Genomic DNA, 57,671 nt, shown 5'->3' with positions numbered 1-57,671 from the left:
ATTATTGAGCTGGAGGAAGAGGAAATTGAGGAGCAGGGCACATGGATGACCGTGCCACTGTCCGATCAGATCGATATTTATCCTTATGAGGATTTCTTTGTGATCATCACCTTCCCGACCACCATTGCTTTTCCGCAGTTTACCACCGCAACACATGCGGTAAACCCTATGCGCTTTTATTATGGAACGATGGGAGCACGATGGTACGAGTTTGTGTACGAGGTAGGCTTCTGGTATGAAGCGTGGCAGATGATCGCCGCTTCCGAGGAGGAATCCATGGCCTCCTGGCTGCATTTTGACGGGGAGAATAACGAGGGGGAAATTCCCGCTTACACCAAAGATGGGCAGATTAATTTCACCATTGATGGCTCCAAACTTGAAGATGACTTTGCTTTTGCTGAGCTGACTTTCCGTACCAATGACCCGAAACTGCCAAGGCCCTATTATACCGACCTGCAAATTACGGTGGAAAATCCCACCAATACTGACGATGAGCTGAATGGGGTCGAGCTATTCCCTGTGCCGACGCAGGAGGTGCTGAATGTACATTTTCAGGCTCCGGCATCAGGAACGGTAACGGTTGATTTCGTCAATGTGATCGGCCAGAAGGTGCACGCCTTCACCGAGCATGTTTTTGAAGGTCCGGCGGCCCTGACTGTTCCCGTGGCACAGCTGGCAACCGGTGTTTACTTCGTGAAAGTTTCCATTGATGGGGAACTGATGAAAAGTCAGCGCATTATTAAGGAATAGATTTTCAAGAGGCAGGCGGCGAGCGATTCCTCCCGCCTGCTTTCCAAAAAATATTATGATGAGAAAATTATTATCAATAGCCCTGGCCCTGTTGCTCCCGCTGCAACTGTTGGCTCAGGCGCAAATATCCGGAACGGTAACCGATGCCGAAACCGGGGAAGAAGTCATTGGCGCCAATGTGGTGATCAAGGGTACTTCCACAGGAACCATCACCGACCTGATGGGGGATTTCAGCCTGCAGGCCAGTACGACCGATGTGTTGGTGATTTCCTATATTGGCTATGCCCCGCAGGAAGTTTTGGTGGGCGGCCAGGTGAAAATCGATATCCGCCTGGGGGCAGATGCCAAGGAGTTGGAGGAAGTCATGGTGGTGGCTTATGGAGAGCAGAAGAAATCCTCCTTCACCGGTTCGGCCGCTACGGTCAAGAAAGATCATATTGAAAAACTACAGGTTTCCAACGTGCAGAATGCCCTCGAAGGGGCCGTGCCAGGCGTGCAGGTGTCCGGAACTTCAGGGCAGCCGGGCTCAGGGTCCACCATACGGATTCGGGGTATTGGCTCGGTGAATGCTTCTTCGGCGCCGCTGTATGTGGTGGATGGGGTGCCGTTTACCGGCGACCTGAACAATCTGAACCCTGATGATATTGCCAGCATGACCGTCCTGAAAGATGCTTCGGCCACCGCGCTTTACGGTTCCCGTGCAGCCAACGGCGTAGTGATGGTTACCACCCAAAAGGGTAAAAGTGGCGAAGGGCAGATTCACCTGAAAGCACGTGTTGGCGTTGCGCAGCGGGCGATGAGCGACTATGACCGTGTAGGTGCTGCGGAATATATGGAGATGCAGTGGACAGGCTACCGGAATAATCTATACCATAACAGCGATGAATTTACGATGGAAGATGCCGGACTGATCGCCTCAGGTCAGCACCCGATTTACTCCCGTCCGGGTTATATCCATGGTATCCCCAATGTGGTGGATATGCAGGGCGGCTACAATGCTTTTAATGTCAGTGCAAGGAACCTGATCGATCCGGCAAGTGGAAAAATCAATCCCGAGGCATCGATGGTTTATCAGCCCGACTGGGAGGACGCGCTGTATCAGGCCGCCTTGCGGCAGGAATATTCCGTTTCGATGTCGGGTGCCGGAGACCAAAGCGATTATTTCCTTTCTATGGGTTACCTGAATGAAGACGGTGTGGTGCGAAATACAGGTTTTGAGCGTTTTACCGCCCGCCTGAATACCAACGCAGACATTAAACCGTGGCTGAAGGCCGGACTGAATATGTCTTTTGTGCATACCGAAACCACCAATACCATGGAGGGAGGCACTTACACCTCAAATCCTTTCTTCTTTTCGCAGACAATCGCCCCAATTTACCCGATTTATCAGTGGGATTTTGATCAGGGAAGCTATGTTACCAACGATGCCGGGCAGCGGATTTATGATTACGGCGACCAGCGTCCACACCTCACCCTCGGGAATGCCCTCGGCACGCTGAACCTGGACCCGAGTGGCTATAAACACAATGCCGTTTCTGCCAGAACGTATCTCGATGCCACCATTTCCGATCATTGGTCGTTCCGGATGAACACCACCATGGATTATTATAACCGCGTGACACTGAATCACCAGAACCGTAATTACGGGGACGCTGCCAATGTTGGCGGACGCACTTCGCGCGCCACACAGGAAAATGTGAACATGACCGCCAACCAGTTGTTTTCTTACCGGAATCAGTTCGGAAAGCACAGCGTAAACGCCCTGTTTGGACATGAAAGTTATTTCTCGATCACCAACGGAATTTCGGCAACGGTAACGGGATTTGCCTGGGACGGTATGCCGGAAATGGGCTCGGGGGCCAACGCCACTGCGGCAAGTTCCTACATCGATCGCCACGCCATTGAGTCTTTTCTTTCCCGCTTTGAATACAATTACGATGAACGATTTTTTGGTTCGGTCTCTTACCGCGTGGACGGTTCTTCCCGCTTTCACCCCGACAACCGATGGGGACACTTCTGGTCTGTTGGTGGGAGCTGGTCGATAGATAAAGAATCCTTCATTCAGGATCAGCAATGGATTTCGAGCCTGAAATTGCGGGCTTCCTTCGGAGAGCAAGGCAATGAGAATATCGGTAATTATTACGCCTACCGCTCCTTGTATTCGCTGAATTACCCCAACAACTCGATGATGGGTGCCCTAAAAAACTATTTGGAGAATCCGCACCTTAAATGGGAAAAACGGCAGGCCCTGAATGTGGGCCTTGACTTCGGGCTGTTCAATAACAAACTGACCGGTAGCGTGGAATATTTCAATAATGCCTCCCGAGATCTGCTCTTTGATCTGCCATTGCCACCATCAACAGGTTGGGGTGGCCGGATGGATAATGTCGGGGCGATGAAAAACTATGGCGTGGAACTGAACCTGACCGCCAACCTAATCAATCGTACAGATTTTACCTGGGCGGTGGACTTCTCGGCCACGCATATGAAAAATAAAATGACCTCCCTGCCACAGGAATTTGTCGGTACAGGCTCAAAGCGCCTGGAAGTTGGGCGTTCCTATTATGATTTTTATCTGTTCGATTTTGCCGGCGTGGACCCTGCCACTGGCGATGCCCTGTATTATTTTGAGATGGGCGAAGACATGGGGCGTGGCGTTACCAATGACCTGAGTAATGCCGACCGTTACCATGTAGGATCGGCACTGGCGAGCGTAACGGGTTTTGTGAATCAGCGCTTTACCTATAAAAGTTTTGATTTCGGTTTTATGCTGAATTATCAAATCGGTGGTCAGGTGTACAATTCCAATTATGCTGCCCTGATGAATCCCAAATATGGTCATGCCATGCACGTCGATCAGCGACAGGCGTGGACTCAGCCGGGAGACATCACCGATGTTCCCCGAATAGAAACGCTTAATCAGAATTTGTATGCCGGTTCAAGCCGCTGGCTGCAGGATGCCTCCTTTTTATCTGTCCGGAATATCACCTTTGGCTATAACCTGCCAAAAACCTGGGCTCAGCGTATGAAAATGCAGAACGTCCGTTTGAGTGCCGCGGTGGATAACCTTTACACCTTCAGCGGTATGCAGGGATATTTTCCGGGTACGGCATCTTCAGACGGCTATATGAACAATTCCTACCAACCTATTCGGACGATGTCCTTAGGTGTTGATGTTAAATTTTAAGCAATCATGAAAAAGCATTTAATATATTTCTTTGGCATCTTGTGGATGTTTTCCACGGCTGCCTGTACGGGTGATTTTTTGGATCAGGGGCCTTCCAATTCCGTGGATGAAGAGGAACTGCTGGGCTCGGTGGAGGGCTGTGATTTGGCACTGAATGGCGTTTACCGATATATGTACCTTTCTGGTTCGCATGAAACTTTCGGAGAAATGGCCATAAACCTTGCGCTGGATTTGCGTGGTGAAGACATTGTGATGCATGCTTATGGCAATGGCTGGTTTACCCGCGATTACGGTATTCAGTTCAGTCGCAGGGAGATTGATGCCCGTCCGAATGACATCTGGGGCTTTTATTATCATCTGATTTTTCAGGTGAATCAGGTATTGAAATACATTGATACCGCCATTGGCGATGAAGAACTTCGCCGGGAGGTGAAGGGGCAGGCCCTCGCGATCCGTGCTTATAGCCACCACCGACTGGTGCAGGTTTTTCAGCATACCTATGTGGGGAATGAAAACGCTGCGGGGATTCCGATTCGCACCAGCCCGACCTTTGAAAGCCTGGGCCGTTCGACGGTGGCCGAGGTTTACGAACAGATAGAACAGGACTATGCAGAGGCCATTGAATATTTGCAGGAAATTAACCGCTATCACCCTTCTCACCTGTCGCTGGCCTCAGTAATGGGGCTGAAGGCACGTGTTCATCTGGTGAAAAACGAATGGAAAGAGGCTGCAGACCTCGCAAGGGAGGCGATACAGGTAGCGGAGCAGTTTGGCTTTCGGCTGATGCAGGGCGTGGAACTGCATGCGGGTTTTAGTAATGCCAATCATCCGGAGGCCCTTTGGGCACTGGCGATCAATGGGCAACAAACCACTTTCTATGCTTCTTTTTTCTCCCATATGGATCCTTTTGCCGGAGGCTATGCTACCATTGGCAGCTTTAAAAAAGCAACGGCAGATTTCCTCAATTTAATCGGCAACAATGATTATCGAAAGGGGGTATTCTTCTCGGAAAATACCGCATGGGGAAACATGACTATTCCCAAATTTTCATCGCAGAAGTTCAGACTCCCGACTTATGACGGCAGCTGGGAGGGGGATTACCTCCTGATGCGGATGGCAGAACTTTATTTGATTCAGGCCGAAGGATTTGCACATGCCGGCGACCATGCAAGATCATTGTCAGCCCTGAATGCTTTATTAAGAACCCGTATTCAGGATCACCGCGATATTCACCTGACGGGTCAGGAGCTGGTGGACGAAATTTTGAAGCAACGCCGGGTGGAATTCTGGGGAGAAGGCCACCGTTATTTCGACATGATGCGAAATAAAGAAGACCTGAAGCGGAGCAATGCGCATGATCCGGGTTTGGCACAAATCACCACCATGGAAGCCGGAGCCAATGGCTGGCTCATGCAGATTCCTCAGTCCGAACTGGATGCCAATACGCTGATCAACGCTTCGGATCAAAACCCACTTTAATTTTTTTTGATTAGTCGATCATCTGCCCCGCACTCTTTGTAGTCGGGGCATTTTTTTTAATCGTCGGTTTCCAATTTTGGCTGATCAAAATTGTGGGCAATAATGGACTTGTTCAGCCCGAAAATTTTATCAAGATAAATCGCACAATCGGGAAACAAGTTTTCCATTTGATTGATGGTCAGAAGTTTGATTTCGTTGACAATAGCTTCCGCAGAGGCCCTGCTTTTGGCTTTTCTGATATGACCGAGGTTGAAGTTCTCCGTCATTTTTATCTGCAACTCTTTGGGTAAATACTGAAAGAGTGGGAATACAAAATGTGGCTCGATAGGAAACCAGTAGTTGGGGGTTTGGATGAAATAATACTGCCCGACACGCTGGATTTCACTGGCCATTTTACACTGATTTTCCCAGCTGAAAAGGTGCTCAATAACGGAGTTGGAAAAGACAATATCAAAATGATTATCACCGAAGCTCGACAAATCCACGGCATTACCCTTCAGGGAGAAAAACTGACGGGAACTCACGGGCTGATGGCGTAAATTCAGCAAATAAATTTCCGATCCTTCGGTCAGGTCAAAACCCATCGCTTCCCAAAAATGCTGCGTTCCGCCCACATCAAGAATTTTTACGGGTCGGCCCAGAGCCTTTACCTTCTGCTTAAAAAATTCTATGCGTTTGGCGCGTGATTTTGCCGCCAGGGAATTCGGGTTGGTGTTATCTGCTATTAGTGAAAACATGTGCTGTAAGTTTTTAAAACGTACCATTTTAACCCATCATCGAGTAAAAATGATCGAATTGGTACATTCAATTTACACTAATGCAGAAATATTTCGATCAACGTTGAATGTGGAGGCTCAATGAATGCAAACAAAAGACTTGAACAACGATCTCGGGCAGGAATTTTCGGCGAACACCATGCTAATCAAATTCAAATTTGAACGGTCAGCGTGGTGATTAAAGCGAAAAGGGTGGTGATCAGTACTGTGGCTGACTGATCACCAAATAATTTATTGATAGAGAGAAGCGGAGGAAATGGCTTCGAAATCAGCTTTCGGTGCGCCACAAAGTCCGCAGGCGTAGCTTTCCGGTAATTCGCTGAAAGGCAATCCTGGCGCCACAGGTGGCTGACTGATGATGTCGCCATAAGTGGGGTCGTAAACGGAAAAACAGCTGCTGCACTGGTGGATGGTCTTCCCCATCGGGCTGTTTTCCTTCACTTTAGGCTGATCCGTTGCCGGTGCTTCCCATTGGTCGAAATATTGCTTGCTGAGCCTGAACAGGATTTCCGGCAAATCTTCCTTCAGTACTGATGCCTCATGCAAATGGTAGGAGAGGTTGGCTGGGTCAAAACCCTTGGTGATGTAAACATGATAGGTTGGCGGCGTGGTGATCTGCTCATTTTTCTCAGGATTTTGCTGAATCCAGATACTGGTGAAAGGATCTACGGGAACGGTGGCAATGGTAAAAGTCAGTCCATTGATATTGATATCGTTCTGGTCAAAGACTTTCACTAAATAACGCTTCAGGTCTTGTGCCCGCTGGTCAAGCACAGGAACGTGCCAGTTCAGCTCCAGAGAGGAGTGGGTAGGGTTAATCCCGAATTTCCCGAGCAGTCGGAACCATGCGGTATAGTGTTTCTCAGGAATTCCCTGTACAATAAAGGATTTGAAAGGGGTGATCCCAATTTTCCCCACGCCCGTATTGGCGCAAAGTTCACAAAGGGCCTCCATGAAATCCAGCGTGTAGGCATTGTTTCGCCAGTACAGTCCGAGCCAGTATTTCCCGTCGCCCATGCGCTGAAAGCCCTCATACTGTGGAATAGGTCCTTTTTCTTTTTTATTCTTGAAGTTGGAAGGCCGGTCGGTGAAGAGTTTATGCGATTTGATCAGCTCGAGGAGCGGGTCGGTATCGGTCCATTGCTGGCGTTGAAGAAAATCCTGATCAAGAATTTCCACCACCTCAGCAATAGCGAACCCATCAATAAGGTAAGGGAACTCAATGAGTCGATCATCCTGCGGGTTGCGCAAAAACAGGTGCCAGTCGTTTTCACTTTCCGCAGCGAGGAAGTTCAGGTTACCCGAAAACCAGGGCACGAGTTGTTGTTTGGGATCTACGAGGTTGACTTTCAGGTGCGGCGAGGAGGTGATGTCGTCGAAGATAAACTGATAGGTATCTGCATGCACCCAGGGCGTACTGCTGAGGTAGCCTTCGGTAACAAATGTACTGACCACATTATGCTTTTTATGGGTGTCGATTTCAAAAGGCAGGTGTAAATCCTGTAGTTCCTCTTCAATTTCCGTCAGGCTGAATTCCTCAGGCATGGGGAAAAGGATATCCTGCCGCGAGCCAAAGTGGAAGTAAGAGAGTCCGAAATATTTGAGCTTCTGAATCAGGCGGTGCAGTGCCGAAGGGGCGAGCATCCCACCGGTGGTGAAGATGCGTACAAGGCCTTGTTTTTTTGCTTTATAATTGTCCATGGAGGTAATGTTTTGGTAAAGGGAATCGGTCGGTTAATCGTTGAGTACAGGCGAGGCGAGGTTCTCGAGCTCACGGTTGAGGATTTGCTGCACCTCCGGCTTACAGGAACCACAGCCCAAGCCTGCTCCTGTGCTTTTGCAAAGGGTATTGAACTCCTGGCAGCCTCCAGCAATGGCCTGCTCAATATTGCCATCCCCAACATTATTGCAGGAACAGACGAGCTTCCCGAGCATGGGCACTTTTTCGCTGTTGCCCCGCAGGAGTTGCTCGCGTTCTTCGCCAAGTTCGGTGCCTTCAGAGATCAGTGTTTTGAAATGTGCAAACTCACTTTTGTCGCCCAGCAAAATGGTGCCGACCAATCGGTCGTTATGAACAATGCATTTTTTGTAATAATACTTCGAGGGGTCAGAATTAATGATCACTTCATATTTTGACTGATCCTCTTTGGCCACAAACGGCATCCCTACCGAACAAAGGTCGAGGTTGGGGATCTTCAGGATGTTCATTAAAGTGGAGCCCTGATATGCTGTGGAGGAGTCGCCGCAAAGCACCCTCGCACAGATGTCGGCCTGCTCTTCTGCCGCGGCAGTAATCCCGAACAGCTGGTGCTGGAATTCTGCAATTTCCCCCATGGCATAAATGTGCGGATCGCTTGTTTTCAGGTGCCCATCGACTTTCACGCCACGCCCGCAAGACAAACCTGCTGCTTCAGCAAGCTCGATATTTGGGCGGGTTCCAATGGCATATACAATGTAATCGGCCTGTAGTTGTGTCCCTGATTTCAGTCCTACTTTCAGTCCGCCATTGCGGTGCGGAAATACCGTCTGTACCAGGTTGTTGAAGTAAATTTTCACCCCAAGGTTTCTCATATGCTGCTGCAAAAGATCTGCCGCCAGGTAGTCGAGCTGTCTTTCCATCAGTCGGTCACTGAGCTGTACCATCGAGATTTTCACATCCACTTCCACAAGGGCGGCGGCAAGTTCGAGCCCGAGCAAACCACCCCCAACAATCAGGACTTTCGAGCCGGCTTTCAGATTTTTCTTCAGTCGGTCGGCATCTGCGCGTGTACGCATGCTCAGGACTTCCGGCAACTGCATAGGAACACCCCGCGGGATAAATGCACGGCTGCCTGTACAAAGCACGAGGTCATCATAGGCATACACATTGCCCTGCTGATCGAAGACCTGTTTTCCTTCTCGATCGATGCTGGTGGCTTCGGCATTGAGCACCACATTGATGTTCAGCTGATCCCATTCCTGTTTTTGCATTTTCAGCAATTCTTCCCACGGTTTTTCACCATTGATATATTCTGGCAGCAGTACTCGATTATAGAAAGGTGTTTCTTCTTTGCTGAGCACGGTAATATCATCCTGCTTATTCCAGTGGCGGTAAGATTGAATAAATCGGTAAGCGGCAGCACCGGCACCGATAATGACGATGTGCTTTTTGGGCCACTCAATTTTTTCTACCTGAACATGCGAATACTTGAAATCCGGCTCTTTGGAAACAGGATCGACACGGTTGGCCGTCAGGTTGTTGGCGCGGGACTTCCGGTGACTGATCCGCTTTCCCCAGTGCATAGGCAAAAAGACCACCCCCGGACGGATGTCCTCTGTTATTTTTGCACAAACTTCCACCGTCCCCCGTTCATTGGAAACGCGTACAGGCATGCCTTCTTTTATGCCTTTCATGTTGGCGTCCAGTGGGTGAATCTCCAGGAAGGGCTGCGGAATATGCTGCTGGAGTTTATTGACTTTTCCCGTTCGGGTCATGGTATGCCACTGATCTCGAATACGGCCTGTGGTCAGGATTAAAGGATATTCTTCCGTAGGCAATTCCGCCACATATTGGTCTTCAGTGATGGCAAAAAGCTGTGCTTTGGTGCTTGGGGTATAGAATTTTTGATCTTCAAACAAACGGGGCGTTCCTGGGTGGGTCGGGTGAGGTACCGGCCACTGGAAAGAGCCTTCGGTCTTCAGTCGTTGATGAGAAAGGCCACTGATATCAATATTGGTGCCTTTGGTCAGAGCGCAGTGCTCATCGTAAATGTCTGCTACGGTTTCGAAATCAAAGCCGTGGAAGCCCATTTTTTTGGCAAATCGCATGAGGATTTCGGTGTCGGGCAAAGCTTCGCCCGGGGCATCGACCACCTTGGGGATATAGCTGATCCGTCGTTCGGAATTGGTCATGGTGCCTTCTTTTTCGAGCCATCCGGCAGCAGGCAATACAACATCTGCCCAGTCGATGGTGTCGGCTCGGTTGGAGATGTCCTGAACAATGACAAACGTACCCTTTTGCATGGCCAGGTCGGCCTGAATGGCATCTGGCAAGCTTACAGAGGGGTTGGTACAGATAATCCAAAGGACTTTCAAGTCGCCACTTTGAAGGGCGTCGATAATCTCTGTAGCGGTAAATCCTGGCTTGGCGGCTACTTCTTCCACACCCCAAAAATCCGCCACTTCCTGTCGGTGGGCGGGGTTGTTCAGGTCGCGGTGCGCAGAAAGCAGGTTGGCCATACCACCGACTTCCCGTCCGCCCATGGCATTGGGCTGACCGGTAAGGGAGAATGGGCCGGCACCCGCGCGGCCTATCTGGCCGGTAATCAAATGAATGTTCAGCAGGCTGAGGTTTTTATCGACCCCAATAGAACTTTGGTTGAGTCCCATGGTCCACATGGAAATCAGGTTTTTGGCCTGCCCGATGTAGCGGATGGCCAGGGTGAGGTCTTGCATGGAGATGCCACACATTTGGGCGGCTTCCCGCAGGCTTCTTTTAAATGCGGCGCCTTTGGCTTCCGCAAATCCTTCGGTTTTGTTCTGCACAAAATCATAATCCACCCAGCCCTGTTCAATCAGGCCTCGGGCAATGGCATGGTGCAAAATAATATCGGTACCCGGGATAATCTGCAGGTGCAAATCGGCCTGTGCGGCAGTTTGAGTTCTGCGCGGATCGACACAAATCACTTTCACTTCTGGCTGTGCTGCTTTGTGCTGTTCGAGTCTTCTGAAAAGAATCGGATGGCACCAGGCAGGGTTCGCCCCCGTGATCAGGAAGGTGTCGGCAAGCTCGATATCCGCATAGGCAATAGGAACGGCATCCTCTCCAAGTGCTTTTTTGTAACCGACTACCGCCGATGACATGCACAGGCGGCTGTTGGTGTCGAGGTTATTGGTTTTCAGGAAACCCTTGGCCAGTTTGTTGGCCAGGTAATACTCTTCAGTGGTACATTGTCCGCTAACATAAAAGCCGACACTGTCAGGGCCATGTTTGGCGATGGTGCTTTTGAATACAGCAGCCATCCGGTCAATGGCCTGATCCCAGCGGACCCGTTGCCGTGGCATCGCTTTGTGCCAGCGCATCATGGGGTGAAGAAGGCGGTCGGTTTGGTCAGCCACCACATGGTGGAGGTTCATGCCTTTTGAACAGAGCATTCCGCGGTTCACAGGGTAATCCTCGTTCCCTTCCACGGACAGGCGGCCCTGATGATCTTTGTTGACTACAATGCCGCAACCTACCCCACAATAAGAACAGGTTGATTTAAATTGATGAGGTGTACTTGGAGTCATAATAGTAGCGTTTTGAGGTGGAGCCTGTGGCTTCATGTTTGGTAATCCTGAATTTTACACCGCCAGCCAATAGGCCATGAGGTGTGTTTGCACTGCCGTTAAATTAAAAAGAATAGCAGATCACAGGAAGCCTCTTTCTGAAGTGAGCCTCATGGGCAAGGCTTCAATATCGAAAAAGGAAACTTGTGATCTACTGTTGATCTGGCAATTACTGCCTGTTTTTTTTGATAAAGTTCAGACCACTATTTTCTTGATTTTACAGGGCTTGGCTGTTGGTTTAATCAACAAGTCATGGTCACCCTCCGAATCTTGATAAAAAGTAGTCTGTGGAAATCTTCGTAATCTGTGGGCTATAATTGCAGCCATTGTTCTCTCGACAGATCACTACTCAATATACAGAAAAGACTCAGCACCAACCTACTTGTGTGGTACTGAGTTCCGGAATTTTTAGCTTTTATATTTTATGCCGGGCTAAGCACCGCTTCTTCAGAAGCAGACAACTCTTCGGCCATTTCCGTAGCGGCAGTTTTTTCTTCTACAGCTGAGAATCTTACTACAAACGACAGGAAGGATACCAGGGTAACGCAACCACCGATGATCAATAAAGCCTCTGGGTAAGAGATGTTTTCTGATTTCATCAGGAAGCCGGCCATTACCGCACCTGCATTACCACCTGCTCCAACAATACCGGATACAGAACCAATCGCCTTTTTGTTGATGAATGGTACCACAGAATAGGTTGCACCTTCAGACATTTGAACGAATAGCGAGAAGACAATCATGGTGGCAATTGCTACCGGAAGGATGGTCATCTGTGAGAACAACATCAAGGCAAGCCCTTCAACGAACAACACCGCGAAAAGGAACATCACACGGCCTTTCAGCCCATACTTGATACCGAATTTATCGCCGAAGAATCCACCAAGGCTACGTGCAAACAAGTTCATCAGTCCGAAAAGACCAGCAATCAGACCAGCAGTTTTAAGGTCAAGAGAGAAGAAATCTTTATAATAAATAGCTGCAATGTTGTTGATCGTCAATTCCACACCGAAACATGCTGCATAGATGAAGAATAAAGCCCACACACGACGATCCTTCAAAGCATCCATGAAAGCACCTTCTTTTTCTTTGGCTTTCATCGCATAGTTAGGATCTTTCTTTTTAAGGTCTGCAATATTACCCTCTGGGGTATCCGTAGTTACATAATAATAAGCGATACCGAGGATGACCAATACAATACCTGGAACAACCATGGCATATCTCCATGAGATGGTTTCAGTATAACCCAAAGCAACAAATCCACCGAAAATCAAAGGCATAACCATCTGCGTTACACCACCACCAAGGTTACCCCAGCCAGCAGTTGTTGCATTGGCAGTTCCCACTACATTAGGCGCAAACATTACCGACGTATGGTACTGGGTGATCACAAATGAAGCACCGATAACCCCAATCGCCAGACGGAAAAGCATGAACGACTCATAACTGTCGGCAAGGCCGATGAAAATCACTGGAATGGCACCGACAATCAGCAGCACAGAATAGGTGATCCGTGGACCGATCTTGTCACAAAGCCAGCCGATACCCAGGCGGGCAAATACCGTGATAGCCACAGAGGAGATAATGATGTTACCGATCTGTGCCTTGGAGAGCATGAGTTCTTCGCGAACGATGGCCATTAAAGGGGCGATACCGAACCAGCCGAAGAAACAGAAGAAGAATGCCAGCCAGGTCAGGTGGAAAGTCTTCATGTGAATGGTCTTCAGACTGAAGAGGTTGATTTTGGTTGCTTTACCAACTTTAGGAGTTTCCATAGTCGTAAGTTTTAAGGTTAGAAGGTATTGTTGGTTGTTGGGAAATTCAGGTTAAAGAAGCTTTTACAGCTTGGTCAATTTTGGTTTGAAGGTCAGCATCATCCACGCCCAGTTGTTGGTCGAGGAAGCGTCGCCTTTTTTCAGGTATTCCATGCTTTCAGTAGCGAAAAGCTGCGAATAGCCCGCTTTAATGTTGAATGCTTTATTGAAGGCATAAACGAGCACAAGGTCAAATTCTGTTCCCAGCGAGCTGGAAGCGGTTACTGAACCTTCACCGGTGTAAATCGGTGCTGCAGCATTGAAAAAGTGCACATGTGCAAGGGTTGTAATTTTCTTCGCCGGCTTGTAGGTTCCTTTAATATAGTAGTCCTTCAGGCCAACGTTGCCATGCGGGTTACCGACATAGAAGTAATCCATGAAGCCATAAAACTTGTGGTTGGTACCGTAGTCTGGCGAGAAAGCTTGAACCGTTTTGCCGCCGGCCTGGGAGTCCGTTCCCGAAAGGTAATCGATCCCCACATCGACCTTCAGTCCGCTACTAACTTTGTAGCCGATGGAACCGGCGAGCATATAGGCATTAATATATTGTTCTTCACTCAATGAACCCGACTGATAGTAGCCCTCAGCGGTTAATTTCAATGATTTGCTGATTTTGTAGTTCAGAATACCACCACTGGTTTGCTTGAAGCTTACCGAAGCCGCAGAGTCTGGGCCGTTTTGTACACCCGCATTGATCAACAGTAAAGAGGCACTCAATTTGCTGAAATCCTTATGCAACCAGGCATATTGCATGGTCTTGTAGTTGTTGCCATTGTAGTAGGTTCCATTAACCTTTTTGAATTCCGGCGTGTCGGCAGACTGGTTGAAGGCGGCACCGACATGTACCTGGAATGTTGAATCGCTGAAGGTTAACTGTGCAAGATCATGACTGCGGGACTGCTGTGCCCAGGCCAGGTTTCCAAAGATTCTGGCATTGTCATAATTCAGTTCCATACGTCCGGCAGCAATGGCCCATTTCGGACTCATGTGATAACGGGCATAAGCCATGTGAATGTTGGTCAGTGATGGGTCCGATTTGTAAATCTGATCCGTGGCACCCCAAATCCGAACATCCTGAAGCGAAACCACGATGTCGATATCGTCTCCGCTATAACCTGCATAAATGCGGGTACGCTGCTCGGTGAAAAAGGCTGCTGATCGCTGTTCGGCGTTCAGGGTCTTGAAACCATTACGGTATTCGCTTCGTGGGCGAACTTCCAGGCCAAGCTTGAACTGGGCAAGGACCGGAGAGCTAAGTAATAGTAATCCAAGACTGAATAGTAGTGTTAAAGACTTTATCATAAGTGGTTACGTATAAGGTTATATGTAAATCTACGTACTAATACTTATTTAATCAAGTCCTTATCTTAAATTTATGTAAATTTTTTAATTTTAATACAATATCATTGATATTTTCAAAATTGAAGTGGCTTTGTGTTGGTGATTTCAAAATTAGGTAATACGTTTGATCTATGGGAAATCATCAACCAGCCTCCGACAGGCGCAATACTTCAGGCGTAGTAAGCATGTCCTGTAATGCCACCACTTCCCCAATGACAATCAATGCGGGGTTCTGAATATTTTCTTTTGTTGCCTGTTCAACAATGGTGCTCAGTTGTCCGCGCAGGATTCGCTGGTTGGGCAGGCTGCCATTTTCGATGATGGCGATCGGGCAATCCTCACGGGCGGCTTTGAATATTGCAATGATCTCGGCAAGCTTTTTGATCCCCATCAGTACGGCAACAGTACCCGAGCCTTTGGCGGCATGGTTAAGGTCTTCACTGATCAGCCCTTTGCAGGTGGTGCCCGTCACAACGGTGAAGCTGCGGACAAGGCCTCTGTGGGTTAGGGGGATGATATTGCTGCCGGTTACGCCATTAATACAACTGACACCCGGAATGACCTCAAAAGTGATCTGGGCTTGCTGGGCAACGATGAGTTCTTCGAATCCGCGTCCAAACACCAAAGGGTCGCCACCTTTCAACCTTACAATATGCTGGTGGCTTTTGCTGAGCTTCAGGATAAGGGCGTTGATCGCCTGCTGGTCCAGTGAATGGTGACCTGCTCGTTTTCCAACAAATATTTTTGGGCAATCCGCAGGTGCGTAATTGAGCAGGGCAGTATTGCATAGGGCGTCATATAATACTACATCCGCCGATTCCAGGGCTTTCATGCCTTTGATCGTCAGTAAATCGGGGTCGCCAGGGCCGGCACCTATAAGTGTTAGTTTTGGAGCAGTCATATGGTTTTAATGTTTGGTTGCGTTATTTTTAACAATTAACCAATATTATTATATTGATTGCGATAAAATAAGGCATAAATTAAAAAATAAACAAAGAAAATTTTCAGAATTACGTAAAATCACGTAATATTGAGTATTGATAAAAAACCAAGCTTATGAAAAACCTCATCATCATTGGAAATGGGATGGTCAGTTACAAATTCTGTGAACAACTGGCCGACGCAGGAGGGTTGTCTGAATTTGCAGTCACCATCTTTGGAGAAGAGCCGCGCGCCGCTTACGATCGGGTGCACCTTAGTGAATATTTCAGTCACTATGATGCTTCCAAACTGGCCATGGCGCCAGATAGTTTCTATGCCGATCATGGTATTAATCTGAAACTGGGCACAATGGTTACCAAGGTAGATCCTGAAACAAAAACAGTCACCACCTCAGCGAATGAGCAATACACCTATGATGAACTGGTGTTTGCAACAGGTTCGTCCGCTTTCGTGCCACCAATTCCAGGTACAGAGGCAAAAGGTGTTTTTGTGTACCGTACCATTGAAGATCTTGAGCAAATTACCACCTATGCAAAAACTTGCAAGTCAGGGGCGGTAATTGGTGGAGGTTTACTTGGCCTTGAGGCAGCAAAAGCAGTTCGCGACCTGGGTTTATCGGCTCAGGTGGTAGAATTTGCACCTCGCCTGATGCCAAGACAGCTTGATCAGGGCGCTTCAGATATTCTGCAGACGCAGATTGAACAGCTTGGGGTGGAAGTTTTGCTGAGCAAGGCAACCAAGCAGATTGTTGCTGAAGGCGATAAAGTAGTACGTATGGATTTCGCCGATGAAACAAGCCTGCAAACGGACATGGTGGTGATTTCTGCGGGTATCCGTCCTCGTGATGAGCTGGCAAAAGCGGCAGGGATTACCGTGCATCAGCGTGGTGGTATTGTGGTTAACGATCAGATGGAAACGTCACTGAGCGGGGTGTACGCCATAGGGGAGTGTGCCAATTATGCGGAATGTGTTTTCGGCCTGGTAGCACCGGGTTACGATATGGCCAAGGTGCTGGTAGAAAAACTGATGGGACGGAAGAAAGATTTCACCTTCCCGGATATGTCCACAAAACTGAAATTGATAGGTGTGGGTGTGGCCAGCTTTGGCGATGCACTGCTCGAAGCGCCAGAGGCACAGGTGATGGTGTATTCTGATGCCCGTCAGGGCTTGTATCAGCGACTGAACATTTCTGCTGACGGTAAGAAATTGCTCGGCGGGATTTTGGTCGGCGATACCGAAGCTTATGGCATGTTACTGCAAACCACCCAACTCGGACTGAAATTGCCAGAGGATCCAAGGTCATTGCTTTGGGCGGGTAGTTCAGAAGGCGGCAATTCAGGAATGTCGCTGATGGATCTGCCAGATGAAGCGGTGATTTGTTCTTGCGAGGCCGTGACCAAAGGGCAGCTTGTAACAGCGGTGAAAGAAGGTACGGAAGACCTTGCGAGCCTTAAAACCTGTACCAAAGGAGGTACGGGCTGTGGAGGTTGTGTGCCGCAAATCAAAGAAATTCTTGATGGTACTTTGGCCAGTATGGGTAAGGAAGTCAAGCAGGTGATTTGTGAGCATTTCGATTACTCCCGTCAGGAAATCCTTGACCTGATCAAAGTGAAAAAAATCAAGTCTTTCGATGAACTGATTACGGCTCACGGTACTGGAACTGGCTGTGAGATTTGTAAGCCATTGGTGGCGAGTGTGCTGGCAAGTACATGGAATGACATGATTCTAAAGAATAATGCTTCTTTGCAGGATACCAACGACCGCTTTTTGGCCAACATCCAAAAAGGTGGAACTTATTCGGTTGTGCCAAGAATCCCTGCAGGGGAAATTACGCCCGAGAAACTGATTGTTATTGGAGAGGTAGCGAAAAAATACAGCCTGTACACCAAAATTACTGGTGGGCAGCGTATTGACCTTTTCGGCGCACGCATGGAGGATCTTCCTTCGATTTGGAGTGAGCTGATTGATGCCGGTTTTGAAAGTGGGCACGCTTATGCGAAGTCACTGAGAACCGTGAAAAGTTGTGTGGGGAAAGCTTGGTGTCGCTATGGTGTTCAGGATTCTGTAGCGATGGCCATCCGTTTGGAAGAGCGTTACAAAGGGTTGCGTTCGCCACACAAACTTAAATCGGGGGTGTCGGCCTGTATTCGTGAATGTGCCGAGGCAAGAGGGAAAGATTTTGGACTGATTGCGACAGAAAAAGGCTGGAACCTTTACATCTGTGGTAATGGCGGAATTACCCCGAAACATGCCTGGTTGCTGGCTTCGGATCTTGATGATGATACGGCGATAAAATACATCGACCGATTCCTGATGTTTTACATCCGTACCGCAGAACCACTGACCCGTACGTCGAAATGGTTTACCGATCTTGAAGGCGGTGAGGCTTATGTAAAAGATGTGGTGATCAATGATTCTCTCGGGATTTGTGCCGAGCTCGAAGCGGAAATGCAATCGGTAGTGGATTCCTTCCAGTGCGAATGGAAATCTGTGGTGGAGGATGAAAATATGCGCAAGCAATTTGCTCCTTTCGTTAATACGGACGCTTCCGACGATACCGTAGAATTTGTAGATGTGCGCGGACAGAAAGCGCCAAAACCTTGGTAAACCTCAAATAATACAACAATGAACAAATGGGTAAATGTCGGCACTGCCGAAGACTTTATTAGTGGATTGGGACGCGCTGTATTAATCGACGGTCGTCAAATCGCAGTTTTCTATTGTGGCACAACCAAGCGTTTTTATGCTTCGGACAATATGTGCCCGCATAAACAACAAATGATTTTAGCGAGAGGAATTATTGGTGACAAAAAAGGGGAACCGATGGTTGCCTGTCCTTTCCATAAAAAGGCGTTCTCGCTGGAGGATGGCCGAAATTTACAAGGCGAAGCACTTCATATTTCGATCTATGAGATCAAGGAAGAAGATGCTAAAGTCTGGGTGAGTGTTCCTGTTGATCAGGAAGTCGCTGTTTAGATTGATTATTCCCTATCAGAGATAATTGATCAATTCCTTTTAAAAAAGGAGTCATGTTTGGTTTTTTTAGAGCAGCTCATTTCGGTGGGCTGCTTTTGTTTTTTGTCCTTTACCCGATTGTAACAGTGGCCAAGGGTTAATTTTGCCCAAATTCCGAAAATTGAAACGGTTTTATGGCCTGAGTTCAGTCTTAATCTTTTATTTTAAAGCAACGATCTGTCATCAACCACCTACCGATTTATTTTTATGCCTCCCTTTACAGAATCAGACAACCCTCAACAGTATCCTTTCAGGAAATATGCCCACATGTATATCCTGGCGATTCTCGGAATCACCTGGACGATCATCTTCAGGGATGTGTATTTACAACAATACCTGAAGGACAAAATGTACATCTCCAGAACGGTTAACCTCGGGGGGCGGCAACGGATGCTGTCGCAGAAGCTTACCAAAAATGCCGTCTTGCTTCGGCAGGTGGACGCCCATGAGTTCGAGGAGCGTAAACGGATTGTTCAGGAGGATTTTGAGGACTGGTCGCAGGTGCATTATGACCTTCAGCATGGAAACAAACGACTCAATATCCCTTCCCAAAACTCTGCGGAAATTCGGGCGAAATTCAATGAACTCAATCCCTACTTCAATGGGATGTCGGCAGTGATTCTTGATATTCTGCAAATTCCCTATGGCGACCCTTCACTTGATGCGGCCGTGAATAAATTACTGAAAGTCGAGCGGGATTATTTGGACTCGATGGATAAAGTGGTGTTTCAGTATGACCACGAGGCGGTGCAGAAAATGAAGAAGCTCAACCATCTGCAATGGGTGATGCTCATTGTAGCCCTGGCGATTCTCGCGCTGGAGGTGGTGTTCATTTTTTGGCCTACCACTGCCCATATCAGGAAGATTACAGACAAACTTGGGGAGTCGGAGCAGCAGGCCAAGCGGATGTACCATGAGTTGCAGGGGCTCTATGGCAAGCTTGAGAAGGCTTACAAAAATGAGCAGGCGATCAATAGTGCAATCGGTAAGGAGCATATTCTTGGGCGGATGAATCCGCAGGGAAAATTGATTTACGCCAGCAAAAAACTCGCCGACTGGATGGGGCATGAGCGCAATGCTTTGCTGATTCATTTTGAAGATGTGTTTGTGACCAATAACCATGAGCCTGGGGTACTTTCGGCCGCCCTTTCCGAAGCGCAGTCGGGAGAATTATGGCACGATCAGTTGTTGCTCCATGATGCAGACGGCAACGATCTTTGGCTGGATGTGAGCCTGGTGCCCGTATCCGGCAATGGCAAAAGGGTGGAGAAAATTCTTATTCTTGGCGCAAATATCACGACCGTAAAATTGCTCGCCGCCGAACGGGCTACCCTCGAGCTCGATGAGGTGCAATCGGCCTTCAAGACCCATAAAGAACGGGCTTCTTTTATTCTTTTTGCCCAGGAAGAGGAGCGCAAGCGCATTGCCCGTGACCTGCACGATGGCATAGGGCAGATGCTCACCGCCCTGAAATTTGAACTCGAAGCCATTGACCCTTATAATGGGAAAAGGACGGAAATCAAGCTTGCGGAACTTCGGCAGCCCCTCCGTGATTTGATCATCGAAGTACGTAGAATTTCGCATAACCTAAATCCTAATGTATTGACAGACTATGGGTTAATTCCTGCACTACGTAATTTCGCTAAGGAAATGACGCAATACTCCGGGAAAAGCATTATCTTTGAAAATCAGTCGGGTTTTAACCAGCGACTGAGCCAAATCACCGAAACAAACCTGTACAGAATTGTGCAGGAGGCGGTGAATAATGCCTTGAAATACAGTGAAGGTGAATGCATTGAAATTGTGGTTGCCCATAACCGTACCGACCTGACCATAGTTATAAAGGATAATGGGGAAGGATTCGACCTGTCGTCGGTAAAAGAAGGCAACGGCCTGGGGAATATCCGTGAGCGTACCAGCTATGCCAACGGGCAATGTGAAATCATTACCTCACCAACAAATGGAACCCAAATAACTGTTAAAGTACCTATTTAATATGATGAAAAAAATACGTATTCTATTGGTCGATGACCACACTTTAGTACGTAATGGAATCAAGGCGCTATTGAGCGACGATGATCGGTTTGAAGTGGTAGGAGAGGCTGGTGACGGGCAGGAAGCACTGAAAAATGCGGACTTGTTACAGCCTGATATCGTGTTGATGGACATACGTATGCCTGTGATGAATGGACTTGAGGCGGCAAAGCTGATGAAGAATTATGCTGCTCAGGCGAAAGTAGTAATGCTTTCGATGCATCATGATGAAGACTATGTGTTGCAGGCGGTTCAGGTGGGCGCTTTTGGCTACCTGCTCAAAGATATTGTCAAGGCCGATTTTATCAATGCATTGCTACAGGTCTCTGAAGGGCATAAATATTTTGCCCCAGCGGTTTCCGAAGTGTTGGTGAATTCCATGCAACGCAAGGGGAACAGTATCAGCAATACTACAGGAAGCAAGCCCACACCATTAGGGAAAAAAGATTTCGGGCTCACCAAAAGAGAGCTGCAAGTTTTAAGTGCACTTTCAGAGGGGAAGTCCAACAGCGAAATGGCCGAAGTATTCAACCTCAGCCAGCGAACAGTTGAAACCCACCGATTCAATATCATGAAAAAGGTAGGGGTGAAGAATGTCCTCGAATTGTTGAATGTCGCAAGAAAAGAAGGCATCCTTGACTATTAATATTGCAACAACCATACACAACACATATTATGAAGTCCTTGCCTTTTGGCAGGGATTTTTTTTGTCCGCAGGTTTTTAAAGATGATGCTTTTCCCCTGACCTCGCTTTATGTGGTGAATTTCCAACTTGGAAAGGTGGCTGTCGGTGCCTTGTCAATCATCTTTCACCCCTGATTAAGGTGGTCGAAGAACTACTCCTGCAACCCACAAATAACGCGCAGGTTCCTTCCTTTGGGCGCAAGGCTTTGAACACGTTCTTAAAGATTGACGATATAATCCTTCAGGCTTTGCCCCTTTTCCAAGGACAATTTTTTCCGCAGACGGTAGCGCTTCAGCTCAACACTTTTGGGCGTGATATTGAAAATTGGCGCCAGTTCTTTGGTGGTCAGATTAACCTTCAGGTAGGCGCAAAGCTTCAGGTCTTCGGTGGTCAGGTTCGGGTGCTTTGCCTGCAACCGCTTGAAAAAATGTTCATGGGTTTCCGAGAAGGCCGATTCAAAGACCAGCCAGTCCTTTTTTTCATCGAAGGATTCGTGAATGATATTGTCCAGTTTCTCGATATCCCGAATTTTCAGCGGCTTTTTATTGTCCCGTAGTTCCGTGAGCTGATGTTGCAGGTTGGCAATGATCTCTTTCTTCTTACTGTCCTGAATGAGCAGCTTGGAGAGCTCATTGTTTTTGGCCTTTATTTCCTCCTGAAGCTGTCGCTCTTTAAGGGCTTTAAGCTTTTCCTGATGTGCCGTTCTTGTTTTATTAATCATCCTTCGCTCGGCAATCAGCATATTTTTTCGCTGCACCAGCAGTCTGCCTTTATGGTATTTGTAACCGATAAGGAACAGGCCAATCAACAACGCAATATACAAAAGGTACGCCACGGGGCGCAGGTACCAGGGCGCATGAATAGTGAAATCGTAGGCCGTGGCGGTATCGGCATTTTTCTCCTTCACCAAAAAGGTATAACTGCCATAGGGAAGGTTCTGAAATTCGCAGTCATTTTTAAGCCCATTATCCTGCCATGATTTATTGAACCCCTTCAGCTGGTACATATAATGGGTCTGTTCCCCATACTCAAAAGCGGTAAAGGTGAACCGAATGGTGTTGTATTTGTCGGGCAGTGCGGTGCCTGAGGTCGCAATGATTTTTTGCGCACCATTGCGTTTATTTTCCGCCACCACCTTCGTGAAGCTTACATTTTTCGGCTGGTGGTAGTGGTCTTTCATTTTCATATTCCAGAAGGCGACGCCACTGCTCATGGCTACTGCAAATACAGAATCGGAGAGGGTATTGATGTGTTCATATTTATAGATCAGATGATTTGCCAGTTCACTGAAATTGTTGGACAGCGGTAATTCTTCCTGCTGTTTGAGATCGTAAAGGTGCAATTGATTATTCCTGCTGATCATCATTTTGCCCTTAATGGGTTTGGAAATATAATGCGCATCCGCCAGTGGGGCATCCAAAGGCTCGATGCCATCCTGCTGAATGGAAAAAGCCTTGTGCTTGCCTGTAACCACCGTTTCCTGACCGACTTTAAACACTCTGATGTTTGATAAATTCGGTAAATCAAATTGTTGTTTTAGACTGACTACCCGTTCGGCGGATTTATAATCTGCCGCAGGAAAGACCTGCAGCAGGTGGTCGTTGAAGGTCGAAACAATCAAACTGCCATCGGGCTGCTCTACAATATTTCGGGTGCGCTCTTTCAGTTGCTGATCAATGGTTGTCCAGTATTTCCATTTGCCCGCCTGCTTTTTATAAACCGCAATGCCGTAGTAGGCACTCTGATAAATGATGTTGGGCTGATTTTTACTGCGGACGAAATCAAAGCCACCAGGCACATCAGAAATTTGCTCAAATTTCCCATCGGAAATCAGGAAGGTACCCTCATTGTGGCCGCACCAAATCTGGCCGTCCAGTTCGGTAAGCTTCCACGCCTGCCCATCAGCCTTGGGCATCAGTTCAAAAACAGGCACACCGCTTTTGAAAATATCCCGACCGTGATATACGCCCTGGTTGGTGGCAATATAATAGTCATCACCTTGCTGACAGATGTCATAAACGGCACCGAGTTGTTCAAGAAAATCATTGATATAAGTTGCTGGCGAGTCCAGGTTAATCACCGAGATCCCATCATCGAGGCCGAGCCACAGGTGTCCATCCCTGAATTCGATACTGTGAATGCGGTTATTGGGCAACCCGTTGGTACTGTTGAGGTGGTATTTTATTTGTCCGTCGAGGGTTGCAATAATCAGGCCTGCTTTCATGGTGCCAAAGGCAAACAGCCCATTGGGCAAGGCGGCAATTTTATTGATTTTCCCCGCTTTCAGGGCATCGTTCAGCGAATTATTAATGGGGTTCAATTGCCCATTTTTCCATTCATATAAACCATTGCGCAGCGTTCCGAGCAACAGGCCACCATCCTGAAGTTTGAGGATGGATTTCACCTGAAACTGATGCAGCGCAGGAATCTCCACTTTTTGCTTCAGCCCGTCGGCATCCATTGAATACAGGTCTCCATAAACAAGCTGATAATAGATTTTCCCATCGATCGGGTAGGAGAAGGTGATGTTTCCCGGCAGCCGTTCATAGCCCAGCATTCCGTTGGGGCTCGCCAGGTAAAATCTGCTGAAAGCCTGAAAGACCATCTGCCTGCCAATGGGGAAAATCTTCCAGATGCTTTCCTCAATATTATGAATCAGGTGGAAGCCACTTTTTAGGTTATGGGTCAGGAAGTAGCCCATAAATTGGTTGCCTCCTGCATAGATGGTGTCGTTGCGATAGTAGATTGTATGCAGAATATCTGGCGTGCTGAATAAATTCCAGTCCTCGCCATCGTAGGTCAGCAGCCCGAGGGTGTTGGCGAAAAAAACCTTGCCATCATTGCCCACCGTAATGTCCCAGTTTTGATTTTCTCCTTTATAGTCACGTTTATCAAAATTTGTAATTCTCGGGGTTATGGGAATAGAGAATTTTGTAGAGGAGGTCATTTTTTCCTGCGCATAGGCACTGCTGAAAAGTGCAAAATAGAGCAAGAGGTATGTTAAGAATCTGGGCATATATTGGAGGAGTCAACCTTTGGTCAGTCGCTGTTAGTCGTCAAACATTTTCTTAAATAGGTCGGCTTTGAGTAGAATATCCACAAATAAAGCGGTTTTGTAATTCAAAAAAAAGCCATTGAATAATATTTAATAATTGAAAATGTACGGGGATTCCGTGGGGTAAAATGAAGGATTGATAATGTGTAATGACGGAAAATGGAGGCTTTATGATGGGTTATCACCCCATCATTTACTTTTTTTGATTGATGTGTTGCGGTAAAATCAGCCTTTATTTGCTTGATAGTGAGCTTCTACGGGGCTTTTTATGGTGTGGAGTGTTTTTGATGGGTAGCGTTTTTCTTGTTTAGAATCCTGGACACTGATATTTGTATTGTCGGAAAGGGATGGTCTCTCCTTCGGGCAATATTCTGGTGGCGCCGAATTTGGGAGGGCGAAAAGCTGCTGATTTAAATTCATACAAAGTGCCTATTGGCACTCGTTTTGATCTTAAATACATGGCGGCTTGCAGAGATTAAAATTGGATAATTTTAATTTAATCGAAATCTCATCTACAAGTCACTGACAAAACTTAACCGTAAACTCACGCTTTTGATATAGGCATATATCCTAAGCACTGAATTTACACCAAAATAAACTTTTGTTTTTTAAAGTGTAGTTTTATGCGTAAACATCTATTATTAATTATGTTCATCATGATGGGCAACCTTGCGGCATTTGCGCAAGACCTGTCAATCTCGGGGATTGTCCGAGATACTGATGGAAGCGGCTTGCCAGGTGCAAGTGTGTTGGTGAAAGGAACCACTCACGGGGTTTCTACTGATATGGATGGTAAATTCACCTTAGACGGCTTGTCGAAAGACAACACGATCGTCTTTTCATTCATTGGAATGGAATCTCAGGAAGCCGTTGTAGGTAACCGTTCAAATTTCGACATTCAGTTGAAAGCTCAAGTGAACAACCTTCAGGAGGTTGTTGTAGTAGGTTATGGTCAGGCAAAATCGAAAGATTTGACTTCTCCAATTGCTACGATTAAATCTGACGAATTAACGAAAGTACACTCTACATCCCCTATGGGAAGTATTCAGGGTAAAGTTCCTGGTGTAACTGTTGTTAACTCTGGTGCTCCAGGTGCGGGCGCTTCAGTTCACATTCGTGGTGTAGGTTCTATCGGGAACTCTTCTCCATTATATGTAGTGGATGGAATGTTCTACGATGATATTAACTTCTTGAACCCTAACGATATCGAGTCGATGTCGATTTTGAAAGATGCTTCAGCAGCAGCGATCTACGGGGTAAAAGCAGCGAATGGTGTTGTTTTGATCACTACCAAAGGCGGTGTGAAAAATACAAAAATGAAAGTCGTTTATGACGGCTACTATGGTGTCCAAACCGTTACGCAAAGATTGAAAATGGCCAATACGGCACAGTATTCTTCGATCATGCGTGCATCAGGAAATGCAGACCTTGCAGGTTTGGTAGACAAATCAATGGCTTATTATGGTGCCAATGGCAACCTTCCTTCAGTGGACACTGACTGGTACGGAGAATTGCTAAAAGATTCAGCGCCTATTCAGAGCCATAACCTGACCCTTTCAGGTGGTACTGAAAAATCTACTTACTCTTTCGGTGTAAGTTATTTTGATCAGGATGGTATCATGAATGCAACGGGTAACTACAACCGTTTGTCGTTCCGTACCAAAATGGATTACCAATTGACGAAAGCGTTGAAAGTGGGAACAAACTTCATGTTCACTGATGAAAACTCACAACATGATAACGACGGTGCTTGGTTCCAGGCATTTATCAATGCGCCAATTTACCCTGTAATGGATGGTAAATTGACTGATGCAGAATCTTTCCCATTGAAATTCGCGACGCCTCACTTCTTCGGAAAAGATGCTAACGGCCAGCCTATCGACGGTTACGATACTTATTATACTAACCCAATGTTGATGGCCGCTTACACAGGAGATAACAAGAATGAAGCTTACCGTTTCATGCCTTCGTTCTTTGCTGAATTGAAGCCTTTCCAGAGCAAGGATATCACTTTCCGTTCTGCTATCAACATGGATTATCGCTACGGACGTGGCCGTACTTATACGCCAAGTTATGTGAATGGTAAATCTATTCAAGAGAAAAACCACTTGACAAAATACGATCAGTGGAATGCCAACTATGTATGGGATAACACCGCTACATGGGGATTGAACTTCGGAGATAACGACTTGACTGTAATGGCTGGTTTCTCTGTTCGTCAGAACAACTACCGCCGTGCATGGGCTAATGTTGATGATGTGAAAAACCCTGATTATATCAATTCTGGTGACAAAACATCTTCTACAGCTGATGATGCTGGATCTCGTTTCCGTGGTGTTTCTGCCTTCTCTCGTATCTCTTATGCTTTGAAAGACCGTTATTTGGTATCTGCAACAATGCGTGCCGATGGTTCTTCTAAATACCAACAAACTTGGGGTTATTTCCCATCTATCGGTTTGGGTTGGGTAATGTCTGACGAGAACTTCATGGCTGGTTTGAAAAACCATGGTGTTGATTTCTTGAAGTTGCGTGCTTCATGGGGTCAGTTGGGTAACGATAACGTTGCTGCTAACGATGGTTTTGCAAAAGTTTCTCACGGTGGATTGGGTGACTCTGGGGTGTTCGGTGGTACGAACATGATTCCTGGTATGGTTAACCAAACCAACTACACTGATTTGAACTGGGAAAAAGTAGAAGAGACCAACGTTGGTATCGACTCTAAATTCTTGGACTACCGTCTGAACATCGAAGCGGATTACTTCCGTCGTGATACTAAAGACTTGGCATTCTCAAACACTTTGCCTAACGGTAAAGGATCTTTGCTTCGTAACTCTGGTACTGTTCGTAACTCAGGTATTGAGTTGAACGTGAACTGGAACGATAAAATCGGCGATGATTTCAGCTACTCTATCGGTGGTAACTTGTCGAAATTACACAACGAAGTGATCTCTTTGGGAGATCAGCCAAACTACTATACAGGTTCTCCTGAATTCCCTCAATTGACAGAGGTAGGTACACCATTGTTCTCGTTCTACGGATACAAAAAATTGGGTGTTTACCAAAATCAAGCGGAAATCGACGGTGACCCAATCGCTAAAGCGAATGGCTTGCAACCTGGTGATTTCAAATATGAGGATAAAGATGGTGATGGCCAGTTAACTCCTGATGACCGTCAGTTGATTGGTAACTACCAACCAGATTACACTTATGGTATCAACTTGAGCATGACTTACAAATCATGGACTTTAGGCGCTACTTTCCAAGGTGTTCAGGGCGTAGATTTGTTCAACCGTCGTCGTGCGGATATCAACAAACACCCTCGTAACAACATGGATGCCGCAGTGGCGAATGGTCTTTGGACTGGCGAAGGAAGCACTAACGCTTACCCATCTGCAGCAGGTTTGTTCAAGCCTTGGAACACACAGAAATTCTCTACTTTCTTCATCGAAGACGGTTCATATTTCCGAGTTCAGAACATCCGTTTGGCTTACAACTTGCCAAAAAGCTTGTTGAGCAAATTACAGATTTCTTCAGCACAGCTTTACTTGAATGCTGACCGTCCATTTACTTCTTTCAAATCTAATGGCTTTACGCCAGAGGTTCCAGGTGGTATTGACAGCGGTGTTTACCCAGTATCTTCAGTATTCTCTTTGGGTGCTAACGTAACATTCTAAGGCTTTTAAATTCGAACAAGATGAAACTTAAATATTTAGTTGCAGCAGCAATGATGGGAGTAGTTACACTTCCATCTTGTAACAACTTCTTGGACATCACGCAGGAGAATACAAATCCTACGGAAACCATCAATTACAGCGATCTTTCGCAAATGTATGCACCAGTTTCTGGTACTTATGCGATTGCCCGTTCCAAAATGACCCAATGGGAAGTTTGGCCATTGTTGAACGTTCGTGGTGATGAAGTAACCAAAGGTGGTGGCTCTGAGGCCGATCAGCACGATTACCTTGAAGTAGAAAATTATAACTACGATGCAATACAGAACTTCTGGGCGTTGAACAACGCCTGGATGGCCTACTATGGTATCATTTATAACACCTTCGACAACCAAAAATTGTTGGACAACTTCAAGCCGTACTTGAATACGGACAAGGATAAAGATATGTATGCACAATACACTGCGGAGATCACTTTCCACAGAGCACTGGCTTACTACTTTATCTCAAACCTTTGGGGAGATGCACCGATTATTCCTGCAGACAACCAAATGGCCGTAGTGATTCCTAAGTCTTCGCAGCAGCAGATCCGTCAGCATGTGATTGATATGTTGAAAGACATTCTTCCTGCTTTGCCTGCACAGCGTCCTGACCAGAATTCACATCCTGGAGCGGTAACAAAATATACTGCCGAAACATTGATCGCCAAAACGGCGCTTCAAATGGGCGATATGCAGACCGTAAAAGAAATGACCGATGACATCATCAACAATGGTGGATTCTCACTTCAAACGGGCGCAAACTACAGAACATTGTTCCAGATTCCTGGCAAGTTGTGTGCGGAGTCTATCTATGAATTCCAATTCACTGATTTCGGCAACCCTACAGGTGATAATATCTATGGTGGCGCTTGGTTCCAACACCAGGGTCCACGTGGTGCATCAGGTAACTTGAGTGGCTGGGGATTCGGTACTATCGAGCCTGGCTTCATCAAATTCATGAAAGACCGTAAGGAAACAACTCGTTACGATATCGATGTACTTGAGTCTGGGAAAACAACTCCTGAAGGAGATGCAATTCCTGAATTCAAGCCTTCATATGCGCCTTACAACGGTACTGACGCCAACTACAATGCGAAAGCTTACACGCCATCAAGCCAGATTACTGCTGGTCGTAACGATTACGGTGTAGGTAACAACATTCGCTTGTTCCGTTATGCAGATGTATTGTTGATGAATGCTGAAGCCAAATTGGCTGTTGGTGGCGATGCTGCGACACCATTCAACTTGGTACGTCAGCGTGCAAGCATGCCAGCGATTGCTGCACCAACAAAAGCGGACATCCTGAACGAGCGTCGTGCAGAAATGGCCAATGAGTGGGGTGATCGTTTTAACGATTTGGTTCGTACCAATGATCCTTCAGTAAAAGGACATGAGTTCTTGCCTTATCCTACAGCTCAGGTGGATTTGAACCCTGATCTTGCGAATTAATTTTTAGCATTGAAGGAAAGGTAATTTACCTTTCCTTCTTTTCCATTACATAGATTTCTTAACCGACTTCAAATGAAAATTCAACAACTACTCAAGAATATGGCGATGCCCATCATTGCACCTGCAATGTTGATCATGGCAGCTTCTTGTAGCCACGAACCAAGTGCTACACAGAAGTACGACTGGCAGTCCTATTCCAAAGATCCCGTGATTGAGCACAAAGTAGATTCTTTGCTTTCTATCATGTCACTGGATGAAAAAATCGGTCAGATGTCGCAGTTCGCTGGTCAAGGCGCTGTTACAGGACCAAAAATCGACGACCACTTTAAAGGCTATTTGAAAAAGGGTGAAGTAGGCTCTATGTTCAACGTTTTTGGTGCCAAGGGTCTTCGTAAAATTCAGGAGGAAGCGATCAAAAACTCTCCTCATCATATTCCGATTCTTTTTGCTGCCGATGTGATCCACGGTTACAAAACCATCTTCCCAATGCCATTGGGCGAGGCGGCTTCCTGGGATTTGGGCATGATGTACAAGACGGCGCGTATTGCGGCGGAAGAAGCATCATCGACAGGGATCAGCTGGACATTCGCTCCTATGGTGGATATCGGGCGCGATGCACGCTGGGGACGTAACATGGAAGGTGCAGGAGAAGATGCTTATTTGGGCTCTTTGATTGCCGAAGCACGTGTTAAAGGTTTCCAGGGAATCACAACATACAAAGATTTTACTAAACCAAATACGATTTTGGCTTGTACCAAGCACTTCGCTGCTTATGGTGCTACAGAATCTGGTCGTGAGTATAACACTGTAGATATCTCTGACCGTACTTTGCGTGAGACTTACTTCCCAACTTACCATGCAACGGTAAAAGCGGGCGTAGCGACTTTCATGACTTCGTTCAACGAAATCGCTGGTGTACCTTCTACAGGTAGCAAGTATTTGTATACTGACGTTTTGCGTAAGGAATGGGGATTCACCGGTATGGTGGTAACAGATTACACTGCAATCAACGAATTGGTAGCGCATGGTTTTGCGGCTGATTTGAAAGAAGCAGGAATGAAATCTGCCAATGCAGGAATCGACATGGACATGAATGGCGAGGTATTCGTTAAAAACCTTCACGCTTTGGTGAAAGAAGGTAAAGTGTCTGAAAAAACCATCAACCGTGCAGCAGCGCGTATTTTGGAATTGAAATTCATGCTGGGCTTGTTCCAGGATCCTTTCCGTTATATGGATGAGGCTCGTGAGAAAGCAACCGTAGGTAAGCCTGAATTCAGAAAAGTAGCCCGTAAGGCTGCAGCGGCATCAATGGTATTGTTGAAAAACAAAAACAACGTTTTGCCTCTTCAGAAAAATGTCGCTAAACGTGTTGCCTTGATCGGTCCGATGATCAAAGAGCGTCGCAGCTTGAACGGTGAGTGGGCAATCCGCGGAGACCGCAAAGAGTCTGTTACTTTGTATGAAGGTTTAACGGCCAAATACAAAGGCACAAAAGTGAAATTCACTTACGCTAAAGGATGTGACCTTTTGAACAAAGAAGGACACAAAGGTTTTGCTGCTGCTTTGCGTGCGGCGCGTAATGCTGATGTGATCTTGTTCGCTGGTGGTGAAGATTTCAACTGGTCTGGTGAAGCGGCTTGCCGTACCAACATTCAGTTGCCTGCTCCACAAGTTGACTTGTTGAAAGCACTGAAAAAATTGCATAAGCCAATCGTGATGGTAACGTTGAACGGTCGTCCTTTGGATCTTTCTTGGGAAGATGCCAACCTTGACGGTATCGTTGAAGCGTGGTACCCAGGTACTGAAGCAGGTAATGCAGTGGCAGATATCATCTCTGGAGATGTAAACCCTGCAGCGAAAATCACCATGACATTCCCACGTAATGTTGGTCAGGTGCCAATCTACTACAACCGCAAGAACACGGGTCGTCCATTGGATGAAAAGCACTGGGCAGATTACAAATCATCTTACATTGATTCACCAAACTCTCCATTGTACCCATTCGGTTACGGTTTGAGTTATACTTCTTTCCAATACAGCAATTTGAAACTTGACCAAAAATCTTTCACTAAAGATGGTCAGATTAAAGTTTCTGTAGACGTGAAAAACACAGGTAAATATGACGGTCAGGAGATTGTGCAGATGTACATCCGCGACATCGCCGCTTCGGTTACCCGTCCTGTGAAAGAATTGAAAGGATTCCACAAAATCGCATTGAAAAAAGGAGAAACAAAAACGGTTCACTTTACCATCAACAAGAAAACCATCGAGTTCCTTGGATTGGATGCGAAAACTTTGGTAGCTGAACCAGGCAAATTCGACCTTTGGGTAGCGAAAAGCGCTGGCGACAACTCATTACATACACAGTTCTCTTACCAATAAGACGAGCTGATTTTCAAAGCCCCTGTTTTTTGAACGGGGGCTTTATTTCTATTGTAATCTTTCTTCCCCTATTATATGAAAAAGGCTTTACTTATATTATTTACCTTCATTTTTTCACAGGCATTCGCCCAGGATGCTTACTTTTTCAGGAACAGTAAGAACGCTGAATATTACGATACTGGCTTGGCTTTTCCTACTGCACCAAGCCTTTTAAAGCAAGTGAATGGCGATAAATTGCCTGTAACTTCGGCTGTTGCCGTCGAAGGAAACGCCCTTGAGCTTAGCTATACCTCCATGCCTAACGGGCAATGGAAAGCAGTAATTATAACACCAGGATGGGGTTTTCAGGATCTGAGTGTGAAGAAGGAAATCACGTTCATGCTTCGCTCCGAAGTGGCTTTAGCAGCCAACGATCTTCCTGATTTTAGCCTCGAAGCCCAAACAGGTGCCAATGTTACCGCCAAGCAACCGCTTGCTAACTATATCAAAGATTTACCTGCTCAGCAATGGGTAAAAGTAACAATCCCTTTGGAGGCCCTGAGAAAGGATGCCGCCAATGCAAATATTGACTTTCAAAAAATTAAAGGCTTTAATTTCGAGCAAGGTGGCACCGATGGAAAACCCCATACCCTGTATGTGGACAACATCACGGCGACCGGGGCGCAAGGGGTAGACCCTAACCAGCCTTTGCCGGAATTGAACAACCTAAAAATCAAAGGCTATGACAGCCATATAGAAATTACCTTCGATGCCCCTTCAGCAACTGGCTATCAGGCGGCACTTTATCATATCAATCGCCAAAAAGACACCGTTGAGGTGGCGACCACCAACTTGAATCACTTTATGGATTTTGTTGGGCAGGATACCACCGTACAATATGCGGTGCGCTGGTTGCAAAATGGCAGAAAATCCCCTTATCAGTTGCTAAAAGCAAGCACAAAAACCATGACTGACCAACAGCTTGTGGAAATGGTGCAGGAGCATACCTTCCGTTTTTTCTGGGACGGTGCCTTTGCCACAGGCGTAACCGCAGAGCGTAGAACCGTAGGGCAAGACCCTGGAAATATCGTGGCCACAGGTGGTTCTGGCTGGGGCTTTATGGCTGTTCCTGTTGGGGTAAAACACCAATGGATCAGCAGGGCAGAAGGCGCACAACGCGTATTGAACATGCTGAACTTCTTCCGTGGTGCCGAACGCTTCCATGGAGCTTGGGCACACTGGATTGATATTAATACGGGAAAAGCCATTCCATTTTCAGAAAAAGACAACGGTGCCGACATCGTCGAAACGGCTTTGCTGGCACAGGGAATGATCGCTACTTCTTCCTATTTCGACGGCTCCAATGCAACGGAAACAATGATCCGCAGCCGCGTAAAAGAATTATTGAATACCATTGAATGGAAATGGTTCCTGAACAAGGGAAATAGCATTTTCTGGCACTGGTCTCCTGATTATGGATTTGCCATGAACCATACGGTGCATGGTTTCAATGAAGCCATGATCGTTTATGTACTTGCCGCAGCAGGTGAGCATGGCGTAGGCAAAGTGCCTTACGATAAAGGCTGGGCTATGGATGGCAAAATGCGTAATGGGCAGACCTTCTATAATTTTAAGTTGCCTTTGGGCTACGATATGGGTGGTTCATTATTCCTGAGCCAGTATTCTTTCATGGTCGTGGATCCGAACGGATTGAGTGACCAGTATGCCAAATACGACGAGCAGGTGATCAATCAGACAAAAATCAACCATGCCTACTGTGTGGCCAATACTTCCAAAGGATATTCAAACTTGATTTGGGGACTGACCGCCTCCGATATTCCTGGCGGTTATTTTGCCAGCGAACCAAGTTCAAGTGGTGCCAACGATGACGGTACCATTGCACCAACAGCGGCTTTGGGAGCGATGGCCTATACCCCTGAACTTTCCCTGCCAACATTGAAGAAATTCTATCGTGAACTCGGGCCAAAAATCTTCAAGTGGTATGGCTTCCGCGATGCTTTCAATACCCATAAAGACTGGGTAGCAGCAGGCTATTTGGCCATTGATGAAGGACCAATTTTGGTGATGCTGGAAAACTACAGCAGTGGTTTACTCTGGAAACTCGGCATGACCTCTCCTTACATTCAGTCGGGTTTGAAACGCCTGAATATTGCCTGGAACAAGGAAAAATACGATGTCATTACAGCGGCTACAAAACCTGTGGAACGCATGACCGACGCCCGTGTTTTTGTAAACCAAAATCAGCAGTTGTTGCGCATTTTCACCAAAGAGCCGATTAAGCGGGCTTCGGTACGCGCCATTTCGATGCTTGGGCAGTCGTATGCACTGGCTAACCTTCAGCAGTACAATACCTACAGCACGGTGCGCCTCGGTCACCTTGCGGCAGGTATCTACTTCTTGCAATTCGAAACGCAAGATGGCAAGCATGCCAATGTGAAATTTATGCTGAAATAAAAAATACCACCTGTACGGATGTTGCATGCAATGTCCGTACAGGTTTAAAATAGCGCAGGGTTTTACCTGCATATACCAACACCAGCTTTGAGTATGTTTTTTTGACGATCTCCTGATGGCTTATTGGGAGACAAAACTTTCCCTATTATGAAAAAAAAGATAACGTCTGTATTTTTAACGTTGCTGCTAATGTTACCCATTGCGGGGGCATGGGCAAAAACGGACCACCTTAAACTCAAGGCCGAAGGCTATGACAGCCACGTGGATTTACAATGGCAAGCCGTAAAGGGCGCAACTGCCTATCAGATTTTTGCGAGAGAAGAGGGGCAAAAGGAATTTACCCTTCGTGCAAAGACAGCGGACCTTCATTATCTTGATTTTGTGACGGATCTCGGACGGAATATCGCCCTGGATTATAAAGTTACTCCTGTAGTGAATGGCCACGCTTTGGCATCTTCGGCAGTGGCACATGCGGCCATTCATGATTTCTCTGACGATCAGCTGGTGAATATGGTGCAGCAATACACCTTTCGGTACTTTTGGGATTATGCCGATGCTAAAACAGGCTTGGCCTGGGAGCGTAATTCAGACCCAAAAGATGCCGCGATCGCCATTGGCGGCAGTGGTTTCGGTGTCATGACGATCGTTGTGGCGGCAGAACATGGCTGGATCACCCGTGAGCAGGCGGTGGCTCGCCTGACAAAAATTACGCACTTTTTGAAAAATGCAGAGCGTTATCATGGCATGTGGTCGCATTGGTATTATGCTTCCAATGGAAAAACCAAAGCCTTTTCAAAATACGATGATGGTGGCGATTTAGTAGAGTCTGCTTTTATGGCGGAAGGATTGCTGACCGTCCGTCAGTACTTCAATAAAAACAACAAATCTGAAACTGCATTGCGCAATACCATTACCGACCTTTGGGAAGGCATGGACTGGCAATGGTATACCAACGGACAAAAAGGATTGACCTGGCACTGGTCCAAGAAATACGGCTTCAAAATGAACTTCGTCATTCATGGTTACAATGAATGCCTGATTGCCTACATTCTTGCGGAATCGTCGCCAACACACCCCATCACCAAGGCGGGTTACAACACCGTTTGGGCGGGCAGAAATAGCGTTACCCACCGCAATGGCAATATTTATTATGGCATGAGTTTGCCTTTGGGTAATAAGGAACACATGGGTGGCCCATTATTCTTTGCCCATTATTCTTATCAGGGGCTTGATCCTCGTGGCTTGCGTGATCAGTATGCTAATTACTGGGAGCAAAACCGTCGTCATACGTTAATCAACCGCGCTTATTGTATCGATAACCCAAGAGGCTATGCCGGTTATGGTGAAAACCTTTGGGGACTCACCGCCAGTGATCTGGTACCGAATGGCTATGGCGCAAGTGCACCCAACCGTGATTATGGCGTGATTGCCCCAACAGCGGCACTTTCTTCAATGCCTTACGCTCCAGCGGAATCCATGAAGGTGCTTAAAAACCTTTACAGAAACTTCGGAAAAGATACCTTCGGGAAATACGGTTTTTATGATGCCGTGAAGCCTGCCTTGCGCGGTACTTCAACCCCTTGGGTGCGTAAAAACTACCTGGCGATTGATCAGGGACCGATTGTAAACATGATGGAAAATTATCGCTCGGGCTTGCTGTGGAATAATTTTATGAAGAATAAAGAAATCCTGAAAGGACTTCAGAAGCTTGGGTTTACACGTCATGGAAAAACCATCGCAGTACAATAATGGGGATCGGAATAATCAAAAAAATAGCTTTAATGGTACTGGCGATGGTCAGTACCCTAAGCTTGGCACAAGCACAGGAAGGGCACTTTGAGGCGCGGCAGTTTACTTCAGGAAATCAGGTATTAAATTACCGTATGCTGAAGCCTGCACATTTTGAGCAAGGGAAGCAATACCCCTTGGTGGTTTTTTTGCACGGCTCAGGCGAGCGAGGCAACGACAATAAAATTCAGCTGGTGCATGGCGCTTCGGTATTCACCAATGCTGAAAATATGGCCAAGCACCCTGCCATAGTCATTTTTCCACAGTGCCCAAAAGATCAAAGCTGGGTGAAGATGTCGCGCACGCATAAAAAAGGGGAGGATGCTACCTTCCTTTTTCCCAAAACCAAAAAACCACAGCCTGCCATGGCTTTGGTGAATGAATTGGTGGACAGCCTGCGGGCAAGTGGACAGGTCAATAAAAAGCAAGTATATGTGATGGGGCTTTCGCTCGGCGGTTTCGGTACGCTGGATTGTTTGCAGCGGTGGCCTCATAAATATGCGGCGGCGGTTGTGATTTGCGGCGGGAACAATCCCGAGCTGGCGCATCGGTACCGCCGTAAGCCAATTTGGTTCTTCCATGGCTCCAAGGATGATATCGTTCCCAACCACTATTCAAGAGCGATTTACAATAAAATCAAAAAGTATAATTCAGGCACCAAATACACCTTGGTGGAAGGGGCCAACCACAACAGCTGGGACAGTGCATTTGCTACTCCTGAACTGCTCGACTGGTTGTTTCAGTGGAAAAAATAATCCCTCGATTCCCCGCCTCAGCCTGATGTTTTACGCCTAATTTTGAAAGGATATCATGAACAAAATCAATTGCTTTATTCAATTCGTAGCCGTCTGTTTGATGGGGGCCATCGTGATGGGGTGTTCCCGTCAGCAATCGGACCCATTTTTAAAAACAAGCGTGCTCAATAAGGCAGATTTTGATTTCAATAACCATGATGAGGTATCGGTGGATTTGCGTGGGGAGTCGGTGTCGGGGCTGAAGGCCATCAAGATTTTAGAAGGGAAGAAAGTGTTGGGGCAAAGGCGCCATTTTATGAATCCGCATATTGCGGAATTCACTTTCGATATCGGTAAGCTGCCTGCGGGGGAGCACCACCTATTGGGCCTTACTGAAAATATCCATGGACAGGTGGATTCCCTTTCTTTCGATTTGCCCGTGTGCGAATATAAAAAGCCCAAGCTGGTATTTCATGTAGATTTTGATCACCATCAGGTGAACGACATCAAAGGGTTTTTAAAGGCTAAAATTAAGGGCCGTCCACAATTTACCCGTGGGGTGAAGGGCCTGCACTCTTCGGCCTATCGGGGAAATATCCGCAGTTACCTGACCTATGATATTTCGTCGGTGAACTGGAAGGGCAGCCGCCTGTCGATTTCCTTTTGGTATAAATGCGCCGCTAAAGCGACCAATCGGGAGGCGATACTCAGTATGTGGGCATCAAAAGGATTGCAGGGCATCACGTTAATGCGTCGGGAAAATGGCTATACGGCCAATATTGGTACTGTGGCAGGCGATACCTGGTGTGGTGCTTCTGCACAAACGCCTTCGGGGGGTTCCGAAATTATCCATGATATGCCTTTCAGTAAAAATGGCTGGGATCATGTGGTGCTGACGGTCAGTCCCAAAATGCTGAAATTATATGTCAATGGGGTTTTGGCAGTACAGAATGACCTTCATCATAAAATTGATTGGCGCAATGTGAATACCTTGTCCATAGGATCGGGATTGCCTAATTATAAACGATTTAACTATCAGACCGCCACAGGAAGCATTGATCATGTAAAGATTTTCAATTCAACGCTTTCGGCAGAAGATGTAAGGAATATTACAAAAATCTAAACGACTAAACACAATAAATGCTATGAAATATCTTAGCGGAATCGTATTGCTGATCATCGCCTTGGCGAGCTGCAGCCCTAAACCTGAGCAAAAAAAAGAAAGCTCGATTGTTGAGGCAAAAACTTCCTACCTGCCATATCAGCAGGAAGTGAAAAAACCTCTGGACAATTACCTGCACAAGGTTTACATCAATAAGGATGGTATTATGCAATACCGTGTGTTGTATCCTGAAAATTTTGATCCGCACAAAAAATACCCAATGATCTTGATGATCCACGGAATGGGAGAGTGCGGCAGCAATAACGCCAGCCAATTGAACAATGGCGGTAAATTCTTTTTGAATGAAGACTTCCGCAAAAATCACCCTGCGATCGTCGTGTTCCCACAATGTCCACGTGGCTACCGTTGGGATTCCAAAGTGATGCCCGGATCAGGCAAGGAACATTATACCACCAAGAAAAAAGACTGGTACTGGACTTATGACAAGGCACCGAACCATCAGTTGGCCATGTTGATGGACTTCACCAAAGACTTCATTAACAACAGTGGTATTGTGGACAAAAGCAGATGTTATGTTGGTGGAATTTCAATGGGTTGTATGACTGCCTATGAAATTTCTTACCGCATGCCAAATACTTTTGCTGCCGGTTACTACATGTCTGGTGGGGGAAATCCTAAAGATATTGTTGCCAAATGTTCACACATGGCCTTCCGCATCATGCATGGCGATGCCGACAACGTAGTAGATCCTGCCTATGCCGACCGCATGGAAGCAGCATTGAAAGCAGCCAATATCGAAGTGGTACGCAACACTTACCACGGTATCGGTCACGGCCCATGGAACGATCCAATGTTCAAAGAGCCAGGCCTAATGGATTGGTTGTTCTCGCACCATCTGTAAGCCAACCGTTATTTTTATCAGCCTGAAATAATAACCGATTTTTACCTTCTACTGAAAGGAAGAGGGACTATAAGTCAGTAAAAATACTAGCCAGCATCCGCCTGTTTTTTTCTTTTTAATAACACACTTATGACTAAAGTAAAACTATTGGGTAGCGTTTTTACCACAACATCATTGATCGCAATGATGTGTGCGTGTTCTACCAGCGATGATCCGACTCCGATACAAAAGGAGACAGGCATTGTAAAAACCACACTATTGAATCAGGATCAGCTCAATGTTACTGATCACGATAAATTGATTCTTGAGCTTCGTGGGCAAGCAAGTTTAGGGCTGAAAGATATTCGTGTAATTGACGGCGATAAGGTGCAGGAGCGCAACAAGTTCCTCAATAGTGAAATCGCAGAATTCAGCTTCGACCTTGGGGTGCAGTCTGCTGGAGACCATACTTTTTTGGCTATTGTTGAGGGCAAAGATGGGCAGTTGGATACTTTGGAGATTCCTGTGACGGTCAGTAAGTACAAAAAGCCAGGGTTGGTGTTTGAGACTGATTTTGAGGGCAAGAAGGCCGATGATCTTAACGGTGGGCTGAAGGCCACAGCGGTTGGGCCAATCACTTTTGCTCAGGGACATTCGCCAGCGAGCCAGGCATATCAGGGAGCAGAAAACAGCTACCTGACCTATGATGTGAGCGGTGCGAAATGGATGGCCGATAAAGATCAGGCCATGACGATTTCTTTATGGTACAAAAACGATCCTGCGCAAAAAGGTCGTGCGGCTTTAGTAACCCTTTGGGGCGACGATGCCCAGGCATTTAACGGTGTAGCGGTACTGAAACGCGATAAGGGATACAGTGCCAATATTGGTATGGTGAATGGCGATACCTGGTGTGGCTCTTCCGCAAAAAGTGCTTCGGGTGGTTCTACCATCGTTCACAGCCATCCTTTCTCACTCAATAGCTGGGATCATATTGTTTTGACGATCGGTAAAGGGCAATTGAAAATGTATGTGAACGGGGAGTTGTCGGTAACCAACAAAATGTCTTCGGAGATCAACTGGAAATCGGTGACCAAATTGACGATCGGCTCGGGCTTACCGAATTACAACCGTTACAAATATGGCACTGCAACAGGGCAGATCGACAATGTGAAGATCTATAACGCCACCCTTTCTGCAGACGACGTTTCTCAACTGTTCAACAATAAATAATCGCAATACTGTTATGAAAAAATTATTAGCTTTGGCCATGATGGTGTGCGCTTTTATGAGTTGTACATCTAAAGAGGACAGCCCAATTCAGGAGGTGGTAAAGCCGCTTTCTAATCCTGTTACTTCTTATCTGCCTTACGACAGAATCCTTAAAACACCTATGGATCAGTATTATGACAAGGTTTTTGAAGGGACTGAAGGCAGCCTGAATTACCGTATGCTGTTTCCGAAAAACTACGACCCTGCAAAGCAATACCCATTGATTGTGGTACTGCATGGTTTGGGGGAACGCGGCAACGACAATCAACGCCAGCTGAGTAACGGAGGGGCTTTCTTTTTGGAAGATGGTTTCCGCAATCAGCACCAGGCAATTGTCGTATTTCCACAATGCCCTACAAGCACTCGTTGGGACAGCAAAGTTGCGGGCAAAGACAAATTGAAATGGTTCTGGAAGTATAAAGAGGAGCCAACACCGTATTTATCATTAGTAATGAAATTGGTGAATGACCTTCAGGCAAAAAAGGTTGTCGATACGAAGCAAATGTATGCCATGGGAATCTCTTCAGGCGCCATGGGTACGTATGAATTATGCTACCGTATGCCGAAAACTTTTGCGGCGGCGGTTGTGATGTCTGGTGGTGGAAATCCTCAGGATATTGTTGATCATTGTTCAAAAATGGCTTTCCGTATTATGCACGGCGATGCCGACGGAGTAGTGGACATTAGCTATGCTAACCACATGGTTCAAGCCATGAAGGATGCCAAGATGGAAGTGAAACAGGACGTATTCCCTGGTATCGGTCACGGCCCATGGAACGATCCAATGTTTACTACCCCAGGCTTGATGGATTGGTTGTTCTCGCACCATAAATAAAATTTTCATGCCTATGCAGGGATAAAATTATATGATTTGTTGGGGGCTGTCGCGCAACTACGTTTGCAATTTATCAAACCAAATAAAATTTGCTCACGCTCATTTACCCATGGAATGAATTCCATGTCTGTTGCGAAAAGTCCTTTCAGGACTGCTGTGCCGAAGGTATATTTTGTAATCGCTTCGGGTTTTAAGTCGAAGCAGATAAGTGGCCGCATAAAATTTGGATATTGTTCTTTCAAGGACAGTTGTGCAACAGCCGCTAAACAAACAGCCCTGCCACCAACGAGTTAATTTAAAATAGAAAAGAATAGAAAAATACTTACTAAACGACTGAAAATGAAAGCAATCAAAAAGTTGTTGATGTCCGTTGCTGCCGCTGCCTTGTTTGGTGGAAGTGCGATGGCACAGACGCAATTGCCACAGACCTACTGTAACCCGCTGAATGTGGATTACACGTACATGATTTATAATTCCCAAAAAGATATTTCCTATCGTTCAGGGGCTGACCCTTCAGCGGTAGAGTTTCGTGGGGAGTACTATATGTTCGTAACCCGATCAATGGGTTACTGGCATTCAACAGATTTGGTGAACTGGGATTTCATCACGCCTAAAAACTGGTACTTTCAGGGCTCCAATGCACCGACGGCCTTCAACTATAAAGATTCGGTACTCTATGTAGCGGGAAACCCTTCTGGTTCAATGTCGATTTTGCATACCGACAATCCAAAGGCTGGAGAATGGACTCCTTCGCGGTCGATCATCCATAATTTGCAGGATCCTGAGTTGTTCATCGACGACGACGGACAGGCTTATATGTATTGGGGTTCTTCCAATAAATTACCGATCCGCGCACGAAAAATGAACCGCACCAAGCGTTTCACTTATCAGAACAAGGTGTATGAAATGATCAACCTTGATGAGTCTTTGCATGGCTGGGAACGTTTCGGTGAAAACAACTACCATCCAACCCTGAAAGAAGGTTATATTGAGGGGGCATCGATGACGAAACACAACGGTAAATACTACTTGCAATATGGCGCACCAGGCACAGAATTTAATGTGTATGCGGATGGCGTTTATATTGGCGACACCCCACTTGGCCCTTGGAAGTACATGAAGTCGAACCCAATGTGTTTGAAACCAGGTGGTTTCATTAACGGTTCAGGTCACGGTTCTACCATGAAGGATGTTCACGGCCAGTATTGGCATTTTGCATCGATGGCACTGGCGTCGAACTCGCACTGGGAGCGCCGTTTGTGTATGTTCCCAACTTACTTTGACAAAGAGGGCTTGATGCATGCAGATACGCAGTTTGGCGATTACCCTCGCTTTGGTTCCAATCACCCGACCAAACCAGGGCAGTTTGCAGGCTGGATGTTGCTTTCTTATAACAAGCCTGCCAAGGTGGCCTCTTCTTGGATGGAAGTGAACAAAAGCACTGCTGCTGATGGCGAATACCTTGTCGATACACTGAAAGTAACCAAAAACGCCAAAGGTGAATTGCTGGCGCCAGTACTGACGGATGAGAACTCTAAATCTTACTGGGTAGCAAAAGCCAATGACGACCAGCAATTTGTTGAAATTGACCTTCAGAAGCCAGGGAAAATCTATGCGCTACAAATCAATTTCCATGATCATGAGTCTGGTTTGTATGGCCGATACAAAGACATGCGCCACCAATATGTTGTGGAGGCATCGATGGATGGCAAAACCTGGAAAACGATTGTTGACAAGCGCAACAATTATAAGGACGTTCCAAACGACTATGTTCAGTTGCCTGCACCTGTACGTGCGCGCTTTGTGCGTTACAAAAACATCCATGTGCCAACGCCGAATTTAGCCATGTCGGAATTCCGAATTTTTGGTAAAGGTGAAGGGGCGAAACCAGCAAGTGTAAAACACTTTAAAGTGGAGCGCCAAAAAGACCGTCGTGATGCGATGCTGACTTGGGCAAAAGTTAAAGGCGCACAGGGCTACAACATTCGTTGGGGTATTGCTCCAGATAAGTTGTATGAATCGTGGTTGGTGTACGATAAAACATCACTGAAATTGCCTTCATTGGATCGCGATACCAAATATTATGTTGCGATAGAATCTTTCAATGAAAACGGCATTTCTAAATTGTCAAAACCTGTAATGGTGAAATAAAGGTTGCACTGCATTTCTACCAGAATCCCTTTCCAATGCTTTTTGGGGAGGGATTTTTTTTGCGCTAAAACACAAAAAAGGGTTGTGGCCGTGCTCCTCTGATGATGGACTGAACAAAATTGATTTTGTGCTCCATCACCTGATTTACAGTCAGCGACAACCCTTGCTTTTTTGTTCGCCAAACCGGCGACTAAGGAAAAATAGCTTGTGGGCATGGCGGGTGTTTTTCTTTCAACCCCGCGCTACCCACAAGTTAAATGCAATATTTATCGGATATAAAGCTTGAACACTTTATGGTCGATTTTTACGATGTACAGTCCTGAAGACAATGTAGAGATGTCGATGCGTTGCGTTGCCAGACTCAAAGATTGGGTCATCATGGCCTTTCCATCAGGGGTAAAGAATACCACCTGACTTCCTGCACCACCTTCAATGAAAATATGGTCAGCTGCAGGGTTCGGGAAGATTTTCACATTTTGCTGCGCAACGGAAGTATTGAGTACTTTTTGGAATTTGGCATATAAATCCAAATGACCAGAAGTTTCAGAAATCTCCACCACGGCATCGCCCGTCAGGTCGGCATTTAAATACCATCCTTCGAAAGTGTAATCGTCCTTTTGTGCATCAGCCAGCGTGATGGTCTCCTTAACAGTATAAGCCTCAGGATTTTCCCCATCGTTCACGCCACCATCCAAATGATACGTGATCGTATAAACGGTAGCTTCAAATTTCGCATGGAACGTCAGCGCACCGCTTGTACCTGCCGTAACCTCCGTGATTGCCTCTCCTGTAAATTCCGCATTATCAAACCAGCCCATAAAGTCATAAGCGGTTTTTTCGGCATCCGCTAAGGTAAATGCATCGGCGAGGGTATATTCAGCAGGGTTTTCAGCAGCATTAACACCACCATTCAATTCATAATTGATGGCATAGCTGATCGTCGAGAAGCCAGCGGTCAAAGTGATATCACCCATTGATCCCGCAGTAATTTCAGTAACCATTTGGTCGTTTTCATCATACCATCCGTCGAAGTTGTAACCATCTTTGGTGGCAGGCAACAAAGCGAAAGTTGCTGATTCGATGTTGTAGTTAGCAGGATTTCCGCTATCGTTCATACCACCATTCAGTTCATAATTGATGGTGTAACTGATCGTTGAGAAGCCAGCGGTCAAAGTGATGTCACCCATTGACCCCGCGGTAATTTCAGTAACCATTTGGTCGTTTTCATCATACCATCCGTCGAAGTTGTAACCATCTTTTGTGGCAGGCAACAAAGCAAAGGTTGCTGATTCGATGTTGTAGTTAGCAGGGTTTCCGCCATCGTTCAGACCACCATTCAATTCATAATTGATGGTGTAACTGATCGTCGAGAAGCCAGCGGTTAAAGTGATGTCACCCATCGATCCCGCGGTAATTTCAGTAACCATTTGGTTGTTTTCATCATACCATCCGTCGAAGTTGTAACCGTCTTTCGTGGCAGGCAACAAAGTGAAAGTTGCTGATTCGATGTTGTAATGAACAATGTTGTTATCATCGTTCATGCCGCCATTCAGTTCATAATTAATGGTGTAACTGATCGTCGAGAAGCCAGCGGTCAAAGTGATGTCACCCATTGATCCCGCGGTAATTTCAGTAACCATTTGGTTGTTTTGATCATACCATCCGTCGAAGTTGTAACCATCTTTCGTGGCAGGCAACAAAGCGAAAGTTGCTGATTCGATGTTGTAATGAACAATGTTGTTATCATCGTTCATACCGCCATTGAGTTCATAATTGATAGTGTAACTGATCGTCGAGAAGCCAGCGGTCAGTGTGATGTCACCCATCGATCCCGCGGTAATTTCAGTGATCATTTGGTCGTTTTGATCATACCATCCGTCGAAGTTGTAACCGTCTTTCGTGGCAGGCAACAAAGAGAAAGTTGCTGATTCGATGTTGTAGTTAGCAGGGTTTCCGCTATCATTCGCACCGCCATTCAGTTGATAATTGATGGCATAGCTGATCGTCGAGAAGCCAGCGGTCAAAGTGATGTCACCCAATGATCCCGCGGTAATTTCAGTAACCATTTGGTTGTTTTGATCATACCATCCGTCGAAGTTGTATCCGTCTTTTGTGGCAGGCAACAAAGCGAAAGTAGCTGATTCGATGTTGTAGTTAGCAGGGTTTCCACTATCGTTCATACCGCCATTCAATTCATAATTGATGGTGTAACTGATCGTCGAGAAGCCAGCGGTCAAAGTGATATCACCCATCGATCCCGCGGTAATTTCAGTAACCATTTGGTTGTTTTGATCATACCATCCGTCGAAGTTGTAACCATCTTTTGTAGCAGGCAACAAAGTGAAAGTTGCTGATTCAATGTTGTAGTTAGCAGGGTTTCCGCTATCGTTCATACCGCCATTGAGTTCATAATTGATAGTTTAACTGATCGTCGAGAAGCCAGCGGTCAGTGTGATGTCACCCATCGATCCCGCGGTAATTTCAGTAACCATTTGGTCGTTTTGATCATACCATCCGTCGAAGTTGTAACCATCTTTCGTGGCAGGCAACAAAGCGAAAGTTGCTGATTCGATGTTGTAGTTAGCAGGGTTTCCGCTATCGTTCATACCGCCATTCAGTTGATAATTGATGGTGTAACTGATCGTCGAGAAGCCAGCGGTCAGTGTGATGTCACCCATCGATCCCGCGGTAATTTCAGTAACCATTTGGTTGTTTTGATCATACCACCCGTCGAAGTTGTAACCGTCTTTTGTGGCAGGCAACAAAGTGAAAGTAGCTGATTCGATGTTGTAATGAACAATGTTGTTATCATCGTTCATACCGCCATTCAATACATAATTGATGGTATAGTTGATCGTCGAGAAGCCAGCGGTCAAAGTGATGTCACCCATTGACCCCGCGGTAATTTCAGTAACCATTTGGTCGTTTTGATCATACCACCCGTCGAAGGTGTAACCGTCTTTGGTGGCAGGCAACAAAGCGAAAGTTGCTGACTCGATGTTGTAGTTAGCAGGGTTTCCGCTATCATTCGCACCGCCATTCAGTTGATAATTGATGGTGTAACTGATCGTCGAGAAGCCAGCGGTTAAAGTGATGTCCCCCATCGATCCCGCGGTAATTTCAGTGATCATTTGGTCGTTTTGATCATACCATCCGTCGAAGTTGTAACCATCTTTCGTGGCAGGCAACAAAGCGAAAGTTGCTGACTCGATGTTGTAATGAACAATGTTGTTATCATCGTTCATGCCGCCATTCAATACATAGCTGATGGCATAATTGATGGGTGTGAACTGTGCATTAAGGCTGATGTCACCTGTTGAACCTTTTGCGATTTCTTCAATTTTATTGTCGTCGTTGTCGAACCAACCATTGAAGTTGTATCCATCTTTTGTGGCAGGCAACAAAGTGAAGGTTTCTGTTTCCGTAGTGTACGTATTCGGATTGTCCTGATGATTTACTCCACCGTTGAGGTTGTAATTGATGGTGTATGCTCCAGCGGTGAATTTTGCATAGAGGTCAATTTCTCCCATCGATCCTTTGCTGATGGTGGTTATTGGCGCTCCTGTAAAAGTTTCATTGTCGAACCATCCGTCGAATCCGAATCCGATTTTCGTGGCAGGCAATAAGTTGAAAGTCTCGGTCTCAATATTGTATTCTACAGGGTTGTTATCGTCGTTCATGCCACCATTCAAAACATAGCTGATGGCATAATTGATAGGTGCGAACTGTGCATTAAGGCTGATGTCACCTGTTGAACCTTTTGCGATTTCTTCAATTTTATTGTCGTTGTTGTCGAACCAACCATTGAAGTTGTATCCATCTTTTGTGGCGGGCAACAAAGTGAAGGTTTCTGTTTCCGTAGTGTACGTATTCGGATTGTCCTGATGATTTACTCCACCGTTGAGGTTGTAATTGATGGTGTATGCTCCAGCAGTGAATTTTGCATAGAGGTCAATTTCCCCCATCGATCCTTTGCTGATGGTGGTTATTGGCGTTCCTGTAAAAGTTTCATTGTCGAACCATCCGTCGAATCCGAATCCGATTTTCGTGGCAGGCAACAAGTTGAAAGTCTCGGTTTCAATATTGTATTCTACCGGGTTGTTGTCATCGTTCATCCCGCCATTCAATACATAGCTGATGGCATAATTGATGGGTGCGAACTGTGCATTAAGGCTGATATCACCTGTTGAACCTTTTGCGATTTCTTCAATTTTATTGTCGTCGTTGTCGAACCAACCATTGAAGTTGTAACCATCTTTTGTGGCGGGCAATAAAGTGAAGGTTTCCGATTCGATATTGTAATCAGCAGGGTTATTATCATCGTTCACCCCGCCATTGAGTTCATAGCTGATTGTATAGTCGATGATAGTGAACTGTGCATTAAGGCTGATATCACCTGTTGAACCTTTTGCGATTTCTTCAATTTTATTGTCGTCGTTGTCGAACCAACCATTGAAGTTGTATCCGTCTTTAGTGGCAGGCAATAAGGTGAAGGTTTCCGATTCGATATTGTAATCAGTAGGGTTGTTATCGTCGTTCATCCCGCCATTGAGTTCATAGCTGATTGTATAGTCGATGATAGTGAACTGTGCATTAAGGCTGATATCACCTGTTGAACCTTTTGCGATTTCTTCAATTTTATTGTCGTCGTTATCGAACCAACCATTGAAGTTGTATCCATCTTTTGTGGCAGGCAACAAAGTGAAGGTTTCCGATTCGATATTGTAATCAGCAGGGTTATTATCATCGTTCACCCCGCCATTGAGTTCATAGCTGACTGTATAGTCGATGATGGTGAATTTGGCATATAGAATGATGTCGCCACTAAGCTCGGCACCAGAAATTTGTTCCACCTGATCTCCGCTGAAATCCTCCGTAGCATACCATCCTACAAACGTATGGCCTGATTTTGTGGCAGGCTGTAAGCTGAAATCTGAATCCGCATTATATATTGCAGGATTGTCGGCATGGTTTTCTCCGCCGTTGAGCACGTAAGAAATCCCATAATCATCGGAGGTGAATTTCGCATACAGGCTTAAAGGCTTTCTCCATGCACCGCGAATTTCAGTCCTTCTTGCAGAAAAATTTTCATTTTCGAACCAGCCCTCGAAAGTGGCATTTTCACGGGTCGGATCCGCCAGCGGAATGGCACCAGACTCCGTATTATAGGTCGCAGGGTTGTCGTCATGATTTTCCCCTCCAAACAGATGGTAGGTAATCGGGTAATCAATAATGGTCAGTTTAGCCCAAAATTTAAGATTGCCCGTTGTGCCAGCAGCAATTGTGGTGATGGGCTCCCCAGTGTATTGATCATTGTCATACCACCCGTCGAAACTATATCCATCCTTCTGAGCAGGGGAGAGCGTGATGGCATCATTTACGGTATATGTTTCGGGGTTGTCATGGTTGGAAGAGCCATTAAAGGTGAGGGTGTACGTTGTGATGTCCCATTTGGCATATGCAGTTTTTCCTTGCAGGTTGGCAAGGTCAAAAGCAGGAATTGGTGAACTATGGCCAGCGTCAGAAAACCACGTAGGGGTATAGCCAGGTTTGCCGTCATCTAAATCGGCCAATACATTGGCGTGTACCTCGTTGAGGTTTGAAGGAAAGGCAACAGATTCAATGGGGTTGTTGGCAACGAATTTCTGCCCTATTTTAAGCTCAACGGTACCTTCAGGAATCGTCAATTGTTGTAAATTGTTCCCCGCAAAAGCAAGCTGATCAATCAGTGCCAAAGGGCTGTTGGCAGGAATTGTAACGCTGGTGAGCAGGTTGTTTTGAAAGGCACGCTGTCCGATTTTGGTAATCGCATTACCAGTAAAGGTTAAGGTGGTGATTTTGTTGTTTTCGAAAGTCCCGTTTTGAATGGTCGTATAAGCCTCGGGGATATTCAAGGATTCAATCAGGTTATTACTGAAACCATCTGTACCAATGGTTCGGATAGTGGGCGGCAATGTTAGCACCTTGATTTTATTGTTTTGGAAGGCACGTTGTCCAATTTGTTTAAAGCCTTCCGCCAGGTGAAGGGCGTGAATATTCTTACCACTGAAAACATCATTGCTCACGTGGGTAATGGCTTGCTCCGAACCGTCGGGTAAGGTAACCTTCTCGGGGATGGTCAGGTTGGTGCCCGATGGGTTGGCCTCAAAGTTATAGGAGCAGGCGATAATGTGGCTTTTGGTGTTTCCCTCTCCGAGTGTAATGTCGTCGAAGGTCAGGGTGTGGTCAGTTTGTGCCCAGGCGCCTGCAGTGGTGAGCAGACTGAGCAAGATAAAGAGTAGGCATTTTCGCATTATAAAAATGGGGTTTGAGTGAAAAAATATCATTAATACTTTTATAAGTATAATTAATTTAACCTCAAGCCCTCTGATGATTTCCGAATCCATATACTTTAGCGAAAAGTATTATTTATTCATGGCGTGCTATTCTCTTTCGATTCGTAAATTAGGATAATGATAGAAATTGTTGCTCAAGTAATATTTATATGATTTTGCGTTTTTAATCCATCAGTGTAAACTGATACTAAAAACAATCCTAAATCAATTGATGGTCTGCTGATTAACTTTATGCCGACCCCAAAGCATCAGTCAATGGAATGAAAAGGGCTTTCTGTGGCTGATTCGTAAATTAAAAGCGCCTCATTTGCCGTTTTCAAAAACGATTGATCAGAAGGGGTACAAGCGTGCTGATTATTTTGTGTCGGAGGATACGGACATTGCGTGTTACCTTTCAACAGGTGTCGCTTTTGCACCTTCTTTACAGCCACCCTTTTTTTCTGAACAGCCAAAGCATGATCCCCGCCATGATGCCCATCAGCAGGAGTACCCCAAAATAACCGTAACGCCAGGTGAGTTCAGGCATAAACTGGAAATTCATGCCATAAAGCCCACAGATGAAAGTCAGTGGAATGAAGATGGTCGAAATGATGGTAAGCACCTGCATAATCTGGTTCATCTTGTTGCTTTGGCCTGAAAGGTAGATGTCAAGCGCACTGGCAAGGATGTCCCGCTGAACTTCAATATCGTCGATCACATGATGGGTATGTTCATAAACATCTTCAATGTAAATTAAGGTCGAAGGGTGGATGAGTGCATCATTGCCCCTTCGTACCACCACCAGGGCTTCGCGCAGTGCCATGAGGGCTTTTCGGCATTGGAAAATCTGTCGTTTGCTCCTTTGAATGGTGGGCAGGTAGTCCTTTTCATCAGGCCTGATAACCTTGTCTTCGAGGGACTCATTGGTTACTTCAAAGTATTCTGAAAGCTTGAAATAATCATCGACCACCACATCAATAAGTCGGTAAAAAAGATAATCACTTTTGCGCCCACGGGCTTTTCCTTTGTGCTGTTCAAGGTGTTGGATAATGGTGGCATAACGGCTATGGTCCTGTTCTTCAAAAGAGAGCACCCAGCCACGTCCAAGCACCAGGCTCATCTGATCCTGTTTCAGGTTATTGTCCATCATTTTCAGCGCTCGGAAGGTAATGAAAAGGTGGTCTTCAAATTCTTCCGCCTTTGGTCGGTGGTTGGTGTTCAGGATGTCCTCCACCGTCAGGGGGTGGAGGTGGAAAAGTCGGCCAATTTCAGCAATAATATTCGTTTCGTGCAAACCAGAAACCCTGATCCAGCTGACCCCCGCCTTTTTTTGGCAATCCAATAACTGATCCGTTGTCGGGTCGGTAATGCCGATCAGTTCTTGCCCATCATAATGAACAATATCAATAGAGGTTTTGTGGGCTCTTTTTTCGCCCACATGAATTGTACTGCCAGGCAAGTGCCCCGATTTCGACGATAAACTGGTAAATGGATATGACATCAGGAGAAATTTCGGTCTTTGTGGAAAGTCAAGTTAGCATTTTATTGATTCAAAAAACAAACTAAGAGCGTGTTTAAACCTTAAAATTATCAACAAAAATTTGGCGTATTGGTGAAAAGATGAAGGATCATTTGGTCCTCCATAAAAGCACTTGATGTTAAGAAATTGCGCGCCCGCGGTACATCGGCGAATGAATGGCTTTAAATTCTATTAAGAGAAGTATTAAAAAGGATAAGGAAACACGCTATTAACAAATTATTTATCTCCATAATTTTGAGGTTTTTGAGAGTAGGGTAAATTTGTGAAAAATAATTTTTTATACATGAATCGGTTTTTACCTCTATTATTCATGACGATCATTTCTGCCCACCTGGGCTATGGTCAGTCAACCTTGAAACGTCCTAAAATGGTTTTAGGCATTGTCGTCGATCAGATGCGTTACGATTATCTGACAAAATACTGGGATCAGTACGATGAAAACGGCGGATTCAAACAATTGCTTCGGGAGGGCACCAGCTTTTCCGATATGCATTATAACTACGCACCAACCACCACAGGCCCTGGACATACGACCGTTTGGTCAGGAGCAAGCCCTGCTTATTCAGGCATTGCCAACAACTGGTATTATGATCGGCAGGAAGGTCATGGCGTTTACTGTGTAGATGACCCTGAAGTTGAAACAGTCGGTCAGGACAATGATTCTGGCAAGCGCTCCCCACACCGAATGCTGGCCACCAATTTGGCCGATGAGCTTAAATTGTTCACCAACCACCAGTCCAAAGTGGTTTCAGTAAGTATTAAAGACCGATCGGCGATTTTGCCTGCGGGTTATATGGCTGATGGTGCTTTTTGGTATGACAGTAAAACGGGGAAATTCATTTCTTCCACCTTCTATATGGATCGTTTGCCAGCGTGGGTAAACGATTATAATGCCAAAGGCCGCCCAGACGAATTGCTGAAGCAACCCTGGGAACTGTTGTTGCCTGCTTCGGCTTATGGGGTTTCTATTGTGGACGACAACCCCTATGAAGGAAAGTTTTTCGGCGAGAAATCCACGGATTTCCCACACGATGTGCCGAAAATTGCCAAAAGGCTGCGCAAAGCCAATAAATCTCCTTACGGTATGCTGGCGCAAACTCCTCACGGAAATACGCTGGTAACAGAAATGGCCAAAGCGGCAATTAAAGGTGAGCAACTTGGGCAGCATGATTTTCCTGATTTGTTGGCCATTTCATATTCTTCGACAGATAAAATTGGGCATCAGTTTGCGCCTGCTTCCCGAGAGGTACAGGATACTTATCTTCGCCTTGACCGTGAACTGGCAGAATTATTTGCCTTTGTTGATGAGCAGGTAGGGCTGGACGAGGTCGTGATTTTCCTGACTGCCGACCATGCTGGTGCACAAAATGCGGTGTATATGGCTGACCAGAAATTCCACAATGCCAAATATGTAGATACAGCGCCTATCCGCAAAACGGTGGAGGAAGCTCTTTCCGCTAAATATGGCGAAGGAAAATGGGTGCTTGATCTGGTAGGGGAGCAGCTTTACCTTGACCGTGAGCTGATCAATACCAAAGGGTATAACCTTTCAGATGTTCAGGAATATGCTGCGCAGATTATTTTGGCGCAAAATGCAGTGCAGGATGCGGTAACGGCCAAGACTTTGCAGTCGGGGAACTTTCAGTATGGTTACAAGCAACTGCTTGCCAACGGTTGCCATCCGACCCGCTCGGGAGATGTTTTTATCGTTTTTCACAGTGGTGTAATCCTGGGAAAACACATGACGGGAACTTCCCATTCAATGACTTACAACTATGATACGCACGTGCCCATGTTGATGATGGGTTACCAAATTCCGAAAGGAAAAGCCATTGCCACGCAGGTGGGCATCACGCAAATTGCTCCTACAATGGCCAATATTTTGCAGATCAGTGCCCCTTCGGCGGCCTTCTTCCCTATATTGCCGTGGCGAGACTAAGGGCGAGCTTGTTGTGCTCCTCGCAGGGTGCCAACGGTTGATCGCCTGAAAAATGACATTAAAGGTCAGTTTATGGAGGAGCGCTTCGGCGAAATTCCATCGACTGACTTTTTTTGTTGAAGCGCAACGCTGGGCAGTTGGTCGTCTGGTCAACAAAAAATCCCCTTCAGTTTGATCCTCCTCTTTTATTTGCCCAAATTTGAGGGCTATCCGCGGGTATTTTATGGCAATTGCGGTGCTCATGAACAGCCCAAAGTTGGCTGCTTGTGGTCCGCGAATGAATGCTGAAAAATGACCAAGGCGCACAAGAATAATGCTTTCTGCAAAACTAAATATCAGTGATTATGAAACGTCCTCCATATCTTTCCTTCCTTCAGGATTCCTGGGTTAATACCACGCTGACTTCCATGTCGCTGGATCAGAAAATTGGGCAGTTGTTTCAGGTTGCCGCATTTTCAAACCGAGGGCAGGAGCATGAGCGGGAGATCATGGAGCTGATCACAAAATACCATCTCGGTGGACTGACCTTCTTTCAGGGGACTGTAGACAGGCAAATCGCCCTGACGAATCAATATCAGACCCTTTCCGCAGTGCCGCTTTTTATAAATATTGATGCGGAGTGGGGCTTGGCCATGCGCCTTTCGGATGGTCATCAGTTCCCTTATCAAATGACGCTTGGTGCCCTGCGAGACGATCAGCTCATTTTCGAGATGGCACAAATGATCGGTCAGCATTGCAAGGCTTTGGGCATACATTCGCCCCTTGCGCCAGTGGTGGATGTCAATAATAACCCTGATAATCCAGTGATCAATTATCGCTCTTTTGGTGCTGATCCCGAACGGGTGAGTCAGAAGTCGCTGGCTTATATGAAGGGTTTGCAGGCTGCAGGGGTGCTGGATAATATCAAGCATTTTCCTGGCCATGGCGATACCGCCGTGGATTCCCACCTCGATTTACCCATTTTATTGCATGATGAACAGCGGCTTCAAACGGTCGAACTATATCCCTTTCAGCGACTGATTTCCGAGGGCTGCAGTTCGGTCATGATTGCCCATTTGCAGATTCCTGCCTGGGACAAACGGCCTCACCGTCCCGCGACACTCTCACAGCCGATACTGAAGCGAATCCTCAAAGGGCAGCTGGGTTTTCAGGGGCTGATCATATCCGATGCGCTGGATATGCATGGGATTACAAAATATTTTCAGGAGGGCGCAGCCGATTGCGAGGCCATTCTTGCGGGAAATCATATTCTTACCAATTCGCTGTCGGTTCCCAAAGGAATAGAAAGGATCAAGGAGGCAATTCAGGCAAGTGAATGGTCAGTAGGAGCCCTGGAGGAGCAGGTGCGCCATATTCTGGCCATGAAAAAATGGGTAGGGGCGAATGATCCGCAGCGATTGAATCCTGCTGATGCGGTGGCTAAAATTGACTTGCAAGGAGCGCGGGTGCTGAATCAAAAAATTGCCGAGCAATGCCTGACGATGGTTATCGGGGAATCTCCGAGAATGGATCTCGAACAGGGACGTGTGGTATTTGTGCACTTGAAAATCACCGAAAAAACCCTCAGCCAAAGGGAAAGTATTGCGCATCACTTCACCTCAAAACAGGAGCGTGAGGCAACGCAGTCGCTAACTGACAAGGTTCAGCAGGCCTTTCCTGAAGTGGCGGTTTGCGAGTGGCGGAGCGAAGAAGGGGAGCCGGCTTTTGAACATTTGCTGAAGGGTTTGTCGGACTATGAACAGGTGCACCTCGCCATTTCGGGAATAAACATCAAACCGCTGAATCATTTTGATTTGCCACCCTACCTGAGGGCTCATTTGTTGCGGATCCTTGAGCCGGAGAAAGTGCATTTGTCGCTCTTTGGCAACCCTTTTGCGATAGACCATATTGCAGACTACGCATCGGTAGCCTCACTGATGGTTGCCTATCAGGATATGTCGTGTTTTGAGGATGCCGCCATAAAATTGTGGTCGGGAAAAATTGCAGCACAGGGACAACTGCCCGTTCCATTGAAACAACTATAGCAGAAGGGCAGTTGCCTTTATTTTTTTATTGATAGATGCTAAGGGTGGGTTGAATAATTCCCGCCTTTTATTTATCGCATAAAGGCTGAAGGTTTTGATTGCTGATCTATTCTGAGAAGCAGTGAACCACCAAGTGTCCCGCTCGTGATATTGCTTCCACCATTGTTACCTTAATATGATGAGAAGATGATCAGGAAATTCGAGGTGGAATATTATTACTTTGACTTCCTGACTATTTTTTTGGAGCTTTAAGTACCCAAATGAGCAGTGGAGGAGGTCTCCAAAATCTCACTGTTTGATGACGTAAATGTTAATAATCCGTAAATTGTTGGTATTATAAATGGTTTTTCTCTGCGGTGTTTGTATATTATAGTTCTAACACTTAACGATATTTATGACAACCCGACTCAGCCTTTTTTTCTGTGGACTGATGCTGTGCTTCGCCCTTTTGGCCATCAGTAAGTCTGAAGAAAGTGTCGCGCCACCTACCCCGGTATTGGCGCCAATTGGTAATATCGATTTCGATATGACCAAGGTATATGCGCCTGTTTATACCGCCGACAGCCAGCTAAAAACTACGATTTCGGCACCGCGCTCTATTGATAATTATCAGCAATTGAGCATTTATCAGCAGTATATTTTTATCAGTGAAACGTTGGAAGGAATTCACGTGATTGATAACAGCACACCTGCGGCTCCAAAACCTGTCGGCTTTATAGAAGTGCCAAGCATGATGGGTTTTGTTCTTCGTGATGATAAATTATACTGTCAGTATCTTGGTCATTTTGTGGTTTTGGAATTTGATATTCAGGAAATGGCCGTGCGGGAAGTTCAACGCCTTGAAAATGAGCTTCCTTATAATCCTTTTGATTTTTTGCCTGCAGGCTTGAAAATTGTTTGCCCTGAAGGTGATAATGGCGCAATTATAGGCTGGAAGGCGACCGACTTAACCGACAGTAAATGCCAACGATGATGAAGACCTTAAATACACTAAAAAAATGGTGGGTGATATTGGCTGTGGCCTTAGCAGGTTGTACAGGCTATGGCTCTTTAAATGTTGAAGCCATTGATAGCAATCAATCAATTAATGGGTCGATGGCTCAATACGGCCAAAATTCAAATCACCTGTTTGTGCTCTTGCCGCACCAGCGCCGGATTGCCTCTTACCGTTTCGGTGCGGATGGCTTACTCACTAAGGGCCCATTGGCTTACGGCAGAGATATGGAAACGCTTTTTCCTACGGAAGATTATTTGTTTGTGGGTACCATGGAAGGCGTGAGCATTTATGACCTCAAGAATGAATTGTCAAACTTCGAGGAAATAGGGCAATTCAGACATATTCGATCCTGTGATCCCGTAGTGGTTCAGGGAAATTATGCCTATTCTACTTTGCGCTCAGGCACGGTGTGCGGTTCAACGGTAAATCGTTTGGATGTTATTGACATTTCAGATATCACCAACCCACAAGGTGTGGGAGCGGTGCAGATGAGTGACCCCCACGGATTAGGGGTGGATGGGAATTTACTTTTCGTATGCGAAGGCGCCAAGGGACTTAAAGTGTTTTCTTTGGAGAATCCTATCGAGCCCATATTAATCAAGCATTTTCAAAATATTCATGCTTATGATCTTATTCCAGCCAATAAAATCCTGATTGCTATCGGGGATAATGGCATCCTGCAATATGATTATACCGATCCGGAGAATATTCAACAAATCAGTCAGTTACTATGAGGTTTTTTTACATCCTGACCATCGTATTATTTACCTTGTCGATGCCTGTGCTGGGGCAAAATCGCCCCCTTGAATATGACAAGAAACAACTCTTGGATCATCCCAAAATGCTGAAGCTGGATATATTGAAACCGCTTCAGTCGTATGGGAAAATTCAGTTGGGTTATGAGCATCCAATGGCCGATAATCAAGCCCTTTCCACGGAAGTGTATTACGGTTTTCACACCGATAACAGTATCTTTCATAGGTATGATATCACTTCCGTTAATGGGGCAGGACTAATTGCCCGATATAAATATTACAGAAGATTATCTCACAACAACCACAATCGATATTATTTCGCTATGGGGGGTGCCTTCCGATATACTGATGTAGGCTTTAGCGAAATAACAAATGTCTATTTCGACAATAGCTATGCCTACGGTAAAGAATCCAATAACTACGAGTCTTCCTTTAGTATAGGATACAATGTGTCATTTGGAATGCAGTTTCGACTGTCGAAGCGTTTGGAACTCGAAACGGGTGTCGGATTGGAACTGCGGAAAGTGTTCAAGGAAAATACCGAACGAAGCCTTGATGTTTATGATCTGCATTTACAGCGTACCCTGGTGGGTGTTTTGTTCGACCTGAAGCTTTGCTACCTATGGGATTAAGGGTGCTCCATGCCTAAAATAGGAGGTGAGATTTGGCGTATTTCAGCATTGATGAGGGCCTGGATTGAAAGTATTATAAAACGGATACTGAAGAAAAACTATAAACTACCCCAGTAAAAAAGCGCCCATCATCTCCTTATTTATTTTAAAAGACTGAATTGACAGTCTTTTTTTCTTTGCCTTTTTAATTTAACACTCTTGTAACGTGTTTTTGCCTTATCTTATCGGCGGTAAAAACTTGATGAACATGCGTTACTTTTTAATTTTGGCCTCGATATTTTTAGGCCTCAGTCAGTCCTTTGCCCAGC

General features: G+C 46.1%; 34 protein-coding genes (2 of these 34 only partly in view). 24 read left to right on the top strand and 10 right to left on the bottom strand.

The features are described from left to right. The 3 genes in view from AABK40_RS15030 to AABK40_RS15020 are tightly spaced (at most 55 nt apart) and all read left to right on the top strand, a layout consistent with a single transcriptional unit that may run on beyond the window. A protein-coding gene (locus AABK40_RS15030) for a S8 family serine peptidase (RefSeq protein ID WP_338398492.1) crosses the window boundary here: on the top strand, nt 1-750 show its end. The gene continues 6,648 nt to the left of window position 1, outside the view; the window shows 750 of its 7,398 coding nt (coding positions 6,649-7,398); its start codon lies beyond the left edge, outside the window; its stop codon occupies nt 748-750. A gap of 55 nt (nt 751-805) precedes the next feature. Next, the gene (locus tag AABK40_RS15025; protein WP_338398491.1) at nt 806-3,937 is read left to right on the top strand and encodes a SusC/RagA family TonB-linked outer membrane protein; all 3,132 of its coding nucleotides are present in this window, start codon (nt 806-808) and stop codon (nt 3,935-3,937) included. A 6-nt stretch (nt 3,938-3,943) separates the two neighbouring features. Continuing rightward, nucleotides 3,944-5,416, top strand: coding sequence for a RagB/SusD family nutrient uptake outer membrane protein (locus AABK40_RS15020; RefSeq protein ID WP_338398490.1), 1,473 nt, complete (start codon nt 3,944-3,946; stop codon nt 5,414-5,416). Between the two features lie 56 nt (nt 5,417-5,472). Here AABK40_RS15020 and AABK40_RS15015 read toward each other — a convergent pair whose 3' ends face one another. The 6 genes from AABK40_RS15015 to cobA form a co-directional block, all read right to left on the bottom strand. Beyond that, nucleotides 5,473-6,153, bottom strand: a complete 681-nt coding sequence (locus tag AABK40_RS15015) for a class I SAM-dependent methyltransferase (protein ID WP_332920980.1) — start codon at nt 6,151-6,153, stop codon at nt 5,473-5,475. Nucleotides 6,154-6,423: 270 nt separating this feature from the next. Continuing rightward, complete coding sequence (locus AABK40_RS15010; protein ID WP_338398489.1) at nt 6,424-7,893, bottom strand: rubredoxin; 1,470 nt, start codon at nt 7,891-7,893, stop codon at nt 6,424-6,426. Nucleotides 7,894-7,926: 33 nt separating this feature from the next. Next, complete coding sequence (locus AABK40_RS15005) at nt 7,927-11,460, bottom strand: molybdopterin-dependent oxidoreductase (RefSeq protein ID WP_338398488.1); 3,534 nt, start codon at nt 11,458-11,460, stop codon at nt 7,927-7,929. A 461-nt stretch (nt 11,461-11,921) separates the two neighbouring features. Beyond that, nucleotides 11,922-13,274 carry a NarK family nitrate/nitrite MFS transporter gene (locus AABK40_RS15000; protein WP_338398487.1) on the bottom strand — a complete coding sequence of 451 codons (1,353 nt, stop codon included), beginning with the start codon at nt 13,272-13,274 and terminating at the stop codon, nt 11,922-11,924. Nucleotides 13,275-13,337: 63 nt separating this feature from the next. After that, nucleotides 13,338-14,615 carry an alginate export family protein gene (locus AABK40_RS14995; RefSeq protein WP_332920984.1) on the bottom strand — a complete coding sequence of 426 codons (1,278 nt, stop codon included), beginning with the start codon at nt 14,613-14,615 and terminating at the stop codon, nt 13,338-13,340. A 181-nt stretch (nt 14,616-14,796) separates the two neighbouring features. After that, a complete protein-coding gene (cobA, locus tag AABK40_RS14990; protein ID WP_338398486.1) occupies nt 14,797-15,555 on the bottom strand; it encodes a uroporphyrinogen-III C-methyltransferase in 759 nt (252 codons plus the stop codon). Nucleotides 15,556-15,710: 155 nt separating this feature from the next. On the opposite strand from cobA, the gene nirB reads away from it, so the two are divergent. From nirB to AABK40_RS14970, 4 genes are all read left to right on the top strand, one after another. After that, entirely contained in the window at nt 15,711-18,203 is a 2,493-nt protein-coding gene (gene nirB, locus AABK40_RS14985) for a nitrite reductase large subunit NirB (RefSeq protein ID WP_332920986.1), read from the top strand. Between the two features lie 18 nt (nt 18,204-18,221). Further along, entirely contained in the window at nt 18,222-18,572 is a 351-nt protein-coding gene (gene nirD, locus AABK40_RS14980; protein ID WP_332920987.1) for a nitrite reductase small subunit NirD, read from the top strand. A 246-nt stretch (nt 18,573-18,818) separates the two neighbouring features. Next, on the top strand, nt 18,819-20,606 hold the full coding sequence (locus AABK40_RS14975) for a histidine kinase (RefSeq protein ID WP_338398485.1): 1,788 nt from the start codon (nt 18,819-18,821) through the stop codon (nt 20,604-20,606). A gap of 1 nt (nt 20,607) precedes the next feature. Then, nucleotides 20,608-21,291, top strand: a complete 684-nt coding sequence (locus tag AABK40_RS14970; protein WP_338398484.1) for a response regulator — start codon at nt 20,608-20,610, stop codon at nt 21,289-21,291. Between the two features lie 256 nt (nt 21,292-21,547). On the opposite strand, the gene AABK40_RS14965 is transcribed toward AABK40_RS14970, so the two are convergent. After that, nucleotides 21,548-24,346: a triple tyrosine motif-containing protein gene (locus tag AABK40_RS14965; RefSeq protein WP_338398483.1), complete on the bottom strand. Its 2,799-nt coding sequence runs from the start codon at nt 24,344-24,346 to the stop codon at nt 21,548-21,550. Nucleotides 24,347-25,008: 662 nt separating this feature from the next. Between AABK40_RS14965 and AABK40_RS14960 the strand changes: the two genes are divergently transcribed. From AABK40_RS14960 to AABK40_RS14910, 11 genes are all read left to right on the top strand, one after another. Continuing rightward, on the top strand, nt 25,009-28,059 hold the full coding sequence (locus AABK40_RS14960) for a SusC/RagA family TonB-linked outer membrane protein (RefSeq protein ID WP_332920991.1): 3,051 nt from the start codon (nt 25,009-25,011) through the stop codon (nt 28,057-28,059). A gap of 20 nt (nt 28,060-28,079) precedes the next feature. Further along, nucleotides 28,080-29,546 carry a RagB/SusD family nutrient uptake outer membrane protein gene (locus AABK40_RS14955; protein WP_338398482.1) on the top strand — a complete coding sequence of 489 codons (1,467 nt, stop codon included), beginning with the start codon at nt 28,080-28,082 and terminating at the stop codon, nt 29,544-29,546. A gap of 126 nt (nt 29,547-29,672) precedes the next feature. Then, entirely contained in the window at nt 29,673-31,928 is a 2,256-nt protein-coding gene (bglX, locus tag AABK40_RS14950) for a beta-glucosidase BglX (RefSeq protein WP_338398601.1), read from the top strand. Nucleotides 31,929-32,003: 75 nt separating this feature from the next. Next, nucleotides 32,004-34,382 (top strand): glucoamylase family protein, encoded by a 2,379-nt coding sequence (locus AABK40_RS14945; protein ID WP_338398481.1) that lies wholly within the window; start codon nt 32,004-32,006, stop codon nt 34,380-34,382. Nucleotides 34,383-34,529: 147 nt separating this feature from the next. Further along, the gene (locus AABK40_RS14940) at nt 34,530-36,131 is read left to right on the top strand and encodes a glucoamylase family protein (protein ID WP_338398480.1); all 1,602 of its coding nucleotides are present in this window, start codon (nt 34,530-34,532) and stop codon (nt 36,129-36,131) included. Beyond that, a complete protein-coding gene (locus AABK40_RS14935; protein WP_338398479.1) occupies nt 36,131-36,925 on the top strand; it encodes a carboxylesterase family protein in 795 nt (264 codons plus the stop codon). The genes AABK40_RS14940 and AABK40_RS14935 overlap by 1 nt, the downstream gene beginning before the upstream one ends. A gap of 55 nt (nt 36,926-36,980) precedes the next feature. Continuing rightward, nucleotides 36,981-38,027, top strand: a complete 1,047-nt coding sequence (locus AABK40_RS14930; protein ID WP_338398478.1) for a LamG domain-containing protein — start codon at nt 36,981-36,983, stop codon at nt 38,025-38,027. 22 nt (nt 38,028-38,049) lie between these two features. After that, on the top strand, nt 38,050-38,928 hold the full coding sequence (locus AABK40_RS14925; protein ID WP_338398477.1) for a carboxylesterase family protein: 879 nt from the start codon (nt 38,050-38,052) through the stop codon (nt 38,926-38,928). 129 nt (nt 38,929-39,057) lie between these two features. Beyond that, nucleotides 39,058-40,137: a LamG domain-containing protein gene (locus AABK40_RS14920; RefSeq protein WP_338398476.1), complete on the top strand. Its 1,080-nt coding sequence runs from the start codon at nt 39,058-39,060 to the stop codon at nt 40,135-40,137. Nucleotides 40,138-40,150: 13 nt separating this feature from the next. Further along, nucleotides 40,151-41,011 carry a carboxylesterase family protein gene (locus AABK40_RS14915; RefSeq protein WP_338398475.1) on the top strand — a complete coding sequence of 287 codons (861 nt, stop codon included), beginning with the start codon at nt 40,151-40,153 and terminating at the stop codon, nt 41,009-41,011. Between the two features lie 339 nt (nt 41,012-41,350). Continuing rightward, nucleotides 41,351-43,162: a family 43 glycosylhydrolase gene (locus AABK40_RS14910; RefSeq protein WP_332921001.1), complete on the top strand. Its 1,812-nt coding sequence runs from the start codon at nt 41,351-41,353 to the stop codon at nt 43,160-43,162. Nucleotides 43,163-43,428: 266 nt separating this feature from the next. Here the strand turns inward: AABK40_RS14910 and AABK40_RS14905 are convergent, their stop codons facing one another. The 3 genes from AABK40_RS14905 to corA form a co-directional block, all read right to left on the bottom strand. Further along, nucleotides 43,429-45,555 carry an InlB B-repeat-containing protein gene (locus AABK40_RS14905; protein ID WP_421953319.1) on the bottom strand — a complete coding sequence of 709 codons (2,127 nt, stop codon included), beginning with the start codon at nt 45,553-45,555 and terminating at the stop codon, nt 43,429-43,431. A 27-nt stretch (nt 45,556-45,582) separates the two neighbouring features. Beyond that, entirely contained in the window at nt 45,583-49,455 is a 3,873-nt protein-coding gene (locus AABK40_RS14900; protein WP_338398474.1) for an InlB B-repeat-containing protein, read from the bottom strand. 463 nt (nt 49,456-49,918) lie between these two features. Continuing rightward, on the bottom strand, nt 49,919-50,977 hold the full coding sequence (gene corA, locus AABK40_RS14895) for a magnesium/cobalt transporter CorA (protein ID WP_332921003.1): 1,059 nt from the start codon (nt 50,975-50,977) through the stop codon (nt 49,919-49,921). Nucleotides 50,978-51,299: 322 nt separating this feature from the next. Between corA and AABK40_RS14890 the strand changes: the two genes are divergently transcribed. The 6 genes from AABK40_RS14890 to AABK40_RS14865 form a co-directional block, all read left to right on the top strand. Beyond that, the gene (locus AABK40_RS14890; protein WP_338398473.1) at nt 51,300-52,955 is read left to right on the top strand and encodes an alkaline phosphatase family protein; all 1,656 of its coding nucleotides are present in this window, start codon (nt 51,300-51,302) and stop codon (nt 52,953-52,955) included. Between the two features lie 344 nt (nt 52,956-53,299). Beyond that, nucleotides 53,300-54,979 (top strand): glycoside hydrolase family 3 protein, encoded by a 1,680-nt coding sequence (locus AABK40_RS14885; RefSeq protein WP_338398472.1) that lies wholly within the window; start codon nt 53,300-53,302, stop codon nt 54,977-54,979. Between the two features lie 394 nt (nt 54,980-55,373). Beyond that, complete coding sequence (locus AABK40_RS14880; protein ID WP_338398471.1) at nt 55,374-55,952, top strand: hypothetical protein; 579 nt, start codon at nt 55,374-55,376, stop codon at nt 55,950-55,952. Continuing rightward, a complete protein-coding gene (locus AABK40_RS14875; RefSeq protein WP_338398470.1) occupies nt 55,949-56,710 on the top strand; it encodes an LVIVD repeat-containing protein in 762 nt (253 codons plus the stop codon). The genes AABK40_RS14880 and AABK40_RS14875 overlap by 4 nt, the downstream gene beginning before the upstream one ends. Beyond that, nucleotides 56,707-57,363 carry a hypothetical protein gene (locus AABK40_RS14870; RefSeq protein ID WP_338398469.1) on the top strand — a complete coding sequence of 219 codons (657 nt, stop codon included), beginning with the start codon at nt 56,707-56,709 and terminating at the stop codon, nt 57,361-57,363. Before AABK40_RS14875 ends, AABK40_RS14870 begins: the two co-directional genes overlap by 4 nt. Before the next feature lie 247 nt (nt 57,364-57,610). After that, nucleotides 57,611-57,671, top strand: the 5' end (the start) of a protein-coding gene (locus AABK40_RS14865; protein WP_338398468.1) for a nucleoside hydrolase. Its footprint extends 896 nt past the window's final position; 61 of the gene's 957 nt are visible here — the first part of the coding sequence; it begins with the start codon at nt 57,611-57,613; its stop codon lies off the right edge, out of view.

This window comes from Persicobacter psychrovividus (genome assembly GCF_036492425.1).
Lineage (GTDB): Bacteria > Bacteroidota > Bacteroidia > Cytophagales > Cyclobacteriaceae > Persicobacter > Persicobacter psychrovividus.
This window is presented reverse-complemented; position numbering and strand designations above follow the sequence as displayed.

Coding starts and splice junctions, on each gene's coding strand:
- AABK40_RS15025 (WP_338398491.1), top strand. CDS start 806: ATGATGAGAAAATTATTATCAATAGCCCTGGCCCTGTTGCTCCCGCTG.
- AABK40_RS15020 (WP_338398490.1), top strand. CDS start 3,944: ATGAAAAAGCATTTAATATATTTCTTTGGCATCTTGTGGATGTTTTCC.
- AABK40_RS15015 (WP_332920980.1), bottom strand. CDS start 6,153: ATGTTTTCACTAATAGCAGATAACACCAACCCGAATTCCCTGGCGGCA.
- AABK40_RS15010 (WP_338398489.1), bottom strand. CDS start 7,893: ATGGACAATTATAAAGCAAAAAAACAAGGCCTTGTACGCATCTTCACC.
- AABK40_RS15005 (WP_338398488.1), bottom strand. CDS start 11,460: ATGACTCCAAGTACACCTCATCAATTTAAATCAACCTGTTCTTATTGT.
- AABK40_RS15000 (WP_338398487.1), bottom strand. CDS start 13,274: ATGGAAACTCCTAAAGTTGGTAAAGCAACCAAAATCAACCTCTTCAGT.
- AABK40_RS14995 (WP_332920984.1), bottom strand. CDS start 14,615: ATGATAAAGTCTTTAACACTACTATTCAGTCTTGGATTACTATTACTT.
- cobA (WP_338398486.1), bottom strand. CDS start 15,555: ATGACTGCTCCAAAACTAACACTTATAGGTGCCGGCCCTGGCGACCCC.
- nirB (WP_332920986.1), top strand. CDS start 15,711: ATGAAAAACCTCATCATCATTGGAAATGGGATGGTCAGTTACAAATTC.
- nirD (WP_332920987.1), top strand. CDS start 18,222: ATGAACAAATGGGTAAATGTCGGCACTGCCGAAGACTTTATTAGTGGA.
- AABK40_RS14975 (WP_338398485.1), top strand. CDS start 18,819: ATGCCTCCCTTTACAGAATCAGACAACCCTCAACAGTATCCTTTCAGG.
- AABK40_RS14970 (WP_338398484.1), top strand. CDS start 20,608: ATGATGAAAAAAATACGTATTCTATTGGTCGATGACCACACTTTAGTA.
- AABK40_RS14965 (WP_338398483.1), bottom strand. CDS start 24,346: ATGCCCAGATTCTTAACATACCTCTTGCTCTATTTTGCACTTTTCAGC.
- AABK40_RS14960 (WP_332920991.1), top strand. CDS start 25,009: ATGCGTAAACATCTATTATTAATTATGTTCATCATGATGGGCAACCTT.
- AABK40_RS14955 (WP_338398482.1), top strand. CDS start 28,080: ATGAAACTTAAATATTTAGTTGCAGCAGCAATGATGGGAGTAGTTACA.
- bglX (WP_338398601.1), top strand. CDS start 29,673: ATGTTGATCATGGCAGCTTCTTGTAGCCACGAACCAAGTGCTACACAG.
- AABK40_RS14945 (WP_338398481.1), top strand. CDS start 32,004: ATGAAAAAGGCTTTACTTATATTATTTACCTTCATTTTTTCACAGGCA.
- AABK40_RS14940 (WP_338398480.1), top strand. CDS start 34,530: ATGAAAAAAAAGATAACGTCTGTATTTTTAACGTTGCTGCTAATGTTA.
- AABK40_RS14935 (WP_338398479.1), top strand. CDS start 36,131: ATGGGGATCGGAATAATCAAAAAAATAGCTTTAATGGTACTGGCGATG.
- AABK40_RS14930 (WP_338398478.1), top strand. CDS start 36,981: ATGAACAAAATCAATTGCTTTATTCAATTCGTAGCCGTCTGTTTGATG.
- AABK40_RS14925 (WP_338398477.1), top strand. CDS start 38,050: ATGAAATATCTTAGCGGAATCGTATTGCTGATCATCGCCTTGGCGAGC.
- AABK40_RS14920 (WP_338398476.1), top strand. CDS start 39,058: ATGACTAAAGTAAAACTATTGGGTAGCGTTTTTACCACAACATCATTG.
- AABK40_RS14915 (WP_338398475.1), top strand. CDS start 40,151: ATGAAAAAATTATTAGCTTTGGCCATGATGGTGTGCGCTTTTATGAGT.
- AABK40_RS14910 (WP_332921001.1), top strand. CDS start 41,351: ATGAAAGCAATCAAAAAGTTGTTGATGTCCGTTGCTGCCGCTGCCTTG.
- AABK40_RS14905 (WP_421953319.1), bottom strand. CDS start 45,555: ATGAACGATAGCGGAAACCCTGCTAACTACAACATTGAATCAGCAACT.
- AABK40_RS14900 (WP_338398474.1), bottom strand. CDS start 49,455: ATGCGAAAATGCCTACTCTTTATCTTGCTCAGTCTGCTCACCACTGCA.
- corA (WP_332921003.1), bottom strand. CDS start 50,977: ATGTCATATCCATTTACCAGTTTATCGTCGAAATCGGGGCACTTGCCT.
- AABK40_RS14890 (WP_338398473.1), top strand. CDS start 51,300: ATGAATCGGTTTTTACCTCTATTATTCATGACGATCATTTCTGCCCAC.
- AABK40_RS14885 (WP_338398472.1), top strand. CDS start 53,300: ATGAAACGTCCTCCATATCTTTCCTTCCTTCAGGATTCCTGGGTTAAT.
- AABK40_RS14880 (WP_338398471.1), top strand. CDS start 55,374: ATGACAACCCGACTCAGCCTTTTTTTCTGTGGACTGATGCTGTGCTTC.
- AABK40_RS14875 (WP_338398470.1), top strand. CDS start 55,949: ATGATGAAGACCTTAAATACACTAAAAAAATGGTGGGTGATATTGGCT.
- AABK40_RS14870 (WP_338398469.1), top strand. CDS start 56,707: ATGAGGTTTTTTTACATCCTGACCATCGTATTATTTACCTTGTCGATG.